The sequence below is a fragment of the Pseudomonas sp. HC1(2025) genome (assembly GCF_058742075.1).
This window is the reverse complement of sequence record NZ_CP196017.1, coordinates 5238006-5294351: the sequence shown is the minus strand read 5'-3', so window position 1 is coordinate 5294351 and position 56346 is coordinate 5238006. Positions and strand designations below refer to the sequence as shown.

52 protein-coding genes and 1 tRNA gene (2 of these 53 running past the window's edge) are annotated in these 56346 nt (G+C 60.5%); 24 read left to right on the top strand and 29 right to left on the bottom strand.

The window, feature by feature from the left end:
• Positions 1–130, bottom strand: the 5' end (the start) of a protein-coding gene (locus ACSSVH_RS23840) for a flavin monoamine oxidase family protein (protein ID WP_169953786.1). 1562 nt of this gene lie to the left of the window's left edge; 130 of the gene's 1692 nt are visible here — the first part of the coding sequence; the start codon lies at positions 128–130; its stop codon lies off the left edge, out of view.
• Between the two features lie 146 nt (positions 131–276).
• Positions 277–771, bottom strand: coding sequence for an Lrp/AsnC family transcriptional regulator (locus ACSSVH_RS23835; RefSeq protein WP_170042218.1), 495 nt, complete (start codon positions 769–771; stop codon positions 277–279).
• A 257-nt stretch (positions 772–1028) separates the two neighbouring features.
• On the opposite strand from ACSSVH_RS23835, the gene ACSSVH_RS23830 reads away from it, so the two are divergent.
• The gene (locus ACSSVH_RS23830; protein WP_492633815.1) at positions 1029–1478 is read left to right on the top strand and encodes a hypothetical protein; all 450 of its coding nucleotides are present in this window, start codon (positions 1029–1031) and stop codon (positions 1476–1478) included.
• Positions 1479–1608: 130 nt separating this feature from the next.
• On the opposite strand, the gene ACSSVH_RS23825 is transcribed toward ACSSVH_RS23830, so the two are convergent.
• From ACSSVH_RS23825 to rpsU, 5 genes are all read right to left on the bottom strand, one after another.
• A tRNA-Ile gene (locus ACSSVH_RS23825) sits at positions 1609–1685 on the bottom strand.
• A gap of 15 nt (positions 1686–1700) precedes the next feature.
• Positions 1701–5444 carry an EAL domain-containing protein gene (locus tag ACSSVH_RS23820; protein WP_492633814.1) on the bottom strand — a complete coding sequence of 1248 codons (3744 nt, stop codon included), beginning with the start codon at positions 5442–5444 and terminating at the stop codon, positions 1701–1703.
• Between the two features lie 124 nt (positions 5445–5568).
• Positions 5569–7419 carry an RNA polymerase sigma factor RpoD gene (gene rpoD / locus ACSSVH_RS23815; protein WP_169953793.1) on the bottom strand — a complete coding sequence of 617 codons (1851 nt, stop codon included), beginning with the start codon at positions 7417–7419 and terminating at the stop codon, positions 5569–5571.
• Between the two features lie 67 nt (positions 7420–7486).
• Positions 7487–9457, bottom strand: coding sequence for a DNA primase (dnaG, locus tag ACSSVH_RS23810; RefSeq protein WP_492633813.1), 1971 nt, complete (start codon positions 9455–9457; stop codon positions 7487–7489).
• 446 nt (positions 9458–9903) lie between these two features.
• Complete coding sequence (rpsU, locus tag ACSSVH_RS23805; protein ID WP_002551877.1) at positions 9904–10119, bottom strand: 30S ribosomal protein S21; 216 nt, start codon at positions 10117–10119, stop codon at positions 9904–9906.
• 203 nt (positions 10120–10322) lie between these two features.
• Between rpsU and tsaD the strand changes: the two genes are divergently transcribed.
• Positions 10323–11348 carry a tRNA (adenosine(37)-N6)-threonylcarbamoyltransferase complex transferase subunit TsaD gene (tsaD, locus tag ACSSVH_RS23800; RefSeq protein ID WP_169953798.1) on the top strand — a complete coding sequence of 342 codons (1026 nt, stop codon included), beginning with the start codon at positions 10323–10325 and terminating at the stop codon, positions 11346–11348.
• Between the two features lie 33 nt (positions 11349–11381).
• On the opposite strand, the gene plsY is transcribed toward tsaD, so the two are convergent.
• Entirely contained in the window at positions 11382–11951 is a 570-nt protein-coding gene (gene plsY / locus ACSSVH_RS23795) for a glycerol-3-phosphate 1-O-acyltransferase PlsY (RefSeq protein WP_029296831.1), read from the bottom strand.
• A 74-nt stretch (positions 11952–12025) separates the two neighbouring features.
• Here plsY and folB point away from each other — a divergent pair, with 74 nt between their 5' ends.
• Both folB and folK read left to right on the top strand, forming a co-directional pair.
• Positions 12026–12379, top strand: a complete 354-nt coding sequence (gene folB, locus ACSSVH_RS23790; RefSeq protein ID WP_029296829.1) for a dihydroneopterin aldolase — start codon at positions 12026–12028, stop codon at positions 12377–12379.
• The gene (gene folK / locus ACSSVH_RS23785) at positions 12370–12882 is read left to right on the top strand and encodes a 2-amino-4-hydroxy-6-hydroxymethyldihydropteridine diphosphokinase (RefSeq protein WP_169953800.1); all 513 of its coding nucleotides are present in this window, start codon (positions 12370–12372) and stop codon (positions 12880–12882) included. Before folB ends, folK begins: the two co-directional genes overlap by 10 nt.
• An 18-nt stretch (positions 12883–12900) precedes the next feature.
• Here folK and ACSSVH_RS23780 read toward each other — a convergent pair whose 3' ends face one another.
• The 11 genes from ACSSVH_RS23780 to ACSSVH_RS23730 all read right to left on the bottom strand — a co-directional run bounded on the left by ACSSVH_RS23780 (position 12901) and on the right by ACSSVH_RS23730 (position 26964).
• The gene (locus tag ACSSVH_RS23780; protein WP_492633812.1) at positions 12901–14130 is read right to left on the bottom strand and encodes a multifunctional CCA addition/repair protein; all 1230 of its coding nucleotides are present in this window, start codon (positions 14128–14130) and stop codon (positions 12901–12903) included.
• Positions 14131–14193: 63 nt separating this feature from the next.
• Positions 14194–15756, bottom strand: coding sequence for a SpoVR family protein (locus ACSSVH_RS23775; protein ID WP_169953804.1), 1563 nt, complete (start codon positions 15754–15756; stop codon positions 14194–14196).
• On the bottom strand, positions 15753–17024 hold the full coding sequence (locus ACSSVH_RS23770; RefSeq protein ID WP_169953806.1) for a YeaH/YhbH family protein: 1272 nt from the start codon (positions 17022–17024) through the stop codon (positions 15753–15755). The genes ACSSVH_RS23775 and ACSSVH_RS23770 overlap by 4 nt, the downstream gene beginning before the upstream one ends.
• A 113-nt stretch (positions 17025–17137) precedes the next feature.
• Entirely contained in the window at positions 17138–19060 is a 1923-nt protein-coding gene (locus ACSSVH_RS23765; RefSeq protein WP_492633811.1) for a PrkA family serine protein kinase, read from the bottom strand.
• A gap of 282 nt (positions 19061–19342) precedes the next feature.
• A complete protein-coding gene (glpE, locus tag ACSSVH_RS23760; protein ID WP_492633810.1) occupies positions 19343–19672 on the bottom strand; it encodes a thiosulfate sulfurtransferase GlpE in 330 nt (109 codons plus the stop codon).
• 32 nt (positions 19673–19704) lie between these two features.
• On the bottom strand, positions 19705–20556 hold the full coding sequence (locus tag ACSSVH_RS23755) for a symmetrical bis(5'-nucleosyl)-tetraphosphatase (protein WP_169953811.1): 852 nt from the start codon (positions 20554–20556) through the stop codon (positions 19705–19707).
• Positions 20556–20936 carry a Co2+/Mg2+ efflux protein ApaG gene (gene apaG, locus ACSSVH_RS23750; protein ID WP_076962233.1) on the bottom strand — a complete coding sequence of 127 codons (381 nt, stop codon included), beginning with the start codon at positions 20934–20936 and terminating at the stop codon, positions 20556–20558. Before apaG ends, ACSSVH_RS23755 begins: the two co-directional genes overlap by 1 nt.
• 131 nt (positions 20937–21067) lie before the next feature.
• The gene (rsmA, locus tag ACSSVH_RS23745) at positions 21068–21880 is read right to left on the bottom strand and encodes a 16S rRNA (adenine(1518)-N(6)/adenine(1519)-N(6))-dimethyltransferase RsmA (RefSeq protein ID WP_169953812.1); all 813 of its coding nucleotides are present in this window, start codon (positions 21878–21880) and stop codon (positions 21068–21070) included.
• Positions 21877–22866, bottom strand: coding sequence for a 4-hydroxythreonine-4-phosphate dehydrogenase PdxA (gene pdxA, locus ACSSVH_RS23740; RefSeq protein WP_492633809.1), 990 nt, complete (start codon positions 22864–22866; stop codon positions 21877–21879). The genes rsmA and pdxA overlap by 4 nt, the downstream gene beginning before the upstream one ends.
• On the bottom strand, positions 22863–24197 hold the full coding sequence (locus ACSSVH_RS23735) for a peptidylprolyl isomerase (protein WP_170057648.1): 1335 nt from the start codon (positions 24195–24197) through the stop codon (positions 22863–22865). Before ACSSVH_RS23735 ends, pdxA begins: the two co-directional genes overlap by 4 nt.
• A complete protein-coding gene (locus tag ACSSVH_RS23730) occupies positions 24178–26964 on the bottom strand; it encodes an LPS-assembly protein LptD (RefSeq protein ID WP_172313552.1) in 2787 nt (928 codons plus the stop codon). The genes ACSSVH_RS23735 and ACSSVH_RS23730 overlap by 20 nt, the downstream gene beginning before the upstream one ends.
• Before the next feature lie 130 nt (positions 26965–27094).
• Between ACSSVH_RS23730 and ACSSVH_RS23725 the strand changes: the two genes are divergently transcribed.
• The 3 genes from ACSSVH_RS23725 to ACSSVH_RS23715 are packed head-to-tail and all read left to right on the top strand — an operon-like array spanning position 27095 to position 29560.
• On the top strand, positions 27095–28120 hold the full coding sequence (locus ACSSVH_RS23725; RefSeq protein WP_170042256.1) for an aminoglycoside phosphotransferase family protein: 1026 nt from the start codon (positions 27095–27097) through the stop codon (positions 28118–28120).
• A complete protein-coding gene (gene murU, locus ACSSVH_RS23720) occupies positions 28117–28791 on the top strand; it encodes an N-acetylmuramate alpha-1-phosphate uridylyltransferase MurU (RefSeq protein WP_169953817.1) in 675 nt (224 codons plus the stop codon). Before ACSSVH_RS23725 ends, murU begins: the two co-directional genes overlap by 4 nt.
• Before the next feature lies 1 nt (position 28792).
• Complete coding sequence (locus ACSSVH_RS23715) at positions 28793–29560, top strand: DnaJ domain-containing protein (protein ID WP_169953818.1); 768 nt, start codon at positions 28793–28795, stop codon at positions 29558–29560.
• Between the two features lie 37 nt (positions 29561–29597).
• Here the strand turns inward: ACSSVH_RS23715 and ACSSVH_RS23710 are convergent, their stop codons facing one another.
• On the bottom strand, positions 29598–30575 hold the full coding sequence (locus ACSSVH_RS23710; protein ID WP_492633808.1) for an alpha/beta hydrolase family protein: 978 nt from the start codon (positions 30573–30575) through the stop codon (positions 29598–29600).
• A 61-nt stretch (positions 30576–30636) separates the two neighbouring features.
• Between ACSSVH_RS23710 and ACSSVH_RS23705 the strand changes: the two genes are divergently transcribed.
• The 10 genes from ACSSVH_RS23705 (at position 30637) to trpE (ending at position 42935) form a co-directional block, all read left to right on the top strand.
• On the top strand, positions 30637–33030 hold the full coding sequence (locus tag ACSSVH_RS23705; protein WP_492634732.1) for a PAS domain-containing sensor histidine kinase: 2394 nt from the start codon (positions 30637–30639) through the stop codon (positions 33028–33030).
• A 68-nt stretch (positions 33031–33098) separates the two neighbouring features.
• Positions 33099–33728 (top strand): response regulator, encoded by a 630-nt coding sequence (locus tag ACSSVH_RS23700; protein ID WP_169953820.1) that lies wholly within the window; start codon positions 33099–33101, stop codon positions 33726–33728.
• A gap of 291 nt (positions 33729–34019) precedes the next feature.
• The gene (locus tag ACSSVH_RS23695; RefSeq protein WP_492633807.1) at positions 34020–35132 is read left to right on the top strand and encodes an ABC transporter ATP-binding protein; all 1113 of its coding nucleotides are present in this window, start codon (positions 34020–34022) and stop codon (positions 35130–35132) included.
• 46 nt (positions 35133–35178) lie between these two features.
• On the top strand, positions 35179–36219 hold the full coding sequence (locus tag ACSSVH_RS23690) for an ABC transporter substrate-binding protein (RefSeq protein WP_169953821.1): 1041 nt from the start codon (positions 35179–35181) through the stop codon (positions 36217–36219).
• A gap of 156 nt (positions 36220–36375) precedes the next feature.
• On the top strand, positions 36376–37623 hold the full coding sequence (locus ACSSVH_RS23685; RefSeq protein WP_169953822.1) for an ABC transporter permease: 1248 nt from the start codon (positions 36376–36378) through the stop codon (positions 37621–37623).
• Between the two features lie 12 nt (positions 37624–37635).
• Positions 37636–38463, top strand: a complete 828-nt coding sequence (locus ACSSVH_RS23680) for an ABC transporter permease (protein ID WP_029296783.1) — start codon at positions 37636–37638, stop codon at positions 38461–38463.
• Positions 38464–38662: 199 nt separating this feature from the next.
• Positions 38663–39811 (top strand): iron-containing alcohol dehydrogenase, encoded by a 1149-nt coding sequence (locus ACSSVH_RS23675; RefSeq protein WP_169953823.1) that lies wholly within the window; start codon positions 38663–38665, stop codon positions 39809–39811.
• Between the two features lie 84 nt (positions 39812–39895).
• Positions 39896–40570, top strand: a complete 675-nt coding sequence (gene rpe, locus ACSSVH_RS23670; RefSeq protein ID WP_169953824.1) for a ribulose-phosphate 3-epimerase — start codon at positions 39896–39898, stop codon at positions 40568–40570.
• Entirely contained in the window at positions 40567–41385 is an 819-nt protein-coding gene (locus ACSSVH_RS23665) for a phosphoglycolate phosphatase (RefSeq protein WP_169953825.1), read from the top strand. The genes rpe and ACSSVH_RS23665 overlap by 4 nt, the downstream gene beginning before the upstream one ends.
• Before the next feature lie 68 nt (positions 41386–41453).
• Positions 41454–42935 (top strand): anthranilate synthase component I, encoded by a 1482-nt coding sequence (gene trpE / locus ACSSVH_RS23660; protein WP_169953826.1) that lies wholly within the window; start codon positions 41454–41456, stop codon positions 42933–42935.
• 105 nt (positions 42936–43040) lie between these two features.
• On the opposite strand, the gene estP is transcribed toward trpE, so the two are convergent.
• Complete coding sequence (gene estP, locus ACSSVH_RS23655; protein ID WP_492633806.1) at positions 43041–44963, bottom strand: esterase EstP; 1923 nt, start codon at positions 44961–44963, stop codon at positions 43041–43043.
• A gap of 420 nt (positions 44964–45383) precedes the next feature.
• Between estP and ACSSVH_RS23650 the strand changes: the two genes are divergently transcribed.
• The 4 genes from ACSSVH_RS23650 (at position 45384) to ACSSVH_RS23635 (ending at position 48722) form a co-directional block, all read left to right on the top strand.
• Positions 45384–45977 (top strand): aminodeoxychorismate/anthranilate synthase component II, encoded by a 594-nt coding sequence (locus ACSSVH_RS23650; RefSeq protein WP_492633805.1) that lies wholly within the window; start codon positions 45384–45386, stop codon positions 45975–45977.
• A 9-nt stretch (positions 45978–45986) separates the two neighbouring features.
• Positions 45987–47036 carry an anthranilate phosphoribosyltransferase gene (gene trpD, locus ACSSVH_RS23645; protein ID WP_032858515.1) on the top strand — a complete coding sequence of 350 codons (1050 nt, stop codon included), beginning with the start codon at positions 45987–45989 and terminating at the stop codon, positions 47034–47036.
• Entirely contained in the window at positions 47033–47869 is an 837-nt protein-coding gene (trpC, locus tag ACSSVH_RS23640) for an indole-3-glycerol phosphate synthase TrpC (RefSeq protein WP_169953828.1), read from the top strand. The genes trpD and trpC overlap by 4 nt, the downstream gene beginning before the upstream one ends.
• Positions 47870–48026: 157 nt before the next feature.
• Entirely contained in the window at positions 48027–48722 is a 696-nt protein-coding gene (locus ACSSVH_RS23635; RefSeq protein ID WP_170057656.1) for a lipoate--protein ligase family protein, read from the top strand.
• On the opposite strand, the gene crp is transcribed toward ACSSVH_RS23635, so the two are convergent.
• The gene (gene crp, locus ACSSVH_RS23630) at positions 48719–49363 is read right to left on the bottom strand and encodes a cAMP-activated global transcriptional regulator CRP (protein ID WP_169953830.1); all 645 of its coding nucleotides are present in this window, start codon (positions 49361–49363) and stop codon (positions 48719–48721) included. The genes ACSSVH_RS23635 and crp overlap by 4 nt on opposite strands.
• A 234-nt stretch (positions 49364–49597) precedes the next feature.
• Between crp and ACSSVH_RS23625 the strand changes: the two genes are divergently transcribed.
• On the top strand, positions 49598–50020 hold the full coding sequence (locus ACSSVH_RS23625; protein WP_492633804.1) for an OsmC family protein: 423 nt from the start codon (positions 49598–49600) through the stop codon (positions 50018–50020).
• A 57-nt stretch (positions 50021–50077) separates the two neighbouring features.
• Here ACSSVH_RS23625 and coq7 read toward each other — a convergent pair whose 3' ends face one another.
• The 6 genes from coq7 to hemJ form a co-directional block, all read right to left on the bottom strand.
• The gene (gene coq7 / locus ACSSVH_RS23620; protein ID WP_169953832.1) at positions 50078–50725 is read right to left on the bottom strand and encodes a 2-polyprenyl-3-methyl-6-methoxy-1,4-benzoquinone monooxygenase; all 648 of its coding nucleotides are present in this window, start codon (positions 50723–50725) and stop codon (positions 50078–50080) included.
• 151 nt (positions 50726–50876) lie between these two features.
• Positions 50877–51215, bottom strand: coding sequence for a histidine triad nucleotide-binding protein (locus ACSSVH_RS23615; protein ID WP_032858506.1), 339 nt, complete (start codon positions 51213–51215; stop codon positions 50877–50879).
• A gap of 46 nt (positions 51216–51261) precedes the next feature.
• Positions 51262–52047: an SDR family NAD(P)-dependent oxidoreductase gene (locus ACSSVH_RS23610; protein ID WP_169953833.1), complete on the bottom strand. Its 786-nt coding sequence runs from the start codon at positions 52045–52047 to the stop codon at positions 51262–51264.
• A gap of 63 nt (positions 52048–52110) precedes the next feature.
• Entirely contained in the window at positions 52111–53073 is a 963-nt protein-coding gene (locus ACSSVH_RS23605; protein ID WP_169953834.1) for a DUF805 domain-containing protein, read from the bottom strand.
• Positions 53074–53140: 67 nt separating this feature from the next.
• Entirely contained in the window at positions 53141–54103 is a 963-nt protein-coding gene (locus tag ACSSVH_RS23600) for an NAD(P)H-dependent flavin oxidoreductase (protein ID WP_492633803.1), read from the bottom strand.
• A gap of 35 nt (positions 54104–54138) precedes the next feature.
• Complete coding sequence (gene hemJ / locus ACSSVH_RS23595; RefSeq protein ID WP_169953836.1) at positions 54139–54567, bottom strand: protoporphyrinogen oxidase HemJ; 429 nt, start codon at positions 54565–54567, stop codon at positions 54139–54141.
• 136 nt (positions 54568–54703) lie between these two features.
• On the opposite strand from hemJ, the gene argC reads away from it, so the two are divergent.
• Together argC and erpA are read left to right on the top strand one after the other, a co-directional pair.
• Complete coding sequence (argC, locus tag ACSSVH_RS23590; RefSeq protein WP_169953837.1) at positions 54704–55738, top strand: N-acetyl-gamma-glutamyl-phosphate reductase; 1035 nt, start codon at positions 54704–54706, stop codon at positions 55736–55738.
• Between the two features lie 163 nt (positions 55739–55901).
• Positions 55902–56252 (top strand): iron-sulfur cluster insertion protein ErpA, encoded by a 351-nt coding sequence (gene erpA, locus ACSSVH_RS23585; RefSeq protein WP_003176443.1) that lies wholly within the window; start codon positions 55902–55904, stop codon positions 56250–56252.
• 67 nt (positions 56253–56319) lie between these two features.
• Here erpA and ACSSVH_RS23580 read toward each other — a convergent pair whose 3' ends face one another.
• Positions 56320–56346 carry the 3' portion of an anhydro-N-acetylmuramic acid kinase gene (locus ACSSVH_RS23580; protein ID WP_492633802.1) on the bottom strand. It continues 1065 nt past the right edge of the window, so 27 of the gene's 1092 nt are visible here — the last part of the coding sequence; its start codon lies beyond the right edge, outside the window; its stop codon occupies positions 56320–56322.

Genomic DNA, 56346 nt, shown 5'->3' with positions numbered 1-56346 from the left:
CAGGAATACTGCCCAAGCCAGCCGGGTGTTCGATCCAGTCATCGAAGGCGAACGGGAAGTCCGGGCCAAAGATGGTGATGGGTTTTTTACCGTCTGCAGGGTGGCGATTGTTCTTGTTAGTGGCGTTCATGGCTGACCTTGCTGGCAACTGCACGGGGCACGACCCGTGGAGTATAGGAAAAGATGGCAGCCATTCTAGGGAGCGTAGCGCTCGTTAATAAGACGCAAAGTGTCGTCGTTTTGGATTGTTTTTAGTCGAAGTGACGAAAATGGCGGTCAGATTGGCTGCCCGCGATCCAATTTGTTGCTGAGGATGATCGAGGTGGTGGTCTTTTCTACCCCATCGACACTGCCGATTTGGTCCAGCAGTTGATCAAGTTGCTCCGGCGAATCGGTGCGCAGCCAGGCCACATAATCAAACTCACCACTGACCGCACACAACTGCTGGACCTGGGCCATGGCGCTGAGCCGACGCAGCACTTCCTTGCCTGAACGCGGTTGCACCGTGATCCCCACATACGCCTGCAACCCACCATCCACCACACGCTGGCCAAGGCGCACGCCGTAGCCGGTAATCACCTGGGTCTTTTCCAGGCGCGCCAGGCGCGAGGTCACGGTGGTACGGGCAATCCCCAATTGTCGGGCGAGCATCGCCACGCTTTCGCGGGCGTTGAGCTGTAAGGCGGCGATTAGTTGGCGGTCGATTTCATCGAGGAGGGGCGGGCGGGGGGTAGACAAGTGCGGCTCCGATGCGGGTGGCGGTTGGGGCATGTTACAGGCTCATATTTCACGGGGGGAGCATTCGTTAACGCGTTGGCCGACTGGATCAAAAAAGATCTTCGAGTCCTGTGCGTGCGCTACCCCGAAAATTATTCAGCGGCGAGTGCACCAGGAATATTCAAAGTCGTAATTCCTGAGGGTTATGGCAAATATTCAAAATAATTATTGCGCCCTGTTAGTTTTCACAGTTGTTGGGGGGGAGGTGCATTTTAGACTCAAGTTTAAAAGTTTAATTGATGGAGTCCGTCATGAGTACTAAAGCATTGGTTGAGATTTTTAGTGATTATCATAGGTTTACACTGCTGGAGCCGAAGAATAAGGCAAACAATAATATTTTGCGGCCAGATGTGATTGGTATTGTTCGCAATGTTGCTGACGGTCCGAATGGTGCGTTTATTATGTGGGATGTTGATAGTCAGCCAGAAAGGTATCGAATAATTAATCCAGATGGAGTTGCCATCGACTGGGAATCGTTTTCAAAAAAAAGACCTGGTGAAAATAAAAAATACATTATGGATCTTTCTGAAGAAGAGAGATATCGCCATCAATCGTCAGAAAGCTATAGCTTAAGGTTTGCGTTTATTATTGATTTTCCTGGCGAAGTTGCCAGAGGGGCTTATATAGTTGATGGCGTTATTTATAAGACTCGCTCCGACTTCGCAAAGTGGAGGGACGAATATGTTGGTGTGTCCCAGTAGTCAGGCCTCTCCATGGCTTGGCGGTATGTATGCCCGGCGCGCTGAATGTGGGCCCTGAGAGTTAGCGGCCAGCCTCTTGGATTTCCAGCCTCCAGAAACAAAAAAGCCGCGCAGTGCGCGGCTTTCAATTTGGTGGGCCCAGTAGGACTCGAACCTACGACCAAGGGATTATGAGTCCCCTGCTCTAACCAACTGAGCTATAGGCCCTCAGTAGGTCGCGGATTATAACGATGGTTTCTCCACTGTGCTATCCGAAAAATCCGAATGGGTCATGTGAAGGAAGGTCGCGGCGAAGATCTCGGGAGGCAGGGGCAGGCTGACGATGTAGCCTTGCATTTGTTCGCAGCCTTCGTCGGCGAGGAAGGCTTGCTGGGCGGGGGTTTCCACGCCTTCGGCGATGATGGTGAATTGCATGCTGTGGCCCAGGGCGATGATGGCGCGCACGATGGCGGCGTCGTGGGGATCGTCCGGTAGGCCGCGGACGAAGGACTGGTCGATTTTCAGGAAGTCCAGGGGCAGGCGCTTGAGGTAGCTCAAGGATGAATAGCCCGTGCCGAAGTCGTCGATGGCCAGTTGTACGCCCAGGTGCTTGAGTTTATGCAGTACTTCCAGGGCTTCTTCGGCCTGGCTCATGATGAAGTTTTCGGTGATCTCCAGTTGCAGGCAGTCCGGTTCCAGACGGTTGTCGCGCAGCAGTTGCTCGATGCGCCCCAACAGGTTGGGGTGGCGCAGTTGGGCCCCGGCGAGGTTGACGGAGAGGGGGCCGAAGTCGTCGTAGCACTTGCGCCACTGATGCAGTTGCCTGCAAGCCTGCTCCAGGACCCAGTCGCCGATTTGCAGGATCATGCCGTTCTCTTCGGCCAGGGCGATGAAGTGTTCGGGAGGTACGTCGCCAAAGGTGGGATGGCGCCAGCGGATCAGGGCTTCGGCGCCGATCAGTTGTTGGGTGTCCAGGCTCAGCTTTGGTTGGTAGTACAGAAACAGCTCATCGCGCTCTATGGCCCGGCGCAGTTCGTGTTCGAGGGCGACGCGCTCATTGGCCTGGGCGGTGAGGTCCTGGGTGTAGCGTTCAACCCGATTGCGGCCCTTGGCCTTGGAGCGGTACATGGCGGCATCGGCGTTTTTTACCAGGGTGGCGACGTCGATCCCATCCTGCGGATAGAAACTGGTGCCGATGCTGGCGCTGATAAAGAACTCGTGCTCGCCCGCCTGGAAGGGCAGGGTGAAGCAGGCCAGCAGTTTATTGGCCAGGTGCTGGGCGTCGCTGGCTTGTTGCAGGCCGGGCAGCAGGATGATGAATTCGTCACCGCCCAGGCGCGCTACGGTGTCGATATCGCGCAGTTGTTCCTTGAGGCGCACCGCGATGTCCTTGAGCAGCAAGTCGCCAATCGGGTGGCCGAGGCTGTCGTTGATGTGTTTGAAGCGGTCGAGGTCGAGAAACAGCACCGCGCCCTGGCTGCCGGTTTCCTGTTGGTTGTTGAGGGCGGTTTGCAGGCGATTTTCAAACAGCGTGCGGTTGGGCAGGCCGGTGAGCGGGTCGTGGTGCGCCTGGTAGTCGAGCCGCGCCTGGGCGTGCTTGAGGCTGGAGATGTCGGCAAATACTGCCACGAAGTGGGTGATTGACTGCTCGAGGTTGCGCACGGCGTTGATCGTCAGCCAGCTGGGATACAGCTCGCCGTTCTTGCGCCGGTTGGAGATTTCGCCTTGCCAGTGGCCGTTGGCAGTCAGTTGATGCCACATGGCGGCGTAGAACGCGCTGTCGTGCAGGCCGGAAGCGAGCAGGCGCGGGGTATGGCCGAGAGCTTCGGCTTCGCTGTAGCCGGTGATTTCGCTGAAGGCGCGGTTGACCGCGCTGATGTTCTGCCGGGTATCGGTGATCAACACGCCTTCGGCAGTGCTTTCGAAAACCGTCGCGGCCTGTTGCAGTTTTTCCTGCATCAACTGACGTTCGGTAATGTCGCGGGCGATGGTCAGCATGCAGTCGTCATCCCCAATGGGCAGCGGGCGACTGGATACCTCGCACAGGCGAATCTGGCCATCATTGCGCCGGATATGGCAGACGAAGTCGCGCACCAGGCCGTCGCGTTGTAGCAGGTCAAGCATGTGCTTGCGCTCGTTCAAGTCCACCCAGATGCCCAGGTCCAGGGTCGATTGGTCCAGGGACATCGCACTGTTGAAGCCGGTGATGCGGCTAAAGCCTTCATTGACCTCCAGCAGCAGGCCGTCGTGCTGGCGCGTCAGCAGTAAGCCGTCGGGCGAGGCGTGAAAGGCCTTGGCGAACTTTTCTTCGGAAGTCTGCAGCAGTTGCTGGGTTTCCTTCAGTTGGGTGATGTCCCGCACGACCACCACCAACGCTTCGGTCGCATCGAGCTGGAAGGGTTCGGCAGAGATCAGCCCGGTGAACGCCTGGCCATTGCTGCGCAGGAACGGCATCTCCAGGTTGCGGATGCTGGTAGTCTGCACCCGCTTGAGCAGGTTGGGGCCTACACCCTGGATGCCCCAGATGTTCAGCTCGGTGGCGGTTTTACCGACCACGTCTGCGGCGCTCAGGCCAATCTGGTCCTCGAATGCCTTGTTGACCTCCAGCAGGCAGCCATCGGACAGGCGGGCGATCACCAGTATGTCCGGACATTGCTGGAACACCGAGGCGAACTTCTCCTGCGAAAGCTGCAGCGCTTCCTCGGTGCGCTTGGCCTCGCTGATATCGATCATCAGGCCGCGCATGACCGGCTCATGCCCATGCTTGATCAGGCTGACAATGTCCCTGACCCACAAGCAACGGCCATCGGCGGTGATCACCCGGTAGTCAATGCTGTGGTCGCGGTTGGCGCGGGTTTCCCGCTGGCAGAAGCTGTCGGCACGGGTCAGGTCGGCAGGGTGGATGATGTTGCGCCAGAAGCCGGGGATCAGCCAGTGCGCCCGTGGATAGCCCAGCAACTCCTCGGCATGGGGCGACACGTAGCTGTAGGTGAAATCGCTGATGTCTGCTTCCCACGCGATGGCTGACAGGCTTTCCACCAATCCCCGGTAATGGTACTCGCTGCTGCGCAGCTCCTGTTCCAGGGCCACCCTGCGGGAAATTTCCGAGCTGAGCCGGCGATTGATCCGAATCACGATGGCCAGCACGGTACTCAACAGCAGCACGGCAGGTAGGCCGTAGAGCAGCAGATCGGTCCAGAAGGCTCGGTGATCGATGACATTGCCGACCCAGTGTTCCTGGATTTCGTTGATTTCGCTGGGGCTGAGGTCGGCGAGCACCTTGTCGAGGATGCCGATCAACATTTTGTTCTCGCGGGGTACGCCCATTGCCAGTTGGTAGCGATAAGGCGTTTCGCCACTAACGTACAAACCGTCGAGCTTAAGCTGGCGCAGGCTCCACACACTGGAGGCCAGGTCGCCGACGACGGCGTCCACCTCATCGGTGGCCAGGGCCTGCAAGGTCGAGCTGACGTTGGGCATCGCCACCAGGTTCAGGTCGGGGTGGTGGGTGCGCAGCAATTCGTGGGGGGCATAGTTCTCCACCACGGCGATCTTCAGTCCATACAGGTCCTTGAGGGAACGGGGCTGGGCGCCGCCTTCGTGGGCAAGAATGACGATGGGGAAGTCGAGGTAAGGCCTGGAAAATGCCAGGAAACCCTGGCGCTCCGGGGTGGACATGATGCCCGGTAACAGGTCGAGCTGATTGTTCTTGGCCTGCTCCAGCAGTGCGCTCCAGTTGGCAGGCTCGATCAACCTGACCTTGATGCCCAGGCGCTCCTGGATCAGTCGTACATAGTCAGCGGCCAGGCCCTGATAGCGGCCTTCTTCGTCGCGATATTCAAATGGAGGCCACGATGCGTCAACGCCCAGGCGCAACTCCGGGTGGTCCGCCAACCAGCCATGCTCTTCATCAGTGAGAGTCAACGCGCCAGCCGTTGCGGTCCAGGTCAGCAGCGACAGCAGTAGCACGGTCGGCAGTCTGGGCATAACGGTCTCGTTATGGCACGGGGAATATTTCGAGTGTAGACGGGCATTGCGGGGGGAGGTAAAGCGGGGAGGATTTAATCTGCACAAAGCAAAACCCCCAGGCCTGGGCCTGGGGGTTTTGTGATCACTCGTCGAGGAAGGAGCGCAAATGCTCGCTTCTCGTCGGGTGGCGCAACTTGCGCAGCGCCTTGGCTTCGATCTGACGGATCCGCTCGCGGGTCACGTCAAACTGCTTACCGACTTCCTCAAGGGTGTGGTCGGTATTCATGTCGATGCCGAAACGCATGCGCAGTACCTTGGCTTCACGAGCAGTGAGGCCGGACAGTACGTCGCGCGTCGCTTCTTTAAGGCTCTCAACGGTGGCGACATCGATTGGCGACTGCATGGTCGAGTCTTCGATGAAGTCACCCAGATGGGAGTCTTCGTCATCACCAATCGGGGTTTCCATGGAGATCGGCTCTTTAGCGATCTTCAATACCTTGCGGATTTTATCCTCAGGCATTTCCATGCGTTCGCCCAGCTCTTCCGGGGTCGGTTCGCGACCCATTTCCTGCAACATCTGCCGGGAAATACGGTTGAGCTTGTTGATGGTCTCGATCATGTGCACCGGAATACGGATGGTGCGGGCCTGGTCGGCGATCGAGCGAGTGATCGCCTGACGGATCCACCAGGTGGCATAAGTCGAGAACTTGTAGCCGCGACGGTATTCGAACTTGTCCACAGCCTTCATCAAGCCGATGTTGCCTTCCTGGATCAGGTCGAGGAACTGCAAGCCACGGTTGGTGTACTTCTTGGCGATGGAGATCACCAGACGCAAGTTCGCTTCAACCATCTCTTTCTTCGCGCGACGGGCCTTGGCCTCGCCGATCGACATGCGACGGTTGATGTCCTTGATCTCGGCAATCGTCAGACCGGTTTCGGTCTGCAATGCAGTCAGCTTCTGCTGGCAACGAACGATGTCGGCCTGGAAGCGACCAATGGCTTCAGCGTATTTGCTTTTGCCCTTGGCCAGTGCGTCGGTCCAGCTTTCGTCAACTTCATTGCCCGGGAACTGGCGCAGGAAGTCGGCACGCGGCATGCGCGCATCACGGACACAGAGCTGCATGATCGCCCGCTCTTGTGCACGCAGACGCTCAAGGGCGCTACGAACCCGCTCAACCAGACCTTCGAATTGCTTCGGCACCAGTTTGATCGGCATGAACAGCTCAGCCAGGGCCAGCAGTTCGGCGGTAGCCTGCTTGCTGCCACGACCGTGCTTCTTCAGGGCCTTGCGCGCCAGTTCCATCTGGTCGGAGACCGCGCCAAAGCGCTGGGCTGCGATGATTGGATCCGGGCCGCTTTCGACTTCTTCTTCGTCGTCGGTGCTGGCTTCAGCCTCGTCGTCGTCGGTTTCGTCGTCCGCTTTCACGGCTTTCGGGTCGACAGGCGGCGGTATTTCGGCAGCAGGCGGCGTAATGCCATCGTCCGGGTCGATATAACCGCTCAGGACGTCGGACAGGCGGCCACCTTCGGTGGTAACGCGGGTGTACTCGGAGAGAATGTGGTCAACCGTGCCGGGGAAGTGCGCAATTGCGCCCATCACTTCGCGGATGCCCTCTTCGATACGCTTGGCGATTTCGATTTCGCCTTCGCGTGTCAGCAGCTCAACCGTACCCATTTCACGCATATACATGCGCACAGGGTCGGTGGTGCGACCGATATCGGTCTCCACTGCAGCCAGCGCGGCAGCAGCTTCTTCAGCGGCGGCCTCGTCGGTATCGGCGTCCGCCAGCATAAGAGAATCCTTATCTGGCGCAGCTTCGAATACGTTGATCCCCATGTCGTTAATCATGCGGATGATGTCTTCCACCTGTTCCGGATCTGAAATATCCTCCGGCAGGTGGTCGTTGACCTCCGCGTAAGTCAGGTAACCCTGCTCACGACCAAGGACGATCAACTCTTTGATACGAGACTGCTGTTGCGCTTTTCCGGACATAACACCCTATCCACTGAAGGTCTTGGCGGGCAAAAAACAAGCCGAGGATTATACCCGAGCTATGACCTCACACGCCAGCTGAGGTCGGGTTTGATGCGGAAACATTCTGTTTTAAGAGGTCGCGCATCTGCTTTGCTATCTGAATTTGCTCTTCAGCCGACAATCCTGGCTGCCTTGCTTTCTTGATAAGTTCGTCGAGGGTCTGCGTGTGCTGACCCGCGGATAACCTAGTAATGGTGTCTAAAAACTGTTGTTCAAGGTTATCGCCGTCAATTAACCACTCCTTTTCTGCGAGTGCTTTCAAAAGACGTCCTTGCTCTGTGCCATGCCAGCGGGCCATCAGCTGGATTGAGTTTAGCTTAGGATTTTTTTGTACGGCCTCGATCAGGGCAATCAGCACCTGAGCGTAGGTGTTGCTCTCGTTGGCAAAATGTTCGGCGCTTTCCACTCGACCCGCCAATTGCGGGTGGTGGATCAGGGTGCGCAGGGCAATCAGCGTCGGCGCTTCTACGGCCACCGGTGTCCGCGGGGCGTAAGCCTCGTCGCGGTCGCCATGCTTGCCGTTTTTGCTCCAGGGTTTCTTGTCCCATTTCTTGCCGCCGGCGCCGGGTTTCTTCGGCGTCCAGTCCTGTTGAGGCACAAAGGGCTCTTGAGGCTGGTGAAAGTCAGCGTAGTCCGGCATGGCGTCGTAGTCGAAGCCCGGGTCGTAGGCTGGTGGCGCCTCCTGGGGCGCGCTGTGCACCAGCTGGCTGACCGCCTCGCCGCTCAGGCCGGTGATCTCCAGCAGGCGCTGGCGCATCAGGGCCTTGAGGTTGGCGCCGGGGACCTTGTCGATCAGCGGTGCCGCGAGGGTAGCCATATGGGCCTTGCCTTCGAGGGAGCGCGGGTCGGCTTCTTCGGTCAATTGCTGGAAAAAGTAATCGGCCAGCGGTTGTGCGTGCTGGTGGATGCGCGCGCGAAACGCATCGGTACCTTCGGAGCGCACCAGGGTATCCGGGTCTTCGCCTTCGGGCAGGAATAGAAAGCGCGCGCGGCGCCCATCCTGCAGGCTCGAGAGGGTGGCTTCGAGGGCGCGCCAGGCCGCATTGCGTCCGGCCTGGTCGCCGTCGAAACAGAACAGCACACTGGGCACCACGCGAAACAGGCGCTTCATGTGCTCTTCGCTGGTGGCGGTGCCGAGGGTTGCCACGGCATTGCGCAGGCCTTGCTGGGCCAGGGCGATAACGTCCATGTAGCCTTCAACCACGATGATTTCATCGAGGTTGCGGTTGTTCTTGCGCGCTTCAAACAGGCCGTAGAGTTCCTGGCCCTTGTGAAACACCGGGGTTTCCGGGGAGTTGAGGTATTTGGGCTTGTCGTCACCCAGTACCCGTCCGCCGAAGGCGATGATGCGGCCACGGCTGTCGCGGATCGGGAACATCACGCGGTCGCGAAAGCGATCATAGCGCTTGCCGGTCTCGGCGTTTTCCACCAGTAGGCCGGCGTCGATCATGGCCTTTTGCTGCAGGGTGTCGCTGCTCAGGTGCTTGTACAGGTTGTCCCAGCCCGGCGGGGCGAAGCCCAGGCCGAAGTCGCGGGCGATTTCCCCGGTCAGGCCGCGGCCCTTGAGGTAGTTCACGGCGGCTTTGCGCTGTGGGTGGCTTTTCAGGGCCTGGCGGTAGAACTCGGCGGCGGCGGTGAGCAGTGGGTACAGCGGCGAGTCGGTAGGCTGGCGCGGTTTGTGCGGCCGGCCACTTTCTTCGCGGGGGATTTCCATGCCGGCGGCTTTAGCCAGTTCCTCGACGGCCTGGGGGAAGTCCAGGTTGTCGTGGTCCATGATAAAGCCCAGGGCATTGCCGCCTGCGCCGCAGCCGAAGCAGTAGTAGAACTGCTTGTCGGGGCTGACGCTGAACGATGGGGTCTTTTCTTTATGGAACGGGCAGCAGGCGGTGTAGTTCTTGCCAGCCTTTTTCATTTGCACGCGCGAGCTGACAACATCGACGATGTCGGTGCGGTTCAGAAGGTCGTCAATAAAGCTCTGGGGAATTAGCCCGGCCATGGCGTTCTCGTCATCACTGCGTGTAAATGAGGGCCCGTGACGCACTCAAGACGCGCATGGCGGCGGCTTGATCATCGATTGTCTGCTTGGGCTGCCAGGAAGTGTATCTGTCGAGCGTTCACTGACGTTAGTTCCAATCAGTCTTCGACGTGTTTGAAAGCGTTGCCCTGGAGTCCGGTCACGGCCAATGGCGGCCTCGGAAGCTCATCGTGGGGCACAGTCGACCTATTGATCGCCTGCTTGGAAAATGGGTGTGCTCGTCAGTAGCCTTGATAGGCTCGTCAGAAGAGACGTGCACCGCTGGCAAAAGAGCCAGTCCTGACGTGTGAAGCTTTGTCTCGGTCGCATGTGCGGCGTCGACGGTGAAGCATCAAGCGATATCCGCAAATGCCAACAGCCCGGCTGAGGGCCGGGCTTGGCAGAAGCTTGCTACGAACGTCTGTGTATTAGTACAGACGAACGGCGCGGCGCTGTTCGCGCTGAACTTTCTTGGCGTGACGCTTAACAGCGGCTGCTGCTTTACGCTTACGCTCAGAAGTTGGCTTCTCATAAAATTCGCGGCTACGAACTTCAGCCAGAACACCGGCTTTTTCGCAGGAGCGCTTGAAACGACGCAGAGCTACGTCGAAGGGTTCGTTCTCTTTTACTTTGACGGCTGGCATCCAGAGCTACCTTCTTTCATTACCGGGAATCAACGTTCTCGTCGCAAAAAATTCGCGGCTGAGGTCGTCGGTTTTTAAGGGTTGCGGATGTTAACCCCTCATTGCCCGGAATGCAAAGCCTCTGATCGAAAACCGCTAGTCGGGAGGGGACGTGGCGACTATTATGCGCGCCTTCGAATTCAGCCTCTACAAGGCGCAAACCCATGTTAGTACTGGGCTTAGAAACCTCCTGCGACGAGACCGGCGTCGCGCTTTACGACAGTGAACGCGGGCTTTTGGCCGATGCGCTGTTCAGTCAGATCGATCTGCATCGGGCCTATGGCGGGGTGGTGCCGGAGCTCGCTAGCCGTGATCACGTCAAACGCATGCTGCCATTGATTCGACAGGTGCTGGACGAGGCCGACTGCGTCGCCACCGAGATCGATGCCATCGCTTATACCGCCGGCCCTGGATTGGTCGGGGCCCTGCTGGTTGGGGCTTCCTGCGCCCAGGCGCTGGCGTTTGCCTGGGGTATTCCAGCCCTTGGCGTGCACCATATGGAAGGCCATTTACTGGCGCCGATGCTGGAAGAAAACCCTCCTGGGTTCCCGTTCGTCGCTTTGTTGGTTTCCGGTGGCCATACGCAGCTGGTTCAGGTCGATGCAATCGGCCAGTACACGCTTCTGGGGGAGACCCTGGACGATGCCGCCGGTGAAGCTTTCGACAAGACCGCCAAGATGATGGGCCTCAATTATCCCGGTGGTCCGGAAATCGCGCGCCTGGCGGAAAAAGGCGTGGCGGGGCGCTATACCTTCCCGCGTCCGATGTGTGATCGCCCAGGCCTGATGTTCAGTTTCAGTGGCTTGAAAACCTTCGCCTTGAACACCTGGCAGCAAAGCGTCAGCGCCGGGGACGACAGCGAGCAAGCCCGTTGCGACATCTCTCTGGCGTTCCAGCAGGCGGTGGTGGAGACTTTGACCATCAAGTGCAAGCGTGCCCTGAAGCAGGCCGGCATGAAGCGCCTGGTCATCGCTGGAGGCGTCAGCGCGAACAAGGCATTGCGTTTGTCACTGGAAAAAATGCTCGGCGACCTCAAGGGCGATGTGTTTTACGCGCGCCCTGAGTTCTGCACCGATAACGGCGCGATGATCGCCTTCGCCGGTTGCCAGCGCTTGCAGGCGGGCCAGCATGAGAGCCTGGCCATCAGCGTGCAGGCGCGTTGGCCGATGGAGCAACTGCCGCCGTTGTGATCGACGAACATGAGTCGGGTTCACCGGGCGTATTTAAAAATGCCGTTCGCGCCCGGCAAACAGGTCGCGTAAATTGCCGCGATGGCGCCATACAATCAGCAGGGTGAGTACGCTCATCGGCAGCAGGGCAGCCGGCTCCTGCCAGGCCAGCAATGGCAGGGTCAGGGGGGTGGCGATCAATGCGGCGAGGGAGCTGGTGCGGGTCAGGTAGAACGTCAGCAGCCAGGCGGCAATGGCCAGCAGCGCCGCTGGAGGGTAGATCCCCAGTAGCATGCCGGCGGCCGTCGCGACGCCCTTGCCACCGCGAAAGCGAAAGTACAGCGGGAACAGATGGCCGAGCACGGCACACACGCCGATCCAGGCTTGTTGTTGCAGGGAGAGGCCGGCGAGGTCGGCGATCAGCACGGGCAACAGGCCTTTGCATACGTCGCCGAACAACGTCAGTACGGCGAGCTTTTTGCCGGCCAGGCGCAACATATTGGTGGCGCCGGCATTGCCCGAGCCACTCATTCGCGGGTCGGGATTTCCCGTCAGGCGGCTGAGCAAGATGGCAAAGGACAGCGAGCCGAGCAGGTAGGCGAGGGTCGCCAGTAACCAAGACATGCTAACTATTCCGGGCGAGGACGCCTTGATTCTAACGGGGCATTGCGCCCTTGTCGTGCTGTGGAGAAGAGTGCTTGGACAGAGTGTTTATCGAAGGCCTGGAAGTCGACACCGTGATCGGGGCCTACGACTGGGAGCGAGGTATCCGTCAATGCCTGCGCCTGGACCTGAGTTTCGCCTGGGACAATCGCCCGGCCGCAGCCGGTGATGACCTGACCCTGGCCCTCGACTACGCCAGTGTTTCCACGCGCATCCAGGCCTTTGCCGCGCAGGCGCAATTCCAGCTGGTGGAAACGTTTGCCGAGCGCCTGGCGCAGGTCTTGATGGAAGAATTCCAGATCCCCTGGCTGCACCTCAAGTTGACCAAGCCCGGTGCCGTCCCGGCCGCCAAGGGCGTGGGCGTGGAGATCGAGCGCGGATGTCGCTAACTCAGGTTTACCTTGGTCTTGGCAGCAATATCGAGCGCGAGGCCCGTTTGCAGGCGGGTCTTGAGGCGTTGGATGGCTTTTTGACCGATATGCGCTGTTCTGCCGTATTCGAAAGTCAGCCGGTGGGGATCAAGAGCGGGCCGTTCTTCAATCTGGTGGTATCGGCGTACACCGATTTGCCGTTGATGGAACTGGATCGCCGGCTGAAGTCCATCGAGGCCGACAATGGCCGCTATGCGCCGGATCGCAAGGGTTTGCCCCTGGATATTGATGTGCTGCTGTATGGCGACCTGAGCGGTAATTTTGATGGGTTGGTGTTGCCGCGGGCAGAAATCCTGAAAAACGCCTTTGTGTTGTGGCCGCTGTCGTTGATGGCACCCGAACGCGTGCATCCTGAAGTCGGCAAGACATTTGCCGCGCTGTGGCGGGATGCACAAATCGACCAGGTACTGGCACCGGTTGCCTTCGAATGGCGTGGCCGCCCACTCACCCCAGACCTGTAGAAGCCGGCTCGCCAGCGCCTACAGTGAGTGTTGGTCCTTGTAGGCTTTCAGAGCCTTGAGCCGTTCACGCTTGAGCGCCTCGCCCAGCTCCGGGCCCTTGAAACCCTTCTCCAGCAGCGGCGCCACTGCCACGGCCCGCGCCACCTGCGCGGCGCGACGTAAGTAATCCGCCTGTGGATAACTTCGCTGCTCAAGGCCCTTGCGACCCCGTGCGTCCATTTCGCAGGCGACGACAAACTCTTCAAAGCGCTGTGGTCGACGGAAGACATCAAAACTCTGCAGCAACTCCAGCAGGGTCGAGGCCTTCAGCTCCAGTGCCCGATGACCATGGGTGTGATACTCGCCGACCAGTAGCGCCAATTCCTGGCAATCCTTGGGCACTTTGAAGCGCTCATTGACGGCTTTGATCAGTTTCAGGCCCCGTTGCTCGTGGGCAATATGCCGGGGCAACTTATCCACAGGTGTCAGGCCCTTGCCCAGGTCATGCAGCAGGCAGGCCCAGCGCACCGTCAAGGGTTGGGCGTGGAGGGCCGCCTGTTGCAGCACGCTTAGGGTGTGGATGCCGGTATCTATCTCAGGGTGATGAGCTTCGGGTTGGGGCACACCGAACAGGGCATCCACTTCCGGTAGCAGGGTTTTCAGGGCATGGCAGTCGCGCAGCACCTGGATAAACACCTGTGGCTGATCTTCCATCAGGGCCCGGGAAATTTCCTTCCAGCTGCGTTCCGGCGTCAGGGCTTCCAGTTCGCCGGAGTCGCTGAGCTGACGCATCAATTCCAGGGTTTCGGGGGCGATAGTGAAACCGAGACCGGCATAACGTGCGGCAAACCGCGCGACCCGCAGTACGCGCAGGGGATCTTCGGCGAAGGCCGGGGAAACGTGACGCAGTACCCTTGCTTGCAGGTCGCGCTGGCCGTTGTACGGATCGGTCAGGTTGCCGTCGTCGTCTTCGGCGATCGCGTTGATAGTCAGATCGCGGCGGATTAGGTCTTGTTCGAGGGTGACTTCGGGGCTGGCATGAAACACAAAGCCGCCATAACCCCGACCGCTTTTGCGTTCGGTGCGGGCGAGGGCGTACTCATCGTTGTTTTTTGGGTCCAGGAACACCGGAAAGTCAGAGCCCACTGGGCGATAGCCCAGGGCGAGCATTTCTTCAGTGGTGGCGCCTACTACGACCCGATCGATATCGGTAACGGGGATGCCGAGCAAGCGATCACGTACCGCTCCACCGACTTTGTAGATTTGCATGAAAAAGCCTCCATTAGCCCTACAGGATAACGCCTGCGGCCGGCCAATGGAGGCATTGCTGCGTCAAAGGTGAACCACGGCCAGGTCCAGGCGGCCGTAATCGTTGTCGTTATGTTCGTTGCGCGGCGGCACGTGATGGGTCTTCATGACCTGATCGCCTTGCAGGGTCTCCAGGTGGATATCGAAGCCCCATAGTCGGTGCAGATGCTTGAGCACTTCGTCCGTGGATTCTCCCAGGGGTTTGCGGTCGTGTTGCTGGTGGCGCAGGGTCAGGGAGCGATCACCGCGCATATCGATGCTGTAGATCTGCACGTTGGGCTCGCGGTTGCCCAGGTTGTATTGGGCCGCCAGGGTCTCGCGGATGGTGCGGTAGCCGGCTTCGTCGTGGATGGCAGGTACCAGAAGGTCGTCCTTGAGGTCGTCGTCCAGAATGCTGAACAGCTTGAGGTCACGAATCACCTGGGGTGACAGATACTGCAGGATGAAGCTCTCGTCCTTGAAGCTGCTCATGGCGAACTTGATGGTCGATAGCCAGTCACTGCCGGCGATCTCCGGGAACCAGCGGCGATCTTCCTCAGTGGGGTGTTCGCACATGCGCCGGATATCCCGGTACATGGCGAAGCCCAGGGCATAGGGGTTGATGCCGCTGTAGTAGGGGCTGTCGAAGCCTGGCTGGAAGACCACGCTGGTATGTGAGGTGAGGAACTCCATCATGAAGCCGTCGGTCACCAGGCCTTCGTCGTAAAGGTCGTTCATCAGGGTGTAGTGCCAGAACGTTGCCCAGCCTTCGTTCATCACCTGGGTCTGGCGCTGCGGATAAAAGTACTGGGCGATCTTGCGCACGATCCGCACGATCTCCCGTTGCCATGGCTCCAGCAGCGGGGCGTGTTTTTCCAGGAAGTACAGGATGTTTTCCTGGGGCTCGACGGGGAAGCGCGCATTGTCCTTGTCGCTATTCTTGTCGGCGCGTTTGGGGATGGTGCGCCACAGGTCGTTGATCTGTTTTTGCAGATGCTCTTCCCGGTCCTTCTGCCGTAACCGTTCCTCCTCGGCGGAAATCGGATAGGGGCGCTTGTAGCGGTCTACCCCGTAGTTCATCAAGGCATGGCAGGAGTCGAGCAGGTCTTCCACCGCATCGATCCCGTGGCGCTCCTCGCACTGCATGATGTACTGCTTGGCGAACACCAGGTAATCGATGATCGAACTGGCGTCGGTCCAGGTGCGGAACAGATAGTTGCCCTTGAAAAAGCTGTTGTGGCCATAGCACGCGTGGGCCACCACCAGGGCCTGCATACAGATGGTGTTTTCTTCCATCAGGTAGGCAATGCACGGGTCGGAGTTGATCACTATTTCATAGGCCAGCCCCATCTGGCCACGGGTGTAGGACTTCTCCGTGCTGAGGAAGTGCTTGCCGTAGGACCAATGGTGGTAGCCCAGGGGCATGCCCACCGAGGCATACGCATCCATCATTTGCTCGGCGGTGATCACTTCGATCTGGTTGGGATAGGTATCCAGGGCATATCCGGCCGCAATACGGCTGATTTCCCGGTCATAGGCCTGGATCAGTTCGAAGGTCCATTCGGACCCCGTGGAAATGGGTTGGCGCTTATGCTCTTTGGCGGTCATGTCACTAACCTGCGCTGGAAGAGTTCACGGAAGACCGGATAGATATCGCCGGCCGAGACCAGTTGTTGCTGGGCGAAGGTGTCGGCGAAGGCTTCACCGATGCGCTCGTATTCAAACCACAGGGCCTGGTGCTCGCGGGGGGTAATCTCCACATAAGTGTAGTACTGCACGAACGGCATGATCTGGTTGATCAGGATGTCGCGGCAGATGGGCGAGTCGTCGTTCCAGTTGTCGCCGTCGGAAGCCTGAGCCGCGTAGATGTTCCATTCGTTGGCCGGATAACGCTCGGCCATGATTTCCTGCATCAGTTTCAGCGCACTGGACACGATGGTGCCGCCGGTCTCCCGTGAATAGAAAAACTCTTCTTCGTCGACCTCGCGGGCACTGGTGTGATGGCGGATAAACACCACGTCGATCTTGTCGTAGTTACGCTTGAGAAACAGGTACAGCAGGATAAAGAAGCGCTTGGCGATGTCCTTGGTCGCCTGGGTCATGGAGCCGGAAACGTCCATCAGGCAGAACATCACTGCCTTGGAGCTGGGGTTGGGTTGCTTGACCAGCAGGTTGTATTTCAAGTCGAAGGTGTCGAGAAACGGTACGCGGTGAATACGCGCACTGAGTTTCTCGATTTCTGCTTCGATTTCCTGGATATCGCCGAAATTGTCTGGCTCTTCGCGCTTCAATCGCGCCAGTTCTTCCTTGGCCTCTTTGAGTTTGGCGCGGCTGCTACCAGATAGGGCGATACGCCGGGCATGGGCTGAACGCAGGGTACGGATGATATTGATGCGCGAGGGGTTGCCCTCGTTGCTGATGCCGGCGCGTACGGTCTTGAAGGTGTCGGTGCCGGTCAGGTTGCGTTTGACCAGGTTGGGCAGCTCCAGGTCCTCGAACATGAATTCGAGGAACTCCTCCTGGGTAATCTGGAACACGAACTCATCCATGCCTTCGCCGGAGTTGCCGGCCTTGCCTGGGCCTTTGCCGCCGCCACCGCCTTGAGGACGCTGGATGTGTTCGCCGGAGGTGAATTCCTTGTTTCCCGGATGAACCACGGTCTGTTTACCGCCGCGGCCGTGATGTAGCACCGGCTCATCGATATCCCGTCCGGGAATGCTGATCTGCTCGCCGTGCTCCATATCGGTAATGGAGCGGCGACTCACCGCCTCTTCGACGGCCTTTTTGATGTGGTCACGGTAACGCCGCAGGAAACGCTGGCGGTTTACCGTGCTCTTGTTCTTGCCATTGAGGCGTCGGTCGATCACATAGCTCATAGGGAGCCCTCCGGGCAGCTTCACGTTACAAGCTTCAAGCCGCGAGCTGGAAGCTTAGAGACAAGCGGTCAGCTGCCAGGCCATAGGCCCGGCAGCGCACGCCTGTCGCTGCCTTACTGCGATTTGCGAACCCGCAGGTACCACTCGGAGAGCAGCCGTACCTGTTTGTCGGTGTAGCCGCGCTCGACCATTCGTGTGACGAAGTCGTTGTGTTTTTGCTGATCCTCCTTGCTGGCCTTGGCGTTGAAGCTGATGACCGGCAGCAGATCCTCGGTGTTGGAGAACATTTTCTTCTCGATGACCACCCGCAGCTTCTCGTAGCTGAGCCAGGTAGGGTTCTTGCCATTGTTGTTGGCCCGGGCGCGCAACACGAAGTTGACGATTTCGTTGCGGAAATCCTTCGGATTGCTGATGCCGGCCGGTTTCTCGATCTTCTCCAGTTCTTCGTTGAGGGCTACGCGATTGAGGATCTCGCCGGTTTCCGGGTCGCGGTATTCCTGGTCCTGGATCCAGAAGTCTGCGTACAGCACATAGCGGTCGAAGATGTTCTGGCCGTATTCGCTGTAGGACTCCAGGTAGGCGGTCTGGATTTCCTTGCCGATGAACTCGATATAGCGCGGCGCCAGGTACTCCTTGAGGAAACGCAGGTAGCGCTCGCGGGTTTCAGCCTGGAACTGCTCTTGTTCGATCTGTTGCTCCAGGACATAGAGCAGGTGCACCGGGTTGGCGGCGATCTCGTGGGGGTCGAAGTTGAAGACCTTGGACAGGATCTTGAAGGCGAAGCGCGTCGACAGCCCGTTCATGCCCTCATCGACGCCTGCCGTGTCGCGGTATTCCTGGATCGACTTGGCCTTGGGATCGGTGTCCTTGAGGTTTTCCCCGTCGTAGACGCGCATTTTCGAATAGATATTCGAGTTTTCCGGCTCCTTGAGGCGCGACAGCACGGTGAACTGGGCGAGCATCTTCAGGGTGTCGGGTGCGCAATGGGCCTTGGCCAGGGAGCTGTTGAACAGCAGCTTGTCGTAGATCTTGATTTCATCGCTGACCCGCAGGCAGTACGGCACCTTGACGATATAGATCCGGTCGATGAAGGCTTCGTTGTTCTTGTTGTTGCGGAAGGTGTGCCATTCTGATTCGTTGGAGTGGGCCAGCAGGATGCCGCTAAACGGAATCGCGCCCAGGCCTTCTGTACTGTTGTAGTTGCCTTCCTGGGTCGCGGTGAGCAGTGGGTGCAGCACCTTGATCGGCGCCTTGAACATCTCCACGAACTCCATCAGGCCCTGGTTGGCCCGGCACAGTGCGCCCGAGTAGCTATAGGCGTCCGCGTCGTTCTGCGGGAACTCCTCCAGCTTGCGAATATCGACCTTGCCCACCAGCGCCGAAATATCCTGGTTGTTCTCATCCCCCGGTTCGGTCTTGGCGACGCCGATCTGGTTGAGAATAGATGGATAGAGCTTCACCACCCGGAACTGGCTGATATCACCGCCGAACTCGGCCAGACGCTTGGTGGCCCAGGGCGACATGATGGTGTTGAGATAGCGCCGTGGAATGCCGAAGTCTTCTTCGAGGATCGCGCCATCTTCCGTGGCGTTGAACAGGCCCAGGGGCGACTCGAATACCGGGGAACCCTTGATCGCGTAGAAAGGCACCTTTTCGATCAGTTGCTTGAGTTTTTCGGCCAGGGAGGATTTACCGCCGCCCACAGGGCCGAGCAGGTAGAGGATCTGTTTCTTCTCTTCCAGGCCCTGGGCGGCATGGCGGAAGTAGGAGACGATCTGGTCGATGCATTCTTCCATGCCATGGAAGTCTTCAAAGGCTGGGTAGCGGCGGATGACCTTGTTGGAGAATATTCGCGATAGTCGCGAATTATTGGAGGTGTCTACCAGCTCCGGCTCACCAATCGCCAGTAGCAGGCGCTCGGCGGCAGACGCGTAGGTACTGCGGTCCTTTTTGCACAGCTCGAGATACTCTTGCAGCGTGAGCTCTTCCTGCTGTGTGGACTCGAAGCGTTGTTGGAAGTGGCTAAAAATACTCATGACGTCGTCACCTCGCTCGATACGTGGAGCCGACGCCGGATCAATCAGTCGATGCTGGCAGCCAGTGGCGCTTGCCGTGGCCATTTCCCCCCAGAACACCCTGAAACGCTACCGATGACCCGCACGCCGGTGTACCGGCTCTCCCCTGTTTTGGATGGCCTGCGCTTAATGATAGTTGGGAATCCGGGAGGTCAAGGCGAGATGCCTAATTAGTTTGGGCGCACCGTTCGTCAGAAACGGCGCGAGCCCAAGCGTCACGCGGGGTAGCGGGGTTTAAAAAAATTATTGCGAATCGTCTGTGGCAATTTCCGCAGGATACATCGTACGCCACAGCTCAAAGCCGCCGTCCAGGCTGTAGACATCGGAGAAGCCCTGGCTGACCAAGTAGGCCGCCGCGCTCTGGCTGGAGTTGCCGTGATAGCAGGCCACGATCACGGGTGCGTCGAGGTCGGCGGCGCGGATGAAGTCGGCGATATTGTGATTGTCCAGATGCCGTGCGCCCTTGATGTGGTTCAGGGCGTAGGTCTGGGGATCCCGGATATCCACCACTACGGCGCCTTGCTCGCGCAGGGCCTGGGCTTGTTCGGGAGGGATACGTTTGAATTCGCTCATGGCGGGCTCCTTGGGCGTGCGGCAAGCGGCGTCTAGCGCTTGGCGGCAGCGGGCAGTGTTACGGGAAGGGGAGATTCACACTGGCAGCTCAGGCGCTCGCCGGTGTCGATGTTCATCAGGGTCATGGCCCCGCCCCACACGCAACCGGTGTCGAGGGCGAATACGCCGGGTTCGTCGCAGTGACCTTCGAGGGCGGCCCAGTGCCCGAAGATGATCTTCGTGTCGCGGGTCTTGCGCTCCTTGTGGGCGAACCAGGGTTTGTAGCCGGGCAAGGCGGTGTCGGCGCCTTCCTTGCTCTTGAGGTCGAGTTTGCCTTCGGCGGTGCAGAAGCGCATGCGCGTGAAGTAGTTGGTAATGACCCGCAGGCGGGCGACGCCGGTCAGATCGTTATCCCACTTCACTGGCTCATTGCCGTACATGCCGTCCAGATAAGTGGCGAACAGGGTGTCATCGGCCAGGACGGTTTCGACCTCGGCGGCACACTTGAGGGCCTTTTTCAGGGTCCACTGCGGCGCAATGCCAGCATGTACCAAGGCGGTATTGCGCCCCTCGTCGTAGTGCAAGAGCGGTTGTCGGCGCAGCCAGTCGAGCAATTCGGCGCGATCCGGGGCTTCGAGGATTTCCCGCAGGGTGTCGCCTTTTTTCAGACGCTCGATGTTATTGCCGGCCGCCAGCAGATGCAGGTCGTGGTTGCCCAGCACGCAGACCAGGGAGTCGCGCAGGCCATAAAGAAAGCGCAGGGTCTCCAGGGATTGCGGGCCGCGGTTGACCAGGTCACCCACCAGCCACAGGCGATCCTTGGCCGGGTCGAAGGCTACGCGATCAAGCAGGCATTTGAGCGGCTCCAGGCAGCCTTGCAGGTCGCCGACAGCATAGGTTGCCATCAGTGCAGGGCTCCGGGCACCGCCAGGCGGAAGGGAGCAATGATGGCGTCGAAGTGTTTGCCGTCTTCGGCAAGCATCTGGTAGCTGCCTTGCATCGTGCCGACCTTGGAGGTCATCACGGTGCCGCTGCTGTAGGTATGGCTGGCGCCGCTGTCGATCAGGGGCTGTTGGCCGATGACGCCGGCACCGCGCACTTCCTCGACATGGCCGTCACCGTCGGTGATCACCCAGTGACGCGACAGCAGCTTGGCGGGCACTTGGCCGTTGTTCTTCACCGTGACGGTGTACGCAAAGGCAAAGCGGTTCTGTTCGGGTTGGGATTGTTCCGCCAGGAAGCGGGTGACGACGCTGACGTCGATCTGATAGCGAGGATCGGACATGCAAGAGGCCTTAAGAGCAAAAGCGGAGGACAGCAGATGCGGATCAGTCTAGGCCATGAGGTGGGCACTAGGCCAGACATGCTGTATGACCTGATGTCCACCCTTGTAGGAACCGGCTTGCCGGCGATGGGTCAGTCGGCAGCGGGTGCAGGCTGAATCGCTAGCTGGTCCGCCAGGCGTACAAACGCGGCGAGGTCCAACTGCTCCGGGCGCAGGCTGCCGTCGACACCGGCGGCTTCGATCTCGGCGTTGCTCAGCAATGCCTTGAGTGTATTGCGCAGGGTCTTGCGACGCTGGTTGAAGGCTTCGCGTACCACTCGTTCCAGCAGGCGATGATCCTTGGCCGGGTGCGGAAGAACCGCGTGTGGCACCAGGCGCACAATGGCCGAGTCAACTTTTGGCGGCGGGTTGAACGCGCCCGGACCCACATTGAACAGGTGCTCGACCCGGCAGTGGTACTGGACCATGATCGACAGGCGACCCCAATCGCCGCCGCCAGGGCCGGCCGCCAGGCGCTCGACCACTTCCTTCTGCAACATGAAATGCATGTCGCGGATGATCCCTGCGTTGTTCAGCAGGTGAAAGATCAGCGGCGTGGAGATGTTGTAAGGCAGGTTGCCAACCACACGCAGGCTGTTGGGCGCGGCATTGAGACTGGTGAAGTCGAACTTCAGCGCATCGCCCTGGTGCAGGTTGAAGTTGGGCATGCCGGCGAATTGCTGGTTGAGGATAGGGATCAGGTCCTTGTCCAACTCAACCACATCCAGTTGGCCACCGCTATTGAGCAGGCCCTGGGTCAGCGCGCCCTGGCCCGGGCCGATTTCCAGCAGGCGGTCTTCGGGCTTGGCATGGATGGAGCGCAGGATGCGGTCGATAACGCCGGCATCGTGCAGGAAGTTTTGCCCGAAGCGCTTGCGCGCCCGGTGTTGGTAATGCTCGGTCATATACGGGTCTCGGCCATCTGATAGGCGGTTTCCAGGGCCACGTGCAGGCTGCCGGTATCGATCTTGCCGCTGCCCGCCAGGTCCAGGGCGGTGCCATGGTCGACGGAGGTGCGGATGATCGGCAGGCCCAGGGTCACGTTGACTGCGGCGCCGAAACCTTTGTATTTCAGCACGGGCAGCCCCTGGTCATGGTACATCGCCAGCACTGCATCGCAGTGCTCCAGATATTTGGGGGTAAACAGAGTGTCGGCGGGCAATGGGCCACGCAGGTCCATGCCTTCTTGGCGCAGACGCTCTAGTGTGGGTTCGATGATGTCGATTTCTTCATGGCCCAGGTGGCCGCCTTCACCCGCGTGGGGGTTGAGGCCGCACACGAGGATTCGCGGCTGGGCGATGCCGAATTTCTGTTGCAGGTCAGCGTGCAGGATGCGCGTGACGCGTTCCAGGCGCTCTGGCGTGATGGCATCGGCAATCTGGCGCAAGGGCAGGTGAGTAGTCACCAGTGCCACGCGCAGGCCACGGGTTGCCAGCATCATCACCACCTGTTCGGTGTGGGTCAGCTCGGCAAGGAACTCGGTATGGCCGGAAAAGGCGATACCGGCTTCGTTGATCACGCCTTTATGCACCGGCGCCGTGATCATCCCGGCGAAGTCACCGTCGATGCAGCCTTGTCCGGCGCGGGTCAGGGTCTCCAGGACGAAGGCGGCGTTGGCCTTGTCCAGCTGCCCGGCGACTACCTTGGCCTGCAGCGGGGTGTCCCACACGTACAGGCTGCCCGCGGGGGCCGGTTGGTCGGGCCAGTTGCCCGGCGAAACGGGCAACAAGTCGACAGCCACGCCCAGTTGCGCGGCCCGCTCAAGGAGCAGGTCACGGCTGGTAATGGCAATCAGGGGATGAGGCTGGGCTTGCGCGGCGAGCAGCAGGCACAGGTCTGGACCTATGCCGGCCGGCTCGCCGGGTGTCAACGCGAAACGCTGGGGTTTCACTGGGCTGCCTGGTCGGTGCCTGTTGTGTCGGCGCCAGGGAGCTTGTTTTCCACGTAGGCTTCGTCACGGATCTGACGCAGCCAGGTTTGCAGCTCTTCGTCGTATTTGCGGTTACGCAGTACGGTCAGTGCTTGCTGCTCACGGGCCTGGGTGGTGTTGTCGGTGGCGCGGCGGCCAAGGACTTCCAGGACGTGCCAGCCATATTGGGTCTTGAACGGCTTGGACAGCACGCCTTGCGGCGTATCGTTCATGACTTGCTGGAACTCGGGCACCAGGGCTCGTGGGTCGATCCAGCTCAGGTCGCCGCCGTTGAGGGCAGAACCCGGGTCTTCCGAGAAGCTTTTGGCCAGGGTGGCGAAGTCTTCACCCCCTTCGATGCGCTCATAGATCTTTTGCGCCAGCTCCTTGGTTTGAGCCTCGGTGCGGATTTCACTTGGCTTGACCAGAATGTGACGGACATGCACTTCGTCCTTCAACGAAGCCTCACCGCCGCGACGCTCCAGCAACTTCAGAATGATGAAGCCGCCAGGGGTGCGCGCAGGTTGGGTGATGCCGCCCACTTCCATGGCGCTCAACTCGCGGTCAAACGGTGGTGGCAGTTGAGCGGCTTTACGCCAGCCCATATCACCGCCTTCGAGGGCGTTGTCGCTGCCGGACTGGGCAATGGCCATCTGCGCAAAGTCAGCACCGGCCTTGAGACGGTCATAGATCGCCTGGGTCTTGGCCGCTGCGGCGTTGAGCTGCTCGGCGTTGGCGCTGTCTGGCGTCGGGATCAGGATATTGGCCAGGTGCAGTTCTTCGGAGAGCTGCATCTTGCCCAGGTCCGAGGCCAGGAAGTTCTTCACTTCCTGCTCCGATACCTGCACGCGTTCGGCCACACGGCGCTGGCGCACACGGCTGATGATCATTTCGCGGCGGATCTGGTCACGGGCGTCCTCATAGGACAAACCGTCATGGGCCAGGGCCGCGCGGAACTGATCAATGCTCATGTTGTTGCGTTGAGCGATGGTGCCGACGGCCTGGTTCAGCTCTTCGTCGGTGATACGGATGCCGGAACGGTCGCCAATCTGCAATTGCAGGTTTTCGACGATCAGGCGTTCCAGCACCTGCTGGTCCAGGACGCTGGTCGGTGGCACGCCACCGCCACGCTTGGCGATGGTTTGCTGAACTTCCTTGACCCGTTGGTCGAGTTGGCTCTGCATGATCACGTCGTTATCGACGATGGCCACGACCTTGTCCAACGGTTGCACTGCAGCGTGTGCCGCTGCAGTACCCAAGAACAGCGCGCCCAGCATCAGCGGGCGCAGACAATCAGAAAGCTTGATCTTCACGTTCACGATAACCTTGGATGCCTTTGTCGAGGAAGCTCTCTACCTTGGCGCCAGTCAGGCCGCCGAGTCCTTTGAGGACGATTTGGAGGAAGAGCCCGTGGTCGCCTTTTTCGTTCTGCGGGGCGATCTGGGTGTATTCGTCGTTGGAAACCCAATAACGGTTGATCACGCGCAGTTTCCAGCAGCAGTTGTCGTACTCGAAACCACCAAAGGCTTCCAGGGTACGGTTGCGTGCGTAGTCATACTGCCAGCGGGTGATCAGGTTCCACTGCGGAACGATCGGCCACATCATCGAGAAGTCGTGTTGCTGGATTTTGTAGTAATCCTTTACGAAGTTCGCATCGCCTTCACGACCATAGTCGCCGCCAAACTGCCATTTGCCAGTCAACTGGTCGTAAACCACCTGGTCATTGCGATAGCGGTAACCGACGTTGATAACCTTGTTAGGGTTGTCTTCCGGCTGGTAGTGGAACATCGCGCTGCCGGAGCGTGCGGAGTGTTCCTCTGTGTCCCAGTTGTAGTCGGCGGTGGCGCGCCAGTCGCGGTTGAAGCGGAACTCGTAGTCCAGGGCGATTGGCGAGACGTCCGATTGCGAATCGGCGCGGTCGGCAGCAACGACACCAGGTAATTGTACTTCGCGATCCTTGAAGTACAGGGCTTGACCGACGGAAACGCGCTGACGTTCAAAGCCGTTTTCTTCGATCCAGCGGCTGGTCACGCCCAAGGACAGCTTGTTTTCGTCACCGATCCGGTCACTGCCGGAGAAGCGGTTGTCGCGAAACAGCGAGTTGTAGCTGAACGTGGCTTCGCTCGTATCGAACACAGGGATATCGGACTGATCTTTCTCTGGCACATAGAGATAGAACAGGCGTGGTTCGAGAGTCTGGGTATAGTCTTTACCAAACCACTGGGTGCTGCGGTCAAAGAAGAGCCCGCTATCGACGCTGGCGATAGGTATTGAGCGGTCTTGGGAGCTTTTGAATTTCTGTCCCGCGACAACCATTTGCTCTTTGCCTTTACCGTCAAGATCAAGATCGTATTTGGTATAGGCGTACTTGAGCCTCGGCGTGACGAAGCCGTAACTCCAGTTCATCGGCAACGAAATGCTTGGCGCTACGTTCAATCGTGTGCCGTTGGCACGGGTCAGTCCGCTTACGTTCTCGTCCAGACGTGGCTGACCATTGGGGAGGGGGCCGCCATCTTTATCGAATATGTTGCCAGTCCTCAGATCCCGATCAAACCGAACAGCCTCGGTTTGATAATCAAAGTGCAACCCGCCTGGGTTGTAAGGCAAAGAACCCGAGAAGGTAATCTGCGGCAATCGGTCATACGGAGTAATCTGCGAGATCGTCGCCAGTTCATAGGCTTGCAGATTCAACTGAGCGGTATAAGTGTCGCCGCGATAGCTAACAGCACCTTGCTGGTTAACGAACTCACGAGACTCGACGCCAATCTGATTGGACTTCAAATCCTGGAAGTAGAACGGATCGCTGATCTTGGTGTAGTCGACCTCAGTCAGTAAGCGCGAATCCAGCCCACCCTTGTGTTGCCAATTGATCATGTAGCGGGTTTTGTCGTAGTCGCTCTGCTTCTTCCGCTCGTCGCTGTCATCGTTCAGGTACGCGCCGCCGAACTGACCTTCGCTGGACTTGGTGAGGTAGCGGAATTCGCCCTCCATCAACATGCCGCGCTTGGTCATGTATTGCGGGTACAACGTGGCATCGTAGTTCGGCGCCAGGTTGAAGTAGTACGGTGTCACCAGCGTGAAGCCACTTTCCCCACCCGAGCTGAAGCTCGGCGGCAGGAAGCCGGACTGACGACGATCGTCAATCGGGAAGTAGATGTACGGGGTGTACAGGATCGGGATGTTCTTGACCCGCAACGTCGCGTTGGTCGCCGTACCGAAGCCGGTGGCCGGGTTCAACGTGATGTTGTTGCCGCGCAGTTGCCAGGCGTTGCTGTCCGGCTCGCAGGTGGTGTAGGTACCATCCTTGAGGCGGATGATCGCGTTTTCGGCACGTTTGGCGTACAGCGCGTTACCGCGGATGCGCGATTTGTGCATCACGTATTCGGCGTTGTCGATCTGGGCCGCACCCGTGTCCAACTGGACCTGGGCGTGGTCGCCGACGATCAGCGCGCCATTGTCGCGCAGACGCACCTTGCCGTTCAGCTCGCCACGGTTCTCGGCCTGGTACAGGCTGGCCTCGTCGGCCTCGACCTGCATGCTGCCCTGGCGCATGACCACGTCACCGGCCAGGGTTGCGACTTGGGTTTCCTGCTCGTAACGAGAGGCCTTGGCACCGATGAAGGTCGGCGCGTCGCTCTTGTCCGTCTTGTCGTTCATGCCAGGACGGATCGGCTCGATGTACGCACCGGCGCAATAAGGACCGGTTTCGGCCAGTTGCGCGGCGGTGAGTTTCTCGCGAGGGACCCAGTCCAGGTGGCTGTAGTCGGCGCTACGCGAGCGCAGGCCACGGCCCTTGGATTCGGTGACCAGCTTGGTCTGCGGCACGGCTTCGGCACCGCCAGCTTCGCCTTGCGGCGTGCCATTGGCCGAGCTGACGGCACTGCCGTCATGCACCGGACGCGGTGGCAAAGGGGCTGCGCTGGCTTTTGGCGCGCAATCCCAGGCACCCGAAGCAGAGACTGAGCAGTCATACTGTTCCGCGGCGACCACGAATGAGGTGGCGAAAGGTTGCATGGCCAGCAGACTGCCGGTTACCAGCAACGGAAATTTTCTACGAAACGCGGGGGATTTCAATGCCATCTTATTAGTCCGGGCTTCCTGCGTGCCATCTGCCCGCGGTGTGGGCCGCACGCCTCTCGATGGTCTGAAAAAGATGCGTGATAATAAAGCATGACCCGCTTGACGGCTAGCGCCGTCGGAGACCCTTGTAATGCCCGACCAAGATCTACGTTTGCAACACCTGAAAGTCTGGCTCGATCAGCAGTTACCCGAGCTTTTCCTTGCCCAGGGATGGGGCCCCGTACCCCCGGCTACATTGACTGCGGCCAGCAGCGACGCGAGTTTCAGACGGTACTTCCGTTGGGAGGGCGCAGGTCGCACATTTGTCGTGATGGACGCTCCGCCCCCCCAGGAAAACTGCAAACCTTTCGTCGATATCGCGCGAATGTTGGCTAAATCAGGAATAAATGTTCCACAAATTTTTGCTGAGGATCTGTCCCAAGGCTTTCTTTTGCTCAATGACCTGGGCAAAAACACCTACCTGGATGTGATTGACGGGGAAAATGCCGACCAATTGTTTGCCGAGGCCATCGACGCGCTGCTGGCGTTCCAGCAATTGCCGATGGACGCCGGCTTGCCCAGCTACGACGTGCCGTTGTTGCGCCGGGAGCTGGAGTTGTTCCCCGAGTGGTACGTGCGCCGGCACCTGGGCATCGAGTTCGATGCGCAGCAGTCGGCCCTATGGCAGCGGGTCAGCCAGTTGTTGATCGACAGCGCCCTGGCCCAGCCCAAGGTCCTGGTGCACCGCGACTATATGCCGCGCAACCTGATGATCAGCGTGCCGAACCCTGGCGTGCTGGACTTCCAGGACGCGGTCTACGGCCCCGTGACCTACGACATCACCTGCCTGTTCAAGGACGCCTTCCTCAGTTGGCCCCAGGCACGGGTGCGCGAATGGCAGCGCGGCTATTGGCAGCGTGCTGGCCAATTGGGCATTCCGGTACAGGCGGATTTTGAAGACTTCCTGCGTGCCAGCGACTTGATGGGGGTGCAGCGGCACCTCAAGGTCATCGGTATCTTCGCGCGTATCTGCCACCGTGATGGCAAGCCGCGCTACCTGGCGGACGTGCCGCGCTTCTTTGGCTATATAGAAGCGGTGCTGGCCGATCGGCCGGAACTGGCCGACCTTGGCGAGTTGCTGTCGAGCCTGCGCCAACCGGCCGAGGCCCACGTATGAAGGCCATGATCCTGGCGGCCGGCAAGGGCGAGCGGATGCGTCCGCTTACCTTGCACACTCCCAAACCACTGGTCCAGGCCGGTGGCAAGCGCCTGATCGAGTACCACCTGGAGGCGCTGGCGAAAGCGGGGTTCACCGAGATCGTCATCAACCATGCCTGGCTGGGCCAGCAAATCGAGCATTACCTGGGGGACGGCGCGCAGTACGGCGTGCGCATCCAGTATTCGCCCGAAGGCGAGCCGCTGGAGACCGGTGGCGGGATTTTCCAGGCCTTGCCCCTGCTGGGAGACGAGCCGTTCCTGGTGGTCAATGGCGATATCTGGACCGACTACGACTTTGCCCGCCTCAAGCAGCCCTTGAGCGGTCTGGCGCACCTGGTGATGGTCGACAACCCGGCCCATCACCCCAGTGGTGGCGATTTCTATATCAAGGACGGTTTGCTTCATGATGCAGCGCCCGATGCCGATAACCTGACCTTCAGTGGCATTTCGCTGCTGCATCCCAAGCTGTTTGCGGGTTGCAGCGCCGGTGCCTTCAAGCTAGCGCCCTTGTTGCGCGCAGCGATGGCTCAAGGCTTGGTCTCGGGGGAACACATGGATGGACGCTGGATTGACGTCGGTACGCTGGAGCGCCTGGCGCAGGTAGAAAACCTGCTGACTGTGGGCCAGTAAGATGCTGTGGCCAGGGACTTTGATCGGCGCCGGGGCGGGGTTTGCCATCGCCAGTATTCCGGGGGCCATGCTGGGTGCGCTATTGGGCCAGGCGCTGGATCGACGCCTGCAATTGCGCAGTTGGGCGCAACTGCGCGAGCGCCTGGGCGGCCGTCCGGCGCTGCGTAACGACGAACTGCTGTTTGTGTTGCTGGGCCGTTTGGCCAAGAGCAACGGGCGGGTGGTCGACGGGCATATCCAGCAAGCGCGGGTGGAGATGCGCGCGCTGGATATGACCGAGCCGGCCCAGCGCCGGGCGATTGCGGCGTTCAATCGGGGCAAGTCGGGGACCGATCGGGTGCGCAGTTACCTGCGCGTGCTCAAGTCCCAGCCCCATGCCGCAGAAGGCGTGCTGCGTGCCTGCTGGCGCATGGTCTGGGCCGACGGCAAGGCCAGCCTCGCCGAGCGCGACCTGATCGACCTCTGGGGCAAGTGGCTGGGGTGGACGCCGCAACAGATCCAGGCCCTGGCCCACGACTACGAGCCGGAGCGCAAGCCCCTGGCCACTCGTGGTGGCACCTACCAGGAAGCCCTGCGGATTCTAGGGGTGACTGCCACGACAGAGCCGGCTGTGATCAAGCGTGCCTACCGACGACTGCTCAGTCGCCATCATCCGGACAAGATCGCCGGCAGCGGCGCCAGCCCCGCGCAGGTACGCGAGGCTACGGAGCGTACGCGCGAGCTGCATAGCGCCTACACGGTGATCCGTGAGCAGCGGGATTTCCGCTGACCTTACAGGAGCCGGCTTGGCGGCGAGGGGAGGTGGGTCAAGTCCCGCTGCCTTGCGGGCTCAACCAGCCGCGAATACGCCGGTACAACTGTTCCTGGGCCGCTGAACTGTTGCCGGGGATAGTCTTCAACGACACCTGCTTATAGTTGTCATTTTTCAGTCGCTTGCTCGCCTGGCTGCGTTCCAGCGCCATTTTGCTGGCCTGGGCATTGTCCTGGTAGAAGACATCGGCCGTTGCCAGCTTCAAGGTCGGCGCCAGCTGTTGCAGGTTCGGTTGGCGGCCTATCGGCGTTTGCGCCGCGACCATAATGAATTTCTGCACCTGCGCGGGTTGTTTTTCGCTCAGGTAGCGCGCTGCCCACCAGGCCCCGGTGCCGTGGCCCAGCAGCACTACGCTGCGGGCGTTCTGGGTCTGGGCATAGGCGACGGCGGCATCGATGCGGGCGAAGATCCGGGTCGCATCGGTCTTGTCCTGCTCATCCGCGCCGGGGACCACGGCCGGGTCGGTGCCTTCGGCTTCGGCGCTAGCGGCCTGTTCGATCGGCTTGGGCGCGGCGGTGCTGGCATCCTTGCTGCTGGTGTCGACGGCCGAGTCGGGGGCCTGGATGATTCGGGGCGCCAGGGTGTCCAGGCTCTGGTCCGGCAATGACAGACTCAGGCTGCCCCACTCGGCATCTGGCAGCTTCTGGCGCAAAGGCCCGACGGCTTGCGGCCAGTCAGCGGTTTCCCCGGCGCCGGGGACGATAATCACCACGCCTTGCGGCTCGGCGCTGTTGGCCGGTTTCCACAGGGCCAGGAATGACTCGTCGCCAGCCTGCAATTGCTGCTGCTCCTGGGGCGGCAGTTGTCGCTCCAGGGCGCTGGCTTCCTCCTGGCTGCGCTCGAGCAGAGGCTGGCGTTGCGGTGGCTTTTCGGCGGCAGCCGGCGCGGTGTCAGCCGCCTGCACGCAAAAGGTGCTGGTAAACAGGAGCGACAGGCACAATGCTGGCAGTGTCGAACGGTGAAGCAGGGGCATAGTGCAATTCCGGCCAGAAGTGATCCCGGCAGCCTAATGGGTTGGATGTGAGATGTGAATGATGATTTTTCGCTGTCTGCTGGTTATCGGCTATCTGTGCTTTCCCTTGATGGCAAGTGCTGCGCCCGCGTCCGTGGTGGCGCCGGCGGTGCTCACCCCCCAGCAGCGCGAGTGGCTGGCGCAGCACCCGCAACTGCGGGTCGGCGTGGTGTTGCAGGCGCCTTACGCGCAATACGACCGACGCCTGCAGCGGTTGTCCGGGGCCAATGTCGAGCTGATGCAGGCATTGGCCAAGGCGTTGAACATCGAGCTGAGCTGGCGCAACTTCCCCACGCAAGAACAGTTGGAGGACGCCTTGCGTGAGGACGCGGTCGACCTCGCGCCGGGCCTGCTGCAAACCCCGGCTGGCCTGCGCCTGTGGTTGTTTTCTGACCCGTATATGCGCGTGCCCCAGCACATCGTCGGCATTCGTGACGGCAGCGGCGCGGTGGACCTGGAAAAACTCGACGAACACTCAAGGGTCGCCGTGCGCATGCCCAGCGCCGTGGCTGATTACCTGCGCAGCAATTACCCCAACCTAAACCTGCAAGGTGTGCCCCTGGAGCGCCAGGCCCTGCAATTGTTGGTCAGCCAGCAGGCGCGCTATGCCGTGATCGATGAGGCGCAGTTGAGCCGGCTGTCGGTCGAGCCAGAGTTCGCCAGCCTGGCGGTGGTGGGTGATATTGGCTTGCCGCAATTGCTGCGGGTGGCCACCCGGCGTGACTGGCCGGCCTTGGCGGACATTGTCGAGAGCGGCCTGCGGGCCATTCCCGCCCGTGAGCTGGAGCAATTGCACGCCCGTTGGCTGCAAGCCAAATACCCACGGCTGTCGGAATCACCGGGGTTCTGGCAAAACCTCAGCCTGTTGCTGGGCCTGTTGTTGCTCGCGTGCCTGGCGATTGCTGTGTGGCAGCGTCGGCAAAAACATGCCCTGGAGCACCAGTTGCTGGCCGCGCGCGAGGAAAGCGCTGCCCGTGCCGCAGGCGCCGAAGCGTTGCGCCTGACCCAGTTTTCCATCGATCAAAGCACCGTCGGCATCCTCTGGGTCAATTGGGACAGCCATGTGCGCTACGCCAACGTCGCCGCCGAAGCGATGCTCGGCTACGGCCCGGGCGCGTTGATCGAACGCCCGTTGATCGAGTTCGAACCCAATTTGAGCATGGACCGCTGGCTGAACCTGTGGAAACGCGCCCGGGCCAGTGAAGACGGGCCGCAGAGCTTTGCCACCCAGTGCCTGCGCGCGGATGGCAGCCTGTTGCCCACGGATGTGTCCTTGAGTTTTCTGCGCTTTGCCGGTGGCGAATACCTGGTGGTGTACCTCAACGACGTTACCGAGCGCCGCCGGGCCTTGGCCGCGTTGCAGGAAAGTGAAGCGCGCCTGCAAGGCATCGCCGCCAATGTGCCGGGGTTGGTGTTTCGCCTGGAGCGCCTGCCGTTGAGCGCTGCCATCGATTTTGCCTACATCAGCGAAGGCAGCGAGCGCCTGGTGGGTTATTCGCCGTCCGTGCTCAGCCACCGCGATGTGGGGCTACGCAGCCTGGTACACCCGGATGATCGCGCCAGTTATCACCAGACCCAGGACCAGGCCATCGACACCGAGAGCAACTGGTCGTGGCAGGGCCGCATCCTCACTCGGCAAGGCGAGCAGCGCTGGGCCGAGATCAAGGCCGTCACGCGACGCCTGGATGATGGCGCGGTGGTCTGGGACGGGATCGTTTGGGACATCAGCGACAGCAAGCGCATCGAATTGGAACTGGACGCTTCGCGGGCGCAGCTGCGCGAGCTGTCGGCCCACCTGGAGACCGTGCGCGAGGAGGAGAAAGCGCGGATCGCCCGCGAAGTCCACGATGAGCTGGGGCAAATGCTCACGGTGCTGAAGCTGGAAACGTCCATGTGCGAGTTGGCCTACGCGCAATTGGACCCCGGCCTGCACGAGCGCCTGAACAGTATGAAGCGTCTGATCGCGCAGCTGTTTCAACTGGTCCGTGATGTGGCCACCGCGCTGCGCCCGCCGATTCTCGACGCCGGGATCGCCTCGGCCATCGAATGGCAGGCGCGGCGGTTCGAAGCGCGCACGCAGATCCCTTGCCTGGTGCAAGTGCCGGATAATCTGCCGGCATTGAGCGACGCCAAGGCCATCGGCCTGTTCCGCATCCTGCAAGAGGCGCTGACCAATGTCATGCGCCATGCCCAGGCGCATACTGTGGAGCTGACCCTGGTGGTGGAGGGCGCCAATCTGCGCCTGACCATCAGCGATGATGGCGCAGGCTTCGTCCCTGCGCCGGGGCGCCCGGTGTCGTTTGGCCTGGTGGGTATGCGCGAGCGGGTGCTGATCATGGGCGGGCAGTTGACCCTCGACAGCGAGTTGGGGGAGGGCACCACCCTCAGCGTTACAGTGCCGTTGGATTCGCCATAGATCCCTTGTGGTCTTGCTCCCACATTTTGAATGTCGGCGTTTAATCGCTATAGAGAGAGGAAATTGCCGTGATCCGCGTATTGGTAGCCGAAGACCACACCATCGTCCGTGAAGGCATCAAGCAGTTGATCGGCCTGGCCAAGGACCTGCTGGTGGTGGGCGAGGCGGGGAACGGCGAGCAGTTACTGGAAGCCTTGCGCCATACACCTTGCGAGGTGGTGCTGTTGGATATTTCCATGCCTGGGGTCAACGGCCTGGAGGCGATTGCGCGGATTCGCGCGCTGAACAACCCACCGGCCATCCTGGTGTTGTCGATGCATGACGAGGCGCAAATGGCCGCCCGGGCGTTGAAGGTCGGCGCGGCAGGGTACGCCACCAAGGACAGCGATCCGGCGCTATTGCTGACGGCGATCCGCAAGGTGGCCGCGGGCGGGCGCTATATCGACCCGGACCTGGCGGACCGCATGGTGTTCGAAGTCGGCCTCACCGACACCCGGCCGTTGCATTCGCTGTTGTCCGAGCGCGAGTTCTCGGTGTTCGAGCGTTTGGCCCAGGGTGCCAACGTCAACGATATCGCCCAGCAACTGGCCCTGAGCAGCAAGACCATCAGCACCCACAAGGCGCGGTTGATGCAAAAGCTCAACATCACCTCCCTGGCAGAACTGGTGAAGTACGCGATGGAGCACAAACTCCTGTAGGCGCCCGGCTTGCCGGTGGTGGCTATCTTGAGGGCGCCATCGCCGGCAAGCCGGGCTCCTACAGGGAGGCGTATCTATTTGCGACACCCCGGCGGCACCCCGCAGCCCATGCCTGCGGCTTGTCACGTCCTCCTGGCAGCCCAACTGTCCCATGCCCGCCATCCGTGTAGGGCAATCCCTACCCCGAACCTTCCACCGCGCTGATGCCAATCTCTCTTGCGCCCCGATTTTCGTGGGCTGGCGCCTGGACTACGCTTGCTCCACAGCAGTCCAAAACACAAAGGTGCGGGTATGAGCGAGGTGGATTCAAATGATGTGCTGGTCAGCTTTCGTGGTGTGCAAAAGAGCTACGACGGCGAGAACCTGATCGTCAAAGACCTCAACCTGGACATTCGCAAAGGCGAGTTCCTCACCCTGCTGGGGCCGTCCGGCTCGGGCAAGACCACCAGCCTGATGATGCTGGCGGGCTTTGAAACGCCGACCGCCGGGGAAATCCTCCTGGCCGGGCGCTCCATCAATAACGTGCCGCCGCACAAGCGCGACATTGGCATGGTGTTCCAGAACTATGCGCTGTTCCCGCACATGACCGTGGCCGAGAACCTGGCGTTCCCCCTGACCGTACGCGGCTTGAGCAAGACCGATGTCAGCGAGCGGGTCAAGCGCGTGCTGAGCATGGTCCAGCTCGACGCCTTCGCCCAGCGCTACCCGGCGCAGCTCTCCGGCGGCCAGCAACAACGGGTGGCCCTGGCTCGCGCACTGGTGTTCGAGCCGCAGTTGGTGCTGATGGACGAACCCCTCGGCGCCCTCGATAAACAGCTGCGTGAACACATGCAGATGGAGATCAAGCACCTGCACCAGCGCCTCGGCGTGACGGTGGTCTACGTGACCCACGACCAGGGTGAAGCCCTGACCATGTCCGACCGGGTGGCGGTGTTCCACCAGGGCGAGATCCAGCAGATCGCACCGCCGCGCACCTTGTATGAAGAGCCGAAAAACACCTTCGTCGCCAACTTCATCGGCGAGAACAACCGCCTTAACGGCCGCCTGCACAGCCACACCGGCGAGCGCTGCGTGGTCGAGCTGGCGCGGGGCGAGAAGGTCGAGGCGCTGGCGGTGAATGTCGGGCAGATCGGGGGGCCGGTGACGCTGTCGGTGCGCCCGGAGCGGGTCAGCCTCAACGGTTCCAGCGAAAGCTGCAGCAATCGCTTCTCGGGTCGGGTGGCCGAATTTATCTACCTGGGCGACCACGTGCGTGTGCGCCTGGAAGTCTGCGGCAAGGCTGATTTCTTTGTGAAACAACCGATCGCCGAGCTGGACCGGGCGCTGACGGTCGGCGATGTGGTTCCGATTGGCTGGCAAGTCGAGCACGTTCGCGCACTCGACCCACTTCTAGAGGCGAACTGATCGCCCCCTTGGCTTCATCCAACCCTGCACGTGGAGAGAACAATAAATGTTGAGATCCCTGAAATTGACCGCCCTGGCCATTGGCCTGGCGGGTGCTTCACAGGTCATGGCTGGTCCTGACCTGACGGTGGTGTCGTTTGGCGGCGCGAACAAGGCGGCCCAGGTCAAGGCCTTCTATGCGCCGTGGGAAAGCGCGGGCCACGGCAAGATCATCGCCGGCGAGTACAACGGCGAGATGGCCAAGGTCAAAGCCATGGTCGACACCAAGAGCGTGTCCTGGGACCTGGTGGAAGTCGAATCGCCGGAGCTGTCCCGCGGCTGTGACGAAGACATGTTCGAGCCGCTGGACCCTGCACTGTTTGGCAACACGCAAGATTACGTAAAAGGCGCGATCCAGCCCTGCGGCGTGGGTTTCTTCGTGTGGTCCACCGTGCTGGCCTACAACGCCGACAAGCTCAAGGCGCCACCAGGCGGCTGGGTGGATTTCTGGGACACCCAGAAATTCCCCGGCAAGCGTGGACTGCGCAAAGGCGCCAAATACACCCTGGAATTTGCCCTGATGGCTGACGGTGTAGCGCCCAAGGATGTCTACAAAGTGCTGGCCAGCAAAGATGGCCAAGACCGTGCCTTCAAGAAACTCGATGAGCTCAAGCCGTCGATCCAATGGTGGGAAGCCGGCGCCCAGCCGCCGCAGTACCTGGCCTCGGGTGATGTGGTGATGAGTTCGGCCTACAACGGCCGGATCGCTGCCGTGCAGAAAGAGAGCAACCTGAAAGTGGTGTGGAACGGCGGCATCTACGATTTTGATGCCTGGGCGATCCCCAAGGGCCTGGGCAAGGAACGCGCCGAGGCGGCGAAGAAATTCATCGCCTTCTCCGTCGCACCGCAACAGCAGAAAACCTATTCGGAAAACATCGCCTACGGCCCAGCCAATACCCAGGCCGTACCGTTGCTGGCCAAGGACATCCTCAAGGATATGCCGACCACCCCGGAAAACATCGCCAACCAGGTGCAGATCGATGTGAGCTTCTGGGCGGATAACGGCGAGCAGTTGGAGCAGCGCTTCAATTCCTGGGCTGCCAAGTAATAAGCCCCACCGCTAAACCCCTGTAGAAGCTGGCTTGCCTGCGATGGCATCACCTCGGTAGACGTGACACACCGAGGCGCTGCCATCGCGGGCAAGCCCGGCTCCCACAAGGGGCCTTTAACACGGGTCTCAACTGTAGATTTTCCGGAGTTTGCCATGGCCATCGCCGTTCCCTCGAACGAGGTCACCACCCCCAGCTTGAAACAGCGCCTGGCCCGTGCCGAGCGGCTTAACCGCTGGAAGGCCCAGGCCTTGATCGCGCCGCTGGTGGTGTTTTTGCTGCTGGTGTTCCTGGTGCCCATCGTTGCGTTGCTCTACAAAAGCGTCGGTAACCCGGAAGTGGTCGCCGGCTTGCCGCGTACCGTGGTGGCGGTGACCGCCTGGGATGGTCGCGGCTTGCCCGACGAGCCGGTGTATCAGGCTATCAGCGAGGACCTGGGCGAAGCCCGTAAAAACCAGACCTTGGGCGACCTGTCCAAGCGCCTGAACATGGAACTGGCGGGCTATCGCAGCCTGTTGACCAAAACTGCGCGGGCGCTGCCGTTTAGCGAAGTGCCGGCCTCTTATAAAGAAGCGCTGGAAAACCTCGACGAACGCTGGGGCGACCCCGCGTACTGGCAGGCAATCCGCCGCAACACCAGCAGCCTTACGCCTTATTACCTGCTGGCGGCCGTCGATCATCGGATCGACGACCTCGGTGAAGTCGCGCCGGCCACCCCGGACCAGGCGATCTACCTCGATATCTTCGCCCGCACCTTCTGGATGGGCCTGGTGATTACCGTGTGTTGCCTGCTGCTGGCCTATCCGCTGGCGTACTTGCTGGCCAACCTGCCGGCGCGGCAAAGCAACCTGTTGATGATCCTGGTGCTGCTGCCCTTCTGGACCTCGGTACTGGTGCGTGTCGCCGCGTGGATTGTGTTGCTGCAGTCCGGCGGCTTGATCAACGGTGCGCTGATGAGCCTGGGCATTATCGATAAGCCCCTGGAGCTGGTGTTCAACCGGCTTGGGGTCTACATCTCCATGGTGCATATCCTGTTGCCGTTCATGATTTTGCCGATCTACAGCGTGATGAAGGGTATTTCGCCGACCTATATGCGTGCGGCGATTTCGCTGGGCTGTCACCCCTTTGCCAGTTTCTGGCGGGTGTACTTCCCACAGACCTACGCGGGCGTCGGTGCCGGCTGCCTGTTGGTGTTTATCCTGGCGATTGGCTATTACATTACCCCGGCCCTGCTGGGCAGCCCTAACGACCAGATGGTCAGCTACTTCGTGGCGTTCTACACCAACACCAGCATCAACTGGGGCATGGCCACTGCGCTGGGCGGCTTGCTGCTGCTGGCGACCGTGGTGCTGTACCTGATCTACAACTGGCTGGTGGGCGCCAGCCGCCTGCGCCTGAGCTGAGGAGCGCCTGACATGTCCAGCAGTCCTTATATGTCACCCATCGAGCGGGTGTGGTTCTACAGCTTGCGGATCCTCTGCGGCCTGATCCTGTTGTTCCTGATCCTGCCGGTGCTGGTGATCATCCCGCTGTCATTCAACTCGGGGAGTTTCCTGGTGTACCCGCTGCAGGGGTTTTCGCTGCACTGGTACCAGGACTTCTTCGCCTCGGCGGAATGGATGCGTGCCCTGAAAAACAGCATCATCGTCGCCCCGGCGGCCACGGTGCTGGCGATGGTGTTCGGTACATTGGCTGCCATCGGCCTGACCCGTGGGCATTTTCCCGGCAAGGCGCTGGTGATGGCCCTGGTGATTTCGCCGATGGTGGTGCCGGTGGTGATTATCGGCGTGGCGAGTTACCTGTTCTTCGCTCCGCTGGGGCTGGGCAACAGCTTCTTTTCACTGATCGTGGTGCATGCGGTACTGGGCGTGCCCTTTGTGATCATCACCGTGTCGGCAACGTTGCAGGGCTTCAACCATAACCTGGTGCGGGCAGCGGCCAGCCTGGGGGCATCGCCGCTGACCGCGTTTCGCCGGGTGACGCTGCCGCTGATTGCGCCGGGGGTGATTTCCGGGGCGCTGTTTGCCTTTGCCACCTCGTTCGATGAGGTGGTGGTAACGCTGTTCCTCGCCGGGCCCGAGCAGGCCACCTTGCCTCGGCAGATGTTCAGCGGCATCCGCGAAAACCTCAGCCCGACCATTGCCGCAGCGGCGACTCTGCTGATTGCCTTCTCGGTGGTGCTGTTGCTGACCCTGGAATGGCTGCGTGGGCGCAGCGAAAAACTGCGTACGGCACAGGTCTGACTGCTGAAACCCTATCATCTGTAGGAGCTGGCTTGCCTGCGATGGCCTCGACTCGGTACGAGGCCATCGCAGGCAAGCCAGCTCCTACATTGACCGGGTTCGCTTTGAATGATCTGGCCATTCAGCCGCTGAATGGCAGACAACCCACATTCCCCAGCTATTCTTGTGCCAGCCCCCAACTTTATAAGAGGCCGCGCACATGAGTATCTCCTCATTCAAGATCGCCCATAAATTGCTCACCGGCCCAGGTGCCATCGAGCAATTGGCCGCCGAGCTGACCCGGCTGGATGTCGATAACCCGCTGATCGTCACCGATGCCGCACTGGTCAAGTCCGGCACGGTGCAATTGGCGTTGGCGCAGTTGGGGGATCGCCCCTTTGAGATTTTCGACCGGGTACTGCCCGACCCGGAGATCGCCATCGTCGAAGACTGCATGCAGGTGTACCGCGAAGGCGGGCATGACGGCCTGATCGGTGTGGGCGGCGGCAGTGCCATCGATATTGCCAAGAGCGTCGCCGCCTATGCCGGGTATCACGGCGCCCTGGCGGATTTGTTCGGGGTGGACCAGGTGCCGCGCAAGGGCCCGCCGCTGATCGCCATTCCCACTACGGCCGGCACCGGGTCGGAGGTGACTAATGTGGCGATTCTCTCGGACAAGGCCGCGCAATTGAAAAAAGGCATCGTCAGCGACTACCTGCTGCCGGACGTTGCGCTGATCAGCCCGCAAATGACCCTGACCTGCCCGCGCAGTGTCACGGCGGCCAGTGGTGTGGATGCCCTGGTGCATGCCATCGAGTCGTATCTGTCGCTGAACGCTTCGCCGATCACCGATGCCCTGGCTATCGGGGCGATCAAGTTGATCGCCAAGGCCTTGCCCAAGGCCTACGCCAACCCTTCCAACCTGCAGGCGCGTGACGATATGGCCACCGCCAGCCTGATGGCCGGCATGGCCTTCGGCAATGCCGGGGTGGGCGCGGTGCATGCGTTGGCCTACCCGTTGGGCGGGCGTTTCAATATTGCCCACGGGGTGAGCAACGCATTGCTGCTGCCTTACGTGATGCACTGGAACAAACTGGCCTGTGTCGAGCGCATGCAGGATATCGCCCAGGCCATGGGGGTGAACGTCACGGGCTTGAGCGTCAACGATGCGGCGGACCAGGCCGTGGCGGCCATGACGCGACTGTGTGCCGCAGTGGAGATCCCTTCCGGCCTGCGCAGCTTTGGCGTGCCCGAGGATGCGATCCCGGCCATGGCGGTAGAGGCGGCGGGAATCGAGCGCCTGATGCGCAACAACCCACGCAAGCTGAGCGCGGCGGATATCGAGAAAATCTACCGCGCCGCCTACTAACCATTGAGTCAGGTCACGGTGCGCGCAGCAAAGCATGAGGTATACAATGCGCGCCATCGTGATTTAGCTCAGAAAAGGTGCGTCATGCAGCCCTTCGTTATTGCTCCATCGATCCTCTCCGCCGACTTCGCCCGCCTGGGTGAAGAAGTGGACAACGTGTTGGCCGCCGGTGCCGACTTCGTACACTTCGATGTCATGGACAACCACTATGTGCCGAACCTGACCATCGGCCCGATGGTATGCGCGGCGCTGCGCAAGTACGGCGTGACCGCGCCCATCGATGTGCACCTGATGGTCAGCCCGGTGGACCGCATCATCGGCGACTTCATCGAAGCCGGTGCGACCTACATCACCTTCCACCCGGAAGCCACGCTGCACATCGACCGTTCCCTGCAACTGATCCGCGAAGGCGGCTGCAAGGCCGGGCTGGTGTTCAACCCGGCGACTCCGCTGGACACGCTCAAGTACGTGATGGACAAGGTCGACATGGTCTTGCTGATGAGCGTCAACCCAGGGTTTGGCGGGCAGAAGTTCATCCCCGGCACCCTCGACAAACTGCGTGAAGCCCGTGCGCTGATCGATGCCTCTGGCCGCGATATCCGCCTGGAGATCGACGGTGGGGTCAACGTCAGCAACATCCGTGACATCGCGGCGGCTGGCGCCGATACCTTCGTCGCCGGCTCGGCGATCTTCAACACCCCTGACTACCAGGAAGTGATCGCCAAAATGCGTGCAGAACTGGCGCTGGCGCGTCCATGAGCGGTTTTGAGCAGCTGTTCCCCGGTCAATTGCCGCGGCTGGTGATGTTCGATCTGGACGGCACCCTGGTCGACTCGGTGCCGGACCTGGCGGCTGCGGTGGATCACATGTTGCTCAAGCTGGGGCGCAAACCGGTCGGTATCGAGTCGGTGCGCGACTGGGTCGGCAACGGCGTGCAGGTGCTGGTGCGCCGTGCCTTGGCCAACCATATCGACGCCGAGGGCGTCGATGACGTGGAAGCCGAGCACGCGCTGGAACTGTTCAATGCGGCCTACGAAGACGGCCACGAACTGACCGTGGTTTACCCCGGCGTGCGCGACACCCTCAAGTGGCTGCACAAGCAGGGCGTGGAAATGGCCCTGATCACCAACAAGCCGGAGCGCTTTGTCGCGCCGCTGCTGGACCAGATGAAGATCGGCCGGTATTTCCGCTGGATCATCGGCGGCGATACCCTGCCGCAGAAAAAGCCCGACCCGGCTGCGCTGTTCTTTGTGATGAAAATGGCCAATATCCCGGCTTCCCAGTCGCTGTTTGTCGGCGACTCGCGCAGTGATGTGCTGGCGGCGAAAGCGGCGGGGGTCAAGTGCGTGGCCTTGAGCTACGGCTACAACCATGGCCGGCCGATCGCCGAAGAGTCGCCAGCGCTGGTCATTGATGACCTGAGACTGCTAATCCCCGGTTGCTTGGGAGCGGGCGCTGAGATAACGTTGCCCGACGCTGTCCCATCCCCTTCTGGAAATCCCATCGTGGTGGTCACTCGCAAACTCTGGATGAAAGTCATCAAGGCCCTGGCCCGCTGGCGTTGGCGCGCCTGACTGATCCTGGCCGCGCTGCGGCACGTTTGCATACCTGACTGTTAGACCCTCACGCCACGAGGCACCTCATGATCCGCGAAGAATTCCTGCGTTTGGCCGCTGCCGGCTACAACCGCATCCCCATGGCCCGGGAAACCCTGGCTGACTTCGATACACCGCTTTCGATCTACCTGAAACTGGCCGATGAGCCCAATTCCTATCTGTTGGAATCGGTACAGGGCGGCGAGAAGTGGGGCCGGTATTCGATCATCGGCCTGCCGTGCCGCACGGTCCTGCGGGTGCATGACCATCACGTCAGCATCACCCATGACGGCATCGAGATCGAAAGCCACGATGTGCAAGACCCGCTGGCCTTCGTCGAAGCCTTCAAGGCGCGCTACAACGTGCCGACCATCCCTGGCCTGCCGCGTTTCAATGGCGGCCTGGTGGGGTATTTCGGCTACGATTGCGTGCGCTATGTAGAGCAGCGCCTGGGCAAATGCCCGAACCCTGATCCGTTGGGCGTGCCGGACATCCTGCTGATGGTTTCCGACGCGGTGGTAGTGTTCGACAACCTGGCCGGCAAGATGCACGCGATCGTCCTCGCCGACCCGGCCCAGGCCGACGCGTTCGAGCAAGGCCAGGCCAGCCTCGAAGCCCTGCTGGACAAGCTGCGCCAGCCGATCACCCCGCGTCGCGGCCTGGACCTCAGCCGTCCACCGGCGGCCGATCCGGTGTTCCGTTCCAGCTTTACCCAGGATGACTACGAGCGCGCGGTCGATACCATCAAGGAGTACATCCTCGCCGGTGACTGCATGCAAGTGGTGCCGTCGCAGCGTATGTCCATCGACTTCAAGGCGGCGCCCATCGACTTGTACCGGGCCCTGCGTTGCTTCAACCCGACGCCGTACATGTACTTCTTCAACTTTGGTGACTTCCACGTGGTGGGCAGTTCGCCGGAAGTACTGGTGCGCGTCGAAGACAACCTGATCACCGTGCGCCCGATTGCCGGTACGCGCCCTCGTGGCGCGACCGAAGAGGCCGACCTGGCGCTCGAAGAAGACCTGCTGTCGGACGACAAGGAAATCGCCGAGCACTTGATGCTCATCGATCTTGGGCGTAACGACACCGGGCGCGTTTCGGAAATCGGCTCGGTGAAGCTCACCGAAAAAATGGTGATCGAGCGTTACTCCAACGTGATGCACATTGTGTCCAACGTCACCGGCGAGCTGAAGGCCGGCCTGACGGCCATGGACGCGCTGCGCGCAATTCTGCCGGCGGGCACCTTGTCTGGCGCACCGAAAATTCGCGCGATGGAAATCATCGACGAACTGGAGCCGGTCAAGCGTGGTGTCTACGGCGGCGCCGTGGGTTATTTCGCGTGGAATGGCAACATGGACACCGCCATTGCAATCCGCACGGCGGTGATCAAGGACGGCGAACTGCACGTCCAGGCGGGCGGCGGGATCGTGGCCGACTCGGTGCCGGCCCTTGAGTGGGAAGAAACCCTGAACAAGCGCCGAGCGATGTTCCGTGCGGTGGCGTTGGCTGAGCAGACGCCGCAAGACTGACGGTCGATCCCGATCTAAATGTGGGATTGGGCTTGTGTGGGAGCGGCGGTGCGACGATTCGACTTGCCGCTCCCACATTAGTTTTATGTTGTTCTTCCGACCGGTTTAGAAATCCAGGCTCACCCCGACACTGACCCCTTGCTGGGTCAGGCTGTCATCCTTCCTCACGTTATACGCCGCGCGCAGGGCCAACTCCTGGGTGAGCTTGTGGCTGACCCCGAGGCTCAGGCGATCGGAGTTGCTGCGAGGGGTGTAGCCGTCCAGCTTGAAATCGATCCCCTGCACGCTGTTGAGCGAAATGTTCACCTTTTGGGTGTCATTCTCGAACTCATGCTCGTGAGCCACTTCGCCAAAAACCTGGGTTTGCGGAGTGACGCGGTAGCTACCCTGCAGGCCAACGCCCAGGCGCCTGGAGTCGCGTTGCTGATCATCAAAGGTCAGCGCGGTGAAGCGGTTGCCTTTTTCCCCGTAGCCATCGACTTCGACTCGCGCATAGTCGGCGCTGATGAACGGCGACAGGTGCCAATCGCTGCCGACGCCGGCAATGTCGTAGCCCACGCGACCACTCAAGGCCCAGAGCCAGCCGTCGGTGTCACCTTTTTCCGAGCTTTCGCTGACGCCCAGGGCGAACTTGCGCTTGAGGCTGTCGAAGTCCAGCCGGCCGCCGGTCAACGCGGCATCGGCCCACCAGTGGTTGTGCTGATACTGGGCGAATGCGCTGCCCATGTAGCTGTTGAGCTTGTAGTCCGAGTCGCTGGCGCCGGCTTCGAGCGTCTGGCGATATAGCCCGGCCGCCACGCCTACGCGCCAACTGTCGTCGAGGCGATAGCTGGTGCCGACATTCAGGTTGTAGCCACTGCCGTCGCCACTGGCGGAGCTGCCTTGACCGTCGAAGTCCAGGCGCTGGCCACCACCGGCGACAATTGCGCGCCATTGGCCCACGGCCTGCCAGTTGCCGTTGTCCGCCTGCCATTGGTTGCGCAATTCATCCTGGTGGGCGCGCAGGGTGCCGTGGGCCATTTCCGGTAACAGCGTCAGCTCCCAGGGGGCGGCGAGCAGCGAATAGGCATAGTCGGCGATCAAGCGTTGCCCGGCGACGGTGGGGTGGACCGAGTCGTTGTAGATCAGTTTGGTCGGGTCCGGGTTGGTGCCGCCGATGCCATAGGTCGGGTTGGCGGTGCAGCTGTTGCCACTGAAGCAGGTGCCGGTAAGGTTCTGCCCGGTCGCCAGGCCAAATCGGCCAGGGTCGGCGAAGGATTCCTGCAACAGCAGTGGAATATTCAACGGGATGATCTGGGCATCGATCTGCGACAGGCGCTGTACCAATGCCTGGTTGAAAATATTACTCAGGGCGGACGTCGCAGCTTGCTGCGGCGTGCCGTTGATGGCGGGTGTCAGTCCCAGGTCGGGCAGCATCCACACCATGATGTAGCGCGCGCCGGCTTGTTGCAGGGCCTGGGCACTGTCGGCCAGGCGCCCGCCTGCGGCAACGGCTTGGCCTGGACTGAGGACGCGCTGTTGCAGGAAGTCATTGCCGCCACCGGACAGAAAATACAGGGCGTTGGGGTCGGCGCGTCCGCCGTTTGCCGGCAGATACCCCTGGCGGCTGCGCAACACCGTGCCGGCGCCCGCATTGCCCGGAGGGATCGCCGTGTTGGATAGCGAGGTGATGGAATCCAGGATGTTGTCGGTACGGTAGCCGCCGACCGCCCAGTTGTTGCCATCAGGCAAGCCTTGGGCCGCGCGAACCGGCGAGGTGGAGGCATTCAGGTCGTTCGCTGCCACGCCTAGTTTGGAGCCCAGCAGGGTCGAGGAAACCAGGCCGTAGTCGCCCTGGAATGTGGGACCGGTACGGTTGGTAAAACGCAGGGTGGCACCGGACAGACCATCGGGAAACTGGCCCGCGTCCGCCAGGCTATCGCCGAAAACGACCATGGTTGAATAAGGTGAAGGGGCTGCAAACGCCTGCGCGCAGGCCAGCGCCAGGAGGCAGCCGGCAAGGGGCGCAACAAAAGATGGTCTGAGCATACGCAATTCCATGTGATTGTTTTTGTATCGGAAGTGAAACACTAGCAATGTAGTGGGAGTTGCCTGTGAGGAAAATCGTTTTTTTCCTACAAACCCTTTGTCATGCCCCCCGTATTTGCTGCTCCATATTGCACCGCTGGCGAGGCTACGTTACTGTGCGGGAACGTATGAATGAGACCCTCCCCGTGTTGATCATCAGCAAACTCTTGATGCGAGTAGTCAAGGCACACGCCCGTTGGCGTTGGCGCGCCTGAATTTTCTCTGCCGGCCCGGCCGGACCTGTACCGATTTGCCTTCTTCACCCTTTGTTCGACGCCCCTTGCCGGCTGACCCCGGCAACCGGAAAGTGCGTCTGGCAGCGGGTCACTCTCTTGGAAGGCGGTCATTCGAAATCAGTGAATTCAAGAGGTTTGAACCCACATGTTGCTGATGATTGATAACTACGACTCCTTTACCTACAACGTTGTGCAATACCTGGGCGAGCTCGGTGCCGACGTCAAGGTGGTGCGCAACGATGAAATGACCGTGGCACAGATTGCTGCCCTGAACCCTGAGCGCATTGTGGTTTCCCCTGGCCCGTGCACGCCGACCGAGGCGGGTATCTCCCTGGAAGCCATCCAGTTTTTCGCCGGCAAGCTGCCGATCCTCGGGGTTTGCCTGGGCCACCAGTCCATCGGCCAGGCGTTCGGCGGCGACGTAGTGCGCGCCCGCCAGGTGATGCACGGCAAGACCAGCCCGGTGTTCCATAATGATCAGGGCGTGTTCCAGGGCCTGAACCTGCCGGTGACGGTGACCCGCTACCACTCGTTGGTGGTCAAGCGCGAAACCTTGCCCGAGTGCCTGGAGCTGACGGCCTGGACCCAGTTGGAAGACGGCTCGGTCGACGAGATCATGGGCCTGCGGCACAAGACACTGAATGTCGAAGGGGTGCAATTTCACCCTGAATCGATTCTGACCGAGCAGGGCTACGAGCTGTTCGCCAACTTTCTCAAGCAGAGCGGCGGCACGCGCTAAGGACTTTCCATGGATATCAAGACTGCCCTGAGCCGTATCGTCGGCCATCTGGACCTGAGCACCGCTGAAATGAGCGATGTGATGCGCGAAATCATGACCGGTCAATGCACCGATGCGCAGATTGGCGCCTTTATGATGGCCATGCGTATGAAGAGCGAGAGCATCGACGAAATCGTCGGCGCCGTCTCGGTGATGCGCGAGTTGGCGGACAAGGTCGAACTCAAGACCCTCGACGGCGTGGTCGATGTGGTCGGCACCGGCGGCGATGGTGCGAATATTTTCAACGTCTCGACCGCCTCCTCCTTCGTGGTGGCGGCTGCCGGTTGCACCGTGGCCAAGCACGGCAACCGTGCTGTATCCGGCAAGAGCGGCAGTGCCGACCTGCTGGAGGCAGCAGGTATCTACCTGAACCTGACCCCGGTTCAGGTGGCGCGCTGCATCGACAACGTTGGCATCGGCTTTATGTTTGCCCAGTCCCACCATGGTGCGATGAAACACGCCGCCGGACCGCGCAAGGACCTTGGCCTGCGTACCCTGTTCAACATGCTTGGCCCGCTTACGAATCCGGCCGGTGTGAAACATCAGGTGGTGGGCGTGTTCAGCCAGGCACTGTGCCGGCCATTGGCCGAAGTCCTGCAGCGCCTGGGTAGCAAGCATGTGCTGGTGGTGCACTCCAAGGATGGCCTGGACGAATTCAGTCTTGCGGCGCCGACCTTTGTGGCGGAACTGAAGAACGATCAGGTCACTGAATATTGGGTCGAGCCAGAGGATCTGGGCATGAAGAGCCAGAGCCTGCACGGCCTGGCGGTGGAAAGCCCGGCCGCTTCCCTGGAATTGATTCGCGATGCCCTGGGGCGTCGCAAGACTGAAAACGGTCAGAAAGCGGCAGAGATGATTGTTCTGAATGCTGGCGCGGCACTTTACGCAGCCGATCACGCCTATAGTCTTACAGAAGGTGTCGCCTTGGCCCACGATGCGCTGCATACGGGTCTGGCTCGCGAAAAGCTCGAAGAGCTGGGAGCATTCACGGCCGTATTCAAAATGGAGAATGAAGGATGAGCGTGCCAACAGTCCTGGAAAACATCCTCGCCCGTAAAGCTGAAGAAGTCGCCGAGCGCCGCGCCCGCGTGAGCCTGGCCGAGCTGGAAGGCCTGGCGAAAAGCGCCGATGCACCGCGCGGCTTCGCCAATGCCCTGATCACCCAGGCCAAGCTCAAGCAGCCAGCGGTGATCGCCGAGATCAAAAAGGCCTCGCCGAGCAAAGGCGTGATCCGCGAGCACTTCGTGCCAGCAGAGATTGCTGCCAGCTATGAGAAAGGCGGGGCGACCTGCCTTTCGGTGTTGACCGATATCGACTACTTCCAGGGCTCCGACGCTTACCTGCAACAAGCCCGCGCCGCGTGCAAGTTGCCGGTGATCCGCAAGGACTTCATGATCGACCCGTACCAGATCGTCGAGGCCCGGGCGTTGGGCGCCGATTGCGTGCTGTTGATTGTTTCGGCGCTGGACGACGTGCAGATGGCCGAACTGGCGGCAGTTGCCAAGGGCGTGGGCCTGGATGTATTGGTCGAGGTCCACGACGGTGACGAACTGGAACGCGCGCTGAAAACCCTCGACACACGCTTGGTGGGGGTCAACAACCGCAACCTGCACACCTTTGAGGTCAGCCTCGAAACCACGCTGGACTTGCTGCCGCGCATTCCCCGCGACCGCCTGGTGATTACCGAGAGCGGTATCGTCAATCGTGCGGATGTGGAGCTGATGGAAATCAGCGACGTCTACTCGTTCCTGGTTGGCGAGACCTTTATGCGTGCGGAGAATCCTGGGGCTGAGTTGCAGCGCCTGTTTTTCCCGGAGCGTGGTCTGCCGGTCAGCGGCTCGACGCTGGATTGATTCAAAACGCGGTCACGGTAGGAGCTGGCTTGTGTGGGAGCTGGCTTGCCTGCGATAGCAGACTTTCAGTCAATGCATTGGTGACTGATACGTTGCTATCGGGAGCAAGCCAGCTCCCACATTTGTTTTTGTGTTTATTCAGAGAGGTAGATGCCCGATGATCCAGCCCGTAGCGATGACCGTTGAAGCAGGCCTTGCCGCCGAGCAGGACTTGCTGGCCGCCGTCTGCGCGGGTGAGCAATCATTCGGCCTGCTGTTTTGGCAACCCAGTGACCAGGCACTGGTAATGCCTCGGCGCCTGAGCCGCCTGCCCGCATTTGACGCGGCCAGCCAGGTATCGGCGGCCCACGGCTGGCCGGTGTTGCTGCGCGAAACCGGGGGCGAGCCGGTGCCGCAGTCAGCGGCGACGGTGAACATTGCACTGGTCTACGCGCCGCCACGTAGTGAGGGCGACCAGGGTCGGATTGAAACCGGATATTTGCGCCTGTGCCAACCCATCTGCGATTTGCTGACCGAGTTGGGCGGCGATGCCTCCGTGGGCGAAATCGACGGTGCCTTTTGCGATGGTCGCTATAACGTCAATCTCGACGGACGCAAGATGGTCGGCACTGCCCAGCGTTGGCGCCAGAGTGGTGGGCGCCCGGTGGGCCTGGTGCATGGCGCACTGTTGCTGGATAACCATCGTGAGGAACTGATTGCTGCGGTCAATCGCTTCAATCAGGCGTGTGGCCTGGAGCAACGGGTGTGCGCTGACAGCCATATCGCCCTGCATGAAGCTTTTGCGGCGCCGGATGCGATCAGCCGCCTCGACGGTTTGTACCGGCAGATGCTGGCGCAGGTCTTTGCGCACTAGCGAGTGCCGAACACCACCATCGTCTTGCCTTTGACGTGAACCAGGTTGCGTTCCTCCAGATCCTTGAGCACTCGACCGACCATCTCCCGCGAACAACCGACGATGCGCCCGATTTCCTGGCGCGTAACCTTGATCTGCATGCCGTCGGGATGAGTCATGGCGTCTGGCTGCTTGCACAGCTCCAGCAGGCAGCGGGCGACACGCCCGGTGACATCGAAGAACGCCAGGTCGCCGACTTTGCGCGTGGTGTTGCGCAAGCGCTGGGCAATCTGGCCGCTCAGGGCGTAGAGGATGTCTGGATCCTGTTCGGCCAGCTCGCGAAATTTTGCATAGCTGATTTCCGCGACCTCACACTCGATCTTGGCCCTCACCCAGGCGCTACGCTCCTGTTCTTTTCCGGCTTGCTCAAACAGGCCCAGCTCGCCGAAAAAGTCCCCGGTATTGAGGTAGGCGATGATCATCTCGCGGCCGTCTTCATCCTCGATCAGGATCGTGACCGAACCTTTGATAATGAAGAACAGGGTTTCCGAGCGCTCCCCGGCGCAGATGATGTTCTGCTTGGCCGGATAGCGTCGACGCTGACAGTGGGTCAGTAACTTATCGAGGTTCTTGATCTTGGGTATGGGGGTAATAGCAACCATGGTTGTATCCCGAAAAGACTGCACGGTGTGGTTGGACTTATATTTTTATCGAGCGAGGTCCATCCAATGGATGGCAATGCGCCATTGATTTGGCGCCAGCTTAACAGACACATTCTGACTCGATCAGGGAATTTATCTATCACGGCCTACTGTTGATCGTATTGCGGGTGGGCACTGCGCTCGCGAGGGCCTGTGATAAGCTGGCGCCCCTTTTTTAGCAGTGGAGTCTGGGCGATGAAGGCACGCATCCAATGGGCGGGCGAAGCCATGTTCCTCGGTGAATCGGGCAGCGGCCATGTGGTGGTCATGGATGGCCCGCCGGAAGCCGGTGGTCGCAACCTGGGTGTACGGCCCATGGAAATGCTCCTGCTCGGCGTGGGCGGCTGCAGCAACTTCGATGTGGTCAGCATCCTGAAGAAGTCGCGCCAGGCGGTGGAACGCTGCGAAGCCTTTCTAGAAGCCGAACGCGCGACTGAAGACCCGAAGGTGTTCACCAAGATCCATATGCATTTTGTGGTCAAGGGCCGCGCGCTGAAAGAAGCGCAGGTCAAGCGGGCCGTCGAGCTGTCGGCGCAGAAGTACTGCTCGGCCTCGATCATGCTCGGCGCGGCCGGCGTGGCCATTACTCATGATTACGAGATCGTTGAGTTGGGTTGATCACAGGATCAACCGGCAAAAAAGAAAGGGCGCTTTGAAAGCGCCCTTTTTTGCAGCTCAGATCCGGTAGGTGCTTTTGGTCATGACCTTGGCCAGCAGGCTCATGCCAAACCTAACCGGTGCCGGGAAGCGGAAACCGCCGGCATCCAGTGCGCTTTCTGCGTGATGTTCTTCGTCGATACGCATCTGCTCAAGAATCGCCCGGGACTTTTCGTCCTCGGCCGGCAGTTGTTCCAGATGCTCATCCAGGTGCTTGCACACCTGGTGCTCGGTCGCTGCGACAAAACCCAGGCTGACCTTGTCGCTGATCAGGCCGGCAGCGGCGCCGATACCAAACGACAAACCATAAAACAGTGGGTTCAGCACGCTGGGGTGGCTGCCCAATTGGCGGATACGTTGTTCACACCAGGCCAGGTGGTCGATTTCTTCCTCGGCCGCATGCTCCATGGCTGCGCGTACTTGCGGCAGCTTGGCGGTCAAGGCCTGACCCTGGTACAGCGCCTGGGCACAGACTTCACCGGTATGGTTGATACGCATCAGGCCTGCGACGTGGCGGGTATCCGTCTCGCTCATTTGCGCTTCGGGTTGCACGATGGCAGGTGACGGGCGATACGGCTGGCCGCTGAAGGGCAGCAGCGTGCGCATGGCCGTGTCGGCTTGCAGCAACAGTCGGTCAATCGGCGAGTAGTGACGTTGGGTAGTCATGCTGACCTCCGGGAAAAATCTCGGCGGCCAGTTTACCGCAAGAGAGGGGCGTGCGTTTGCGCTGGGTCATGCTTCTTATAGGGGCCGGCTTGCCGGCGATGAGGCTCTTGAGACCGCCATCGCCGGCAAGCCGACCCCTACAATTGGGGTTTCAGCCCGGTGGCCAGTTCATCTGGCGTTGACCCAGTACATGCATATGAATGTGATAGACGGTCTGGCCGCCATCTTCATTGCAGTTCATTACCACGCGAAAGCCTTTTTCGCAGCCTTGCTCCACGGCCAGGCGCTGGGCGGTGAACAGGATGTGTCCTGCCAGGCCTTTGTCTTCTTCCGTCAGGTCGTTGAGGGTGCGGATCGGCTTCTTTGGAATCACCAGGAAATGCACGGGGGCCATTGGCGCAATATCGTGGAAGGCCAGGACCTGGTCATCCTCGTAGATAATCCTCGCGGGTATTTCTCTGTTGATGATCTTGGTGAACAGAGTATCCACAGCTGTTTCTCCATTATGAAAGTGCAGGGTGAGTGTACCCAGCAGGTCAACGCGGGCAATAGGCCTTGTTGATGGCGCCGGCAATCTTGCGGGTCAGCCAGCGTGGGCTCAAGCGCGGGCTGAACGCCAGCCAGCGATTACGGCGACCGGGAACAATGATCGCCTTGTTCTTTGCCAGGGCACGTACGGTGTGCAGTGCCACTTCTTCCGGGCTTATCAGCTGCTGACGGTCCAGCTTGGCGGTGTCCATCTGTGCGGTGCCGAAGAAGGCGGTGCGTGTCGGGCCGGGGCAGAGCACTGAAACCTTGATGCCGCAGCTCTTCAGCTCTTCGCGCAGGCCTTCGGAGAAATGCAGCACATAGGCCTTGCTGGCGTAATAGGTGCTCATCCATGGCCCCGGCTGGAAGGCTGCGACCGAGGCGACGTTGAGAATCTGCCCACCACCGTGCAGGGCCATGGAGTTACCCAGCGCGTGGCACAGGCGGGTCAGGGCAAGGATGTTGACTTCGATCAGGTCCTGCTCGGTCATCCAGTCCTGGGCGAGGAATGGGCCACTGGTGCCGATACCGGCGCAGTTGACCAGCAAGTCGATCTGCCGCTCACCTTCTTCCAGCTCTAGCAGGAACCCAGACAGGCGCAATGGCTCGCCCAGGTCACAGGCGCGGAACAACACTTCGACGCCAAAGCGTTGGGTCAGCTCAATGGCAATACTTTCCAACTGATCACGCTGGCGGGCCACCAGAATCAAGCTGCGGCCGCGACGGGCCAGTGCTTCAGCCAAGGCCAGGCCGATGCCGCTGGAGGCACCGGTGATCAGAGCGTAACGGGTCATGCGTTTCTCCATCGCAACGCCACCGAGCCTGCGACAGATGCGTCACAGGCGTGGGGCGTTTCTTCATTCTTGCGTAGAGTCTACAGGTTCGGCCGCATCGTCAGCACTTTGCACATCTTCTTCACCCACGATGACGCTCTGATCAGCGTCTTCATCGGTGGTCATGGAGCTGTTTTCATAGCCACCGTCCACGCTGCTTTCGAGCTGGTCCAGGTAACCGCTCATGGCCAGCATCACCGTAGCGGCGAATATCAATGGGAGCAGTGCCAGCCACAGGGTGGCCAGGACCTTCACCGCGGTCGAGTTGCGTGGCGGTGGCGCACCATACTGGTTGGCACCCGCATTGCCAGGCAGCACGATCAGCAGGATCGGGAAAATGCTGCCCACGATCGGTACAAGGTTCAGGAACCATAACCAGCCGGACCAGCCCAGGTCATGTAGGCGCTGCACGGTGATCTGGACACTGATCCACACAGATGCCACGAGCACGACGAAACCGAGCAGTGAGCCAATGATGATCGCCGCAGTGGGAGATACCGCGGCAATACCCAGGCCCACGGTAAACAGGGCGCCCACGACGGTGAACAAGGCCAGGCTCAGCACCAGGGTCCAGGCGAGGAAGCGCAAGCGCCCGATACGCCCGTTGACGGTAAACACCTTGAGGGTGGAAAACTCTGGAAGGTTTTCCCCTACAACTGCGCGCGGCGGTGCGTATGGTGAGGCGGCTGGACGCGAGAAATCGGCGGTCGCGGAGTCGGTCTCATGGGTTTCAGCCAGGCTGAAGGCCACGGGTTGTTCGGCTTCGATGCGCGCATCGACGCCGGCGTTTTTCAGGGCTGCCAGATAGGTGTCGGCATCGGCGTGAGACAGGTCGCGCTTCAAGGCCACCGGGCGCCCGGTGAAGAGTTTTTCAATCGCTTCGACGTCGCTTTTGAACAATTCGGCCAGGTTCAGCTTGGCGGTGGTGCTTTCGACACCCGGGAGCAGGGCTCCATCAAACACAATCTTGAAACGGTTGTCGCTCATGCGGGCATCCTTGTCACTTTTCAGGGGTAATGCAGGCCTGCTTCAATCGGCAGGCCTGGCGGGTGAGTCAGCGCGGCCAGCGCAATTGTGCCGCTTGCTCGCGTGCCTTGCGGTATTCGGCATCGAGGCGGGCAACCAGTTCATCGACGCTGGGCAAATCGTCAATCTCTCCGACGCCTTGGCCGGCGGACCATACAGTCTTCCAGGCCTTTGCCTCGTCGCTGAGTGGCTTGAGCTTGGAGCCAAAGTTCACTTCGCCCTTGCCTTGCAGGGCGGCAAGGTCGAAACCGGCGTTTTCCAGGCTTTGGCGCATAAAGCTTGCGGGCACGCCCGACACCGCCGGAGTGTGCACGATATCGGCTGCGCGCGATGTGAGCAGCATCTCTTTATAGGCATCGGGGGCGTGGCTTTCAGTGGTGCCGATAAAGCGCGTGCCGAAATACGCGAGGTCTGCCCCGAGCAATTGTGCGGCGAGGATCTCGTGCCCATGGTTCAGGCAGCCGGCCAGCAGGAGGGTCTTGTCGAAGAACTGGCGGATCTCGGCGATCAGCGAGAACGGGCTCCAGGTGCCGGCATGGCCGCCAGCCCCCGCCGCCACAGCGATCAGTCCGTCGACGCCGGCTTCTGCGGCTTTTTCGGCGTGGCGCCGGGTAGTGACGTCGTGGAACACCAGGCCGCCGTAGCTGTGTACGGCGTCTACCAATTCCTTGACCGCACCCAGGCTGGTGATAACGATCGGCACCTTGTGCTCGACGCAGATCGCCAGGTCAGCCTCAAGGCGCGGGTTGCTGTTGTGCACGATCAGGTTGACCGCGTAGGGCGCGGGGTTTTCCAGCAGTGCCATGCCCGCCTCGATTTCTTCCAGCCAGGCCTTGAACCCGCTGCTTTCGCGCTGGTTGAGTGCCGGGAAACTCCCGACCACGCCATTGCGGCAGCACGCCAGGACCAGTTGCGGATTGGAAATCAGGAACATCGGCGCAGCCACCACGGGAAGGCGCAGGCGTTGTTCTAGCAAAGCGGGCAGCGACATTGGAAGTACCCCAGGTTAAGTGCGGCTGATTAGAGTTAGAACGGCTTTACGACGACCAAAATTACAATAGCCAGCAATATCAGAACTGGCACTTCATTGAACCAGCGATAAAAGACATGGCTGCGGGTGTTTTCGCCACGGGCAAAACGTTTTACCTGGGCGCCACACATATGGTGGTAGCCGATCAGGATCACCACCAAGGTCAGCTTGGCGTGCATCCAGCCACCTTGGCTGAAGACACTCGGGTTAAGGCTGATCAACCAGATACCGAATACCAGCGTGGCGATCATCGCTGGCAGCATGATGCCCTTGTACAGCTTGCGCTCCATGATGCAGAAGCGCTCCTGGCTGACGGCATCCTGGCTTTGTGCGTGGTAGACGAACAGGCGCGGAAGGTAAAACAGCCCGGCAAACCAGCAGACAATGCTGACGATATGAAAGGCTTTGAGCCATAGATAAAGCATTTTTAGTTATTCCCAGGTTCACGGTAACTGGAGATAGTAGAGGTTAGAGTGCGCGCACGTCACGTTGACGGTTGTCGCAGAACGATACGGCCCCTATTATCGACGGCTTTCCAGTGGGTTCGTTGAGGGCAGGTTTATGGTCAAGGTCGGTATCGTCGGCGGCACGGGTTACACCGGTGTCGAATTGCTGCGTCTGTTGGCTCAGCATCCGCAAGCTGAGGTGGTGGTCATCACCTCCCGATCCGAGGCCGGCCTGGCCGTTGCCGATATGTATCCCAACCTGCGCGGTCATTACGACGGCCTGGCGTTCAGCGTTCCGGATATCAAGACCCTGGGCGCCTGCGACGTGGTGTTCTTTGCCACGCCGCATGGGGTTGCGCATGCCTTGGCCGGCGAGCTGCTGGCGGCCGGGACCAAGGTCATCGACCTCTCTGCGGACTTCCGCCTGCAGGATGCCGATGAGTGGGCCAAGTGGTACGGCCAGCCCCATGGTGCTCCAGAGCTGCTCGAAGAGGCGGTGTATGGCTTGCCCGAGGTCAATCGCGAGCAGATCAAACAGGCGCGCCTGATTGCCGTGCCGGGTTGCTATCCGACGGCTACCCAGTTGGGTTTCCTGCCGCTGCTGGAGGCCGGGCTGGCTGATGCCTCGCGCCTGATTGCCGACTGCAAGTCGGGCGTCAGCGGTGCCGGTCGTGGTGCGGCTGTAGGCTCCTTGTACTCCGAGACCTCGGAAAGCATGAAGGCGTATGCTGTAAAGGGGCATCGCCATCTGCCGGAAATTCGCCAGGGACTGCGGCGTGCGGCTGGCAGTGACGTCGGCCTGACGTTCGTGCCGCACCTGACCCCGATGATCCGTGGGATTCACTCGACACTGTATGCAACGGTCGTAGATCGCTCGGTGGATCTGCAGGCATTGTTTGAAAAGCGTTATGCCAATGAGCCGTTCGTCGACGTAATGCCTGCCGGTAGCCACCCGGAAACCCGCAGCGTGCGCGGTGCCAACGTGTGCCGGATTGCCGTGCATCGGCCGCAGGATGGCGACCTGGTAGTGGTGCTGTCGGTAATCGATAACTTGGTCAAGGGCGCGTCGGGCCAGGCTGTACAGAACTTGAACATCTTGTTCGGCCTGGATGAGAAGCTCGGTTTGTCCCACGCCGGCATGCTGCCTTAAGGCGTTGGCTGCTGTGCAAAAGGCCCGTTGATCGGGCCTTTTGTGTTTTTAAGGGGCGCCGGGCAGATTGATATACCGTAACAATAGTTGACCGCTTTTCTAGGAGAAGCGGATAATGGCCGCCATCACGCATATGGCGGCGCTACGCCGGGAGATTATCAGCATGAGCGTTGAATCCTTCACCCCCACGGCTTTGCAATTCACCCACGGTGCTGCGCACAAGGTGAAGAGCCTGGTCGATGAAGAGGGTAATGATCGCTTGAAGCTGCGCGTATTCGTTACGGGCGGCGGTTGTTCAGGGTTTCAGTACGGCTTTACCTTCGATGAAGATGTGGCCGATGACGACACCATCGTCGAGCGCGAGGGCGTAAGCCTGGTCGTGGATCCGATGAGCTTCCAGTACTTGGCAGGCGCCGAGGTGGATTACCAGGAAGGTTTGGAAGGCTCGCGCTTTGTGATCAAGAACCCGAATGCCACCACGACGTGTGGTTGCGGTTCGTCGTTCTCGATCTGATCGATAGCGGATAGGCAAAACGCCGCTTGGCTCTTATGGAGCCAGGCGGCGTTTTGCTATGTGCGTGTCAGGCGGGGTAGATCGCGCCAAGTAC

Excerpts from the sequence above, each read along its gene's own strand:
- ACSSVH_RS23835 (WP_170042218.1), bottom strand. The coding sequence starts at position 771 with ATGCCCCAACCGCCACCCGCATCGGAGCCGCACTTGTCTACCCCCCGC.
- ACSSVH_RS23830 (WP_492633815.1), top strand. The coding sequence starts at position 1,029 with ATGAGTACTAAAGCATTGGTTGAGATTTTTAGTGATTATCATAGGTTT.
- ACSSVH_RS23820 (WP_492633814.1), bottom strand. The coding sequence starts at position 5,444 with ATGCCCAGACTGCCGACCGTGCTACTGCTGTCGCTGCTGACCTGGACC.
- rpoD (WP_169953793.1), bottom strand. The coding sequence starts at position 7,419 with ATGTCCGGAAAAGCGCAACAGCAGTCTCGTATCAAAGAGTTGATCGTC.
- dnaG (WP_492633813.1), bottom strand. The coding sequence starts at position 9,457 with ATGGCCGGGCTAATTCCCCAGAGCTTTATTGACGACCTTCTGAACCGC.
- rpsU (WP_002551877.1), bottom strand. The coding sequence starts at position 10,119 with ATGCCAGCCGTCAAAGTAAAAGAGAACGAACCCTTCGACGTAGCTCTG.
- tsaD (WP_169953798.1), top strand. The coding sequence starts at position 10,323 with ATGTTAGTACTGGGCTTAGAAACCTCCTGCGACGAGACCGGCGTCGCG.
- plsY (WP_029296831.1), bottom strand. The coding sequence starts at position 11,951 with ATGTCTTGGTTACTGGCGACCCTCGCCTACCTGCTCGGCTCGCTGTCC.
- folK (WP_169953800.1), top strand. The coding sequence starts at position 12,370 with ATGTCGCTAACTCAGGTTTACCTTGGTCTTGGCAGCAATATCGAGCGC.
- ACSSVH_RS23780 (WP_492633812.1), bottom strand. The coding sequence starts at position 14,130 with ATGCAAATCTACAAAGTCGGTGGAGCGGTACGTGATCGCTTGCTCGGC.
- ACSSVH_RS23775 (WP_169953804.1), bottom strand. The coding sequence starts at position 15,756 with ATGACCGCCAAAGAGCATAAGCGCCAACCCATTTCCACGGGGTCCGAA.
- ACSSVH_RS23770 (WP_169953806.1), bottom strand. The coding sequence starts at position 17,024 with ATGAGCTATGTGATCGACCGACGCCTCAATGGCAAGAACAAGAGCACG.
- ACSSVH_RS23765 (WP_492633811.1), bottom strand. The coding sequence starts at position 19,060 with ATGAGTATTTTTAGCCACTTCCAACAACGCTTCGAGTCCACACAGCAG.
- glpE (WP_492633810.1), bottom strand. The coding sequence starts at position 19,672 with ATGAGCGAATTCAAACGTATCCCTCCCGAACAAGCCCAGGCCCTGCGC.
- ACSSVH_RS23755 (WP_169953811.1), bottom strand. The coding sequence starts at position 20,556 with ATGGCAACCTATGCTGTCGGCGACCTGCAAGGCTGCCTGGAGCCGCTC.
- apaG (WP_076962233.1), bottom strand. The coding sequence starts at position 20,936 with ATGTCCGATCCTCGCTATCAGATCGACGTCAGCGTCGTCACCCGCTTC.
- rsmA (WP_169953812.1), bottom strand. The coding sequence starts at position 21,880 with ATGACCGAGCATTACCAACACCGGGCGCGCAAGCGCTTCGGGCAAAAC.
- ACSSVH_RS23730 (WP_172313552.1), bottom strand. The coding sequence starts at position 26,964 with ATGGCATTGAAATCCCCCGCGTTTCGTAGAAAATTTCCGTTGCTGGTA.
- ACSSVH_RS23725 (WP_170042256.1), top strand. The coding sequence starts at position 27,095 with ATGCCCGACCAAGATCTACGTTTGCAACACCTGAAAGTCTGGCTCGAT.
- murU (WP_169953817.1), top strand. The coding sequence starts at position 28,117 with ATGAAGGCCATGATCCTGGCGGCCGGCAAGGGCGAGCGGATGCGTCCG.
- ACSSVH_RS23715 (WP_169953818.1), top strand. The coding sequence starts at position 28,793 with ATGCTGTGGCCAGGGACTTTGATCGGCGCCGGGGCGGGGTTTGCCATC.
- ACSSVH_RS23710 (WP_492633808.1), bottom strand. The coding sequence starts at position 30,575 with ATGCCCCTGCTTCACCGTTCGACACTGCCAGCATTGTGCCTGTCGCTC.
- ACSSVH_RS23705 (WP_492634732.1), top strand. The coding sequence starts at position 30,637 with ATGATTTTTCGCTGTCTGCTGGTTATCGGCTATCTGTGCTTTCCCTTG.
- ACSSVH_RS23695 (WP_492633807.1), top strand. The coding sequence starts at position 34,020 with ATGAGCGAGGTGGATTCAAATGATGTGCTGGTCAGCTTTCGTGGTGTG.
- ACSSVH_RS23690 (WP_169953821.1), top strand. The coding sequence starts at position 35,179 with ATGTTGAGATCCCTGAAATTGACCGCCCTGGCCATTGGCCTGGCGGGT.
- ACSSVH_RS23685 (WP_169953822.1), top strand. The coding sequence starts at position 36,376 with ATGGCCATCGCCGTTCCCTCGAACGAGGTCACCACCCCCAGCTTGAAA.
- ACSSVH_RS23680 (WP_029296783.1), top strand. The coding sequence starts at position 37,636 with ATGTCCAGCAGTCCTTATATGTCACCCATCGAGCGGGTGTGGTTCTAC.
- ACSSVH_RS23675 (WP_169953823.1), top strand. The coding sequence starts at position 38,663 with ATGAGTATCTCCTCATTCAAGATCGCCCATAAATTGCTCACCGGCCCA.
- rpe (WP_169953824.1), top strand. The coding sequence starts at position 39,896 with ATGCAGCCCTTCGTTATTGCTCCATCGATCCTCTCCGCCGACTTCGCC.
- ACSSVH_RS23665 (WP_169953825.1), top strand. The coding sequence starts at position 40,567 with ATGAGCGGTTTTGAGCAGCTGTTCCCCGGTCAATTGCCGCGGCTGGTG.
- trpE (WP_169953826.1), top strand. The coding sequence starts at position 41,454 with ATGATCCGCGAAGAATTCCTGCGTTTGGCCGCTGCCGGCTACAACCGC.
- estP (WP_492633806.1), bottom strand. The coding sequence starts at position 44,963 with ATGCTCAGACCATCTTTTGTTGCGCCCCTTGCCGGCTGCCTCCTGGCG.
- ACSSVH_RS23650 (WP_492633805.1), top strand. The coding sequence starts at position 45,384 with ATGTTGCTGATGATTGATAACTACGACTCCTTTACCTACAACGTTGTG.
- trpD (WP_032858515.1), top strand. The coding sequence starts at position 45,987 with ATGGATATCAAGACTGCCCTGAGCCGTATCGTCGGCCATCTGGACCTG.
- trpC (WP_169953828.1), top strand. The coding sequence starts at position 47,033 with ATGAGCGTGCCAACAGTCCTGGAAAACATCCTCGCCCGTAAAGCTGAA.
- ACSSVH_RS23635 (WP_170057656.1), top strand. The coding sequence starts at position 48,027 with ATGATCCAGCCCGTAGCGATGACCGTTGAAGCAGGCCTTGCCGCCGAG.
- crp (WP_169953830.1), bottom strand. The coding sequence starts at position 49,363 with ATGGTTGCTATTACCCCCATACCCAAGATCAAGAACCTCGATAAGTTA.
- ACSSVH_RS23625 (WP_492633804.1), top strand. The coding sequence starts at position 49,598 with ATGAAGGCACGCATCCAATGGGCGGGCGAAGCCATGTTCCTCGGTGAA.
- coq7 (WP_169953832.1), bottom strand. The coding sequence starts at position 50,725 with ATGACTACCCAACGTCACTACTCGCCGATTGACCGACTGTTGCTGCAA.
- ACSSVH_RS23610 (WP_169953833.1), bottom strand. The coding sequence starts at position 52,047 with ATGACCCGTTACGCTCTGATCACCGGTGCCTCCAGCGGCATCGGCCTG.
- ACSSVH_RS23605 (WP_169953834.1), bottom strand. The coding sequence starts at position 53,073 with ATGAGCGACAACCGTTTCAAGATTGTGTTTGATGGAGCCCTGCTCCCG.
- ACSSVH_RS23600 (WP_492633803.1), bottom strand. The coding sequence starts at position 54,103 with ATGTCGCTGCCCGCTTTGCTAGAACAACGCCTGCGCCTTCCCGTGGTG.
- hemJ (WP_169953836.1), bottom strand. The coding sequence starts at position 54,567 with ATGCTTTATCTATGGCTCAAAGCCTTTCATATCGTCAGCATTGTCTGC.
- argC (WP_169953837.1), top strand. The coding sequence starts at position 54,704 with ATGGTCAAGGTCGGTATCGTCGGCGGCACGGGTTACACCGGTGTCGAA.
- erpA (WP_003176443.1), top strand. The coding sequence starts at position 55,902 with ATGAGCGTTGAATCCTTCACCCCCACGGCTTTGCAATTCACCCACGGT.